The organism is Nonomuraea sp. N2-4H, from assembly GCF_045291505.1.
In the GTDB taxonomy this organism is placed as follows: Bacteria; Actinomycetota; Actinomycetes; order Streptosporangiales; family Streptosporangiaceae; genus Nonomuraea; species Nonomuraea fastidiosa.
In genome coordinates this window covers 6,438,627-6,496,297 of the sequence record NZ_CP147987.1, presented here as the reverse complement: position 1 = coordinate 6,496,297, position 57,671 = coordinate 6,438,627, and the positions used below count along the sequence as shown (strand labels likewise).

At 72.4% G+C, this 57,671-nt stretch carries 45 protein-coding genes, 1 other RNA gene and 2 pseudogenes (3 of these 48 running past the window's edge); 30 read left to right on the top strand and 18 right to left on the bottom strand.

Going from position 1 to position 57,671, the window contains the following annotated elements:
- The 5 genes and pseudogenes from WBK31_RS29700 to WBK31_RS29680 all read left to right on the top strand — a co-directional run.
- On the top strand, positions 1–48 hold the final stretch of the coding sequence (locus WBK31_RS29700; protein ID WP_364060318.1) for a penicillin-binding transpeptidase domain-containing protein. Its footprint begins 1,830 nt before the window's first position; the window shows 48 of its 1,878 coding nt (coding positions 1,831–1,878); its start codon lies off the left edge, out of view; its stop codon occupies positions 46–48.
- A gap of 338 nt (positions 49–386) precedes the next feature.
- Positions 387–770, top strand: a transfer-messenger RNA (tmRNA) gene (gene ssrA / locus WBK31_RS29695).
- Between the two features lie 365 nt (positions 771–1,135).
- Complete coding sequence (locus WBK31_RS29690) at positions 1,136–1,885, top strand: hypothetical protein (protein ID WP_378786381.1); 750 nt, start codon at positions 1,136–1,138, stop codon at positions 1,883–1,885.
- A 130-nt stretch (positions 1,886–2,015) separates the two neighbouring features.
- The gene (locus WBK31_RS29685) at positions 2,016–2,612 is read left to right on the top strand and encodes a hypothetical protein (protein WP_364060323.1); all 597 of its coding nucleotides are present in this window, start codon (positions 2,016–2,018) and stop codon (positions 2,610–2,612) included.
- A gap of 1,520 nt (positions 2,613–4,132) precedes the next feature.
- Positions 4,133–4,855: pseudogene (locus WBK31_RS29680) on the top strand (ARPP-2 domain-containing protein); the annotation flags it as partial.
- Between the two features lie 183 nt (positions 4,856–5,038).
- On the opposite strand, the gene WBK31_RS29675 reads toward WBK31_RS29680, so the two are convergent.
- Entirely contained in the window at positions 5,039–5,452 is a 414-nt protein-coding gene (locus WBK31_RS29675) for a hypothetical protein (RefSeq protein ID WP_406673509.1), read from the bottom strand.
- Positions 5,453–5,550: 98 nt separating this feature from the next.
- Here WBK31_RS29675 and WBK31_RS29670 point away from each other — a divergent pair, with 98 nt between their 5' ends.
- The 4 genes from WBK31_RS29670 to WBK31_RS29655 all read left to right on the top strand — a co-directional run bounded on the left by WBK31_RS29670 (position 5,551) and on the right by WBK31_RS29655 (position 8,001).
- Complete coding sequence (locus WBK31_RS29670) at positions 5,551–5,775, top strand: hypothetical protein (protein ID WP_378790281.1); 225 nt, start codon at positions 5,551–5,553, stop codon at positions 5,773–5,775.
- Positions 5,715–6,512 carry a GlxA family transcriptional regulator gene (locus tag WBK31_RS29665; protein ID WP_406675541.1) on the top strand — a complete coding sequence of 266 codons (798 nt, stop codon included), beginning with the start codon at positions 5,715–5,717 and terminating at the stop codon, positions 6,510–6,512. Before WBK31_RS29670 ends, WBK31_RS29665 begins: the two co-directional genes overlap by 61 nt.
- A gap of 222 nt (positions 6,513–6,734) precedes the next feature.
- On the top strand, positions 6,735–7,316 hold the full coding sequence (locus WBK31_RS29660) for a hypothetical protein (RefSeq protein WP_406673508.1): 582 nt from the start codon (positions 6,735–6,737) through the stop codon (positions 7,314–7,316).
- Positions 7,300–8,001 (top strand): OmpA family protein, encoded by a 702-nt coding sequence (locus WBK31_RS29655; protein WP_406673507.1) that lies wholly within the window; start codon positions 7,300–7,302, stop codon positions 7,999–8,001. The genes WBK31_RS29660 and WBK31_RS29655 overlap by 17 nt, the downstream gene beginning before the upstream one ends.
- Positions 8,002–8,188: 187 nt before the next feature.
- Here the strand turns inward: WBK31_RS29655 and WBK31_RS29650 are convergent, their stop codons facing one another.
- Positions 8,189–9,283, bottom strand: coding sequence for a trypsin-like peptidase domain-containing protein (locus tag WBK31_RS29650; protein WP_364060347.1), 1,095 nt, complete (start codon positions 9,281–9,283; stop codon positions 8,189–8,191).
- Between the two features lie 5 nt (positions 9,284–9,288).
- A complete protein-coding gene (locus WBK31_RS29645) occupies positions 9,289–10,743 on the bottom strand; it encodes an AMP-binding protein (protein ID WP_364060350.1) in 1,455 nt (484 codons plus the stop codon).
- A 2,201-nt stretch (positions 10,744–12,944) separates the two neighbouring features.
- Here WBK31_RS29645 and WBK31_RS29640 point away from each other — a divergent pair.
- Both WBK31_RS29640 and WBK31_RS29635 read left to right on the top strand, forming a co-directional pair.
- Positions 12,945–13,727: a hypothetical protein gene (locus tag WBK31_RS29640; RefSeq protein WP_406673506.1), complete on the top strand. Its 783-nt coding sequence runs from the start codon at positions 12,945–12,947 to the stop codon at positions 13,725–13,727.
- A gap of 74 nt (positions 13,728–13,801) precedes the next feature.
- Positions 13,802–15,979 carry an acyl-CoA dehydrogenase gene (locus tag WBK31_RS29635; protein ID WP_378786391.1) on the top strand — a complete coding sequence of 726 codons (2,178 nt, stop codon included), beginning with the start codon at positions 13,802–13,804 and terminating at the stop codon, positions 15,977–15,979.
- An 87-nt stretch (positions 15,980–16,066) separates the two neighbouring features.
- Here WBK31_RS29635 and WBK31_RS29630 read toward each other — a convergent pair whose 3' ends face one another.
- Positions 16,067–17,893: a hypothetical protein gene (locus tag WBK31_RS29630; protein ID WP_406673505.1), complete on the bottom strand. Its 1,827-nt coding sequence runs from the start codon at positions 17,891–17,893 to the stop codon at positions 16,067–16,069.
- A gap of 80 nt (positions 17,894–17,973) precedes the next feature.
- Here WBK31_RS29630 and WBK31_RS29625 point away from each other — a divergent pair, with 80 nt between their 5' ends.
- The 5 genes from WBK31_RS29625 to WBK31_RS29605 all read left to right on the top strand — a co-directional run bounded on the left by WBK31_RS29625 (position 17,974) and on the right by WBK31_RS29605 (position 26,026).
- Positions 17,974–19,548, top strand: coding sequence for a hypothetical protein (locus WBK31_RS29625; RefSeq protein WP_406673504.1), 1,575 nt, complete (start codon positions 17,974–17,976; stop codon positions 19,546–19,548).
- Positions 19,549–19,669: 121 nt separating this feature from the next.
- Entirely contained in the window at positions 19,670–19,804 is a 135-nt protein-coding gene (locus tag WBK31_RS29620) for a hypothetical protein (RefSeq protein ID WP_329584535.1), read from the top strand.
- An 11-nt stretch (positions 19,805–19,815) separates the two neighbouring features.
- Positions 19,816–20,619, top strand: a complete 804-nt coding sequence (locus WBK31_RS29615; protein ID WP_364060365.1) for a glycosyltransferase — start codon at positions 19,816–19,818, stop codon at positions 20,617–20,619.
- Entirely contained in the window at positions 20,616–21,866 is a 1,251-nt protein-coding gene (locus WBK31_RS29610) for a glycosyltransferase family 4 protein (RefSeq protein WP_378786396.1), read from the top strand. The genes WBK31_RS29615 and WBK31_RS29610 overlap by 4 nt, the downstream gene beginning before the upstream one ends.
- Positions 21,863–26,026, top strand: a complete 4,164-nt coding sequence (locus tag WBK31_RS29605; RefSeq protein ID WP_406673503.1) for an alpha-(1->3)-arabinofuranosyltransferase family protein — start codon at positions 21,863–21,865, stop codon at positions 26,024–26,026. The genes WBK31_RS29610 and WBK31_RS29605 overlap by 4 nt, the downstream gene beginning before the upstream one ends.
- Here the strand turns inward: WBK31_RS29605 and WBK31_RS29600 are convergent.
- Entirely contained in the window at positions 25,953–27,098 is a 1,146-nt protein-coding gene (locus WBK31_RS29600) for an acyltransferase (RefSeq protein WP_364060374.1), read from the bottom strand. The genes WBK31_RS29605 and WBK31_RS29600 overlap by 74 nt on opposite strands.
- 166 nt (positions 27,099–27,264) lie before the next feature.
- On the opposite strand from WBK31_RS29600, the gene WBK31_RS29595 reads away from it, so the two are divergent.
- Together WBK31_RS29595 and WBK31_RS29590 are read left to right on the top strand one after the other, a co-directional pair.
- The gene (locus WBK31_RS29595) at positions 27,265–28,188 is read left to right on the top strand and encodes a DUF3068 domain-containing protein (RefSeq protein ID WP_378786400.1); all 924 of its coding nucleotides are present in this window, start codon (positions 27,265–27,267) and stop codon (positions 28,186–28,188) included.
- Positions 28,189–28,350: 162 nt separating this feature from the next.
- Entirely contained in the window at positions 28,351–29,457 is a 1,107-nt protein-coding gene (locus tag WBK31_RS29590; protein WP_406673502.1) for an NAD(P)H-dependent flavin oxidoreductase, read from the top strand.
- A gap of 155 nt (positions 29,458–29,612) precedes the next feature.
- Here the strand turns inward: WBK31_RS29590 and WBK31_RS29585 are convergent, their stop codons facing one another.
- Positions 29,613–30,422, bottom strand: coding sequence for a crotonase/enoyl-CoA hydratase family protein (locus WBK31_RS29585; RefSeq protein ID WP_406673501.1), 810 nt, complete (start codon positions 30,420–30,422; stop codon positions 29,613–29,615).
- A 115-nt stretch (positions 30,423–30,537) separates the two neighbouring features.
- Between WBK31_RS29585 and WBK31_RS29580 the strand changes: the two genes are divergently transcribed.
- Genes WBK31_RS29580 through WBK31_RS29560 form a run of 5 tightly spaced genes read left to right on the top strand, consistent with a single transcriptional unit; the run spans position 30,538 to position 36,766 of the window.
- Complete coding sequence (locus tag WBK31_RS29580) at positions 30,538–32,085, top strand: acyl-CoA synthetase (protein ID WP_406673500.1); 1,548 nt, start codon at positions 30,538–30,540, stop codon at positions 32,083–32,085.
- Entirely contained in the window at positions 32,075–32,998 is a 924-nt protein-coding gene (locus WBK31_RS29575; protein ID WP_406673499.1) for a Zn-ribbon domain-containing OB-fold protein, read from the top strand. Before WBK31_RS29580 ends, WBK31_RS29575 begins: the two co-directional genes overlap by 11 nt.
- On the top strand, positions 32,995–34,044 hold the full coding sequence (locus tag WBK31_RS29570; RefSeq protein ID WP_364060393.1) for a lipid-transfer protein: 1,050 nt from the start codon (positions 32,995–32,997) through the stop codon (positions 34,042–34,044). Before WBK31_RS29575 ends, WBK31_RS29570 begins: the two co-directional genes overlap by 4 nt.
- Positions 34,041–35,186 carry a thiolase domain-containing protein gene (locus tag WBK31_RS29565; RefSeq protein WP_364060395.1) on the top strand — a complete coding sequence of 382 codons (1,146 nt, stop codon included), beginning with the start codon at positions 34,041–34,043 and terminating at the stop codon, positions 35,184–35,186. Before WBK31_RS29570 ends, WBK31_RS29565 begins: the two co-directional genes overlap by 4 nt.
- Entirely contained in the window at positions 35,186–36,766 is a 1,581-nt protein-coding gene (locus WBK31_RS29560) for an acyl-CoA synthetase (protein ID WP_364060398.1), read from the top strand. Before WBK31_RS29565 ends, WBK31_RS29560 begins: the two co-directional genes overlap by 1 nt.
- Before the next feature lie 105 nt (positions 36,767–36,871).
- On the opposite strand, the gene WBK31_RS29555 is transcribed toward WBK31_RS29560, so the two are convergent.
- From WBK31_RS29555 to WBK31_RS29545, 3 genes are all read right to left on the bottom strand, one after another.
- Positions 36,872–43,474: a tetratricopeptide repeat protein gene (locus WBK31_RS29555; RefSeq protein WP_406673498.1), complete on the bottom strand. Its 6,603-nt coding sequence runs from the start codon at positions 43,472–43,474 to the stop codon at positions 36,872–36,874.
- Between the two features lie 95 nt (positions 43,475–43,569).
- Complete coding sequence (locus WBK31_RS29550; RefSeq protein ID WP_378786412.1) at positions 43,570–44,196, bottom strand: LysE family translocator; 627 nt, start codon at positions 44,194–44,196, stop codon at positions 43,570–43,572.
- A gap of 21 nt (positions 44,197–44,217) precedes the next feature.
- Positions 44,218–45,099, bottom strand: coding sequence for a LysR family transcriptional regulator (locus tag WBK31_RS29545; protein WP_364060410.1), 882 nt, complete (start codon positions 45,097–45,099; stop codon positions 44,218–44,220).
- A gap of 109 nt (positions 45,100–45,208) precedes the next feature.
- On the opposite strand from WBK31_RS29545, the gene WBK31_RS29540 reads away from it, so the two are divergent.
- The gene (locus WBK31_RS29540; protein ID WP_406673497.1) at positions 45,209–45,736 is read left to right on the top strand and encodes a cysteine dioxygenase; all 528 of its coding nucleotides are present in this window, start codon (positions 45,209–45,211) and stop codon (positions 45,734–45,736) included.
- Between the two features lie 3 nt (positions 45,737–45,739).
- On the opposite strand, the gene WBK31_RS29535 is transcribed toward WBK31_RS29540, so the two are convergent.
- Positions 45,740–47,095 carry a dipeptidase gene (locus tag WBK31_RS29535; protein WP_378786416.1) on the bottom strand — a complete coding sequence of 452 codons (1,356 nt, stop codon included), beginning with the start codon at positions 47,093–47,095 and terminating at the stop codon, positions 45,740–45,742.
- Positions 47,096–47,371: 276 nt separating this feature from the next.
- Between WBK31_RS29535 and WBK31_RS29530 the strand changes: the two genes are divergently transcribed.
- Both WBK31_RS29530 and ald read left to right on the top strand, forming a co-directional pair.
- On the top strand, positions 47,372–48,754 hold the full coding sequence (locus tag WBK31_RS29530) for an aspartate aminotransferase family protein (RefSeq protein WP_378786417.1): 1,383 nt from the start codon (positions 47,372–47,374) through the stop codon (positions 48,752–48,754).
- A 52-nt stretch (positions 48,755–48,806) separates the two neighbouring features.
- Positions 48,807–49,916 (top strand): alanine dehydrogenase, encoded by a 1,110-nt coding sequence (gene ald, locus WBK31_RS29525; protein ID WP_364060422.1) that lies wholly within the window; start codon positions 48,807–48,809, stop codon positions 49,914–49,916.
- Between the two features lie 4 nt (positions 49,917–49,920).
- On the opposite strand, the gene WBK31_RS29520 is transcribed toward ald, so the two are convergent.
- From WBK31_RS29520 to WBK31_RS29505, 4 genes are all read right to left on the bottom strand, one after another.
- Positions 49,921–51,273, bottom strand: a complete 1,353-nt coding sequence (locus WBK31_RS29520; protein WP_406673496.1) for a tetratricopeptide repeat protein — start codon at positions 51,271–51,273, stop codon at positions 49,921–49,923.
- A 77-nt stretch (positions 51,274–51,350) separates the two neighbouring features.
- A complete protein-coding gene (locus tag WBK31_RS29515) occupies positions 51,351–52,313 on the bottom strand; it encodes a sulfite exporter TauE/SafE family protein (RefSeq protein ID WP_406675540.1) in 963 nt (320 codons plus the stop codon).
- 44 nt (positions 52,314–52,357) lie between these two features.
- Positions 52,358–52,558 carry a hypothetical protein gene (locus WBK31_RS29510; protein WP_406673495.1) on the bottom strand — a complete coding sequence of 67 codons (201 nt, stop codon included), beginning with the start codon at positions 52,556–52,558 and terminating at the stop codon, positions 52,358–52,360.
- 90 nt (positions 52,559–52,648) lie between these two features.
- On the bottom strand, positions 52,649–52,939 hold the full coding sequence (locus WBK31_RS29505; RefSeq protein WP_364060431.1) for an SHOCT domain-containing protein: 291 nt from the start codon (positions 52,937–52,939) through the stop codon (positions 52,649–52,651).
- Positions 52,940–53,121: 182 nt separating this feature from the next.
- Here WBK31_RS29505 and WBK31_RS29500 point away from each other — a divergent pair, with 182 nt between their 5' ends.
- Together WBK31_RS29500 and WBK31_RS29495 are read left to right on the top strand one after the other, a co-directional pair.
- Entirely contained in the window at positions 53,122–53,472 is a 351-nt protein-coding gene (locus tag WBK31_RS29500; protein WP_364060434.1) for an FAD-dependent monooxygenase, read from the top strand.
- Positions 53,427–53,570: a hypothetical protein gene (locus WBK31_RS29495; protein WP_406673494.1), complete on the top strand. Its 144-nt coding sequence runs from the start codon at positions 53,427–53,429 to the stop codon at positions 53,568–53,570. Before WBK31_RS29500 ends, WBK31_RS29495 begins: the two co-directional genes overlap by 46 nt.
- Before the next feature lie 18 nt (positions 53,571–53,588).
- On the opposite strand, the gene WBK31_RS29490 is transcribed toward WBK31_RS29495, so the two are convergent.
- From WBK31_RS29490 to WBK31_RS29480, 3 genes are read right to left on the bottom strand one after another with little or no spacing between them, the layout of a single operon-like run.
- Positions 53,589–54,236, bottom strand: a complete 648-nt coding sequence (locus WBK31_RS29490) for a response regulator transcription factor (RefSeq protein ID WP_364060440.1) — start codon at positions 54,234–54,236, stop codon at positions 53,589–53,591.
- Positions 54,233–55,189 carry a sensor histidine kinase gene (locus WBK31_RS29485; RefSeq protein ID WP_378790184.1) on the bottom strand — a complete coding sequence of 319 codons (957 nt, stop codon included), beginning with the start codon at positions 55,187–55,189 and terminating at the stop codon, positions 54,233–54,235. The genes WBK31_RS29490 and WBK31_RS29485 overlap by 4 nt, the downstream gene beginning before the upstream one ends.
- Positions 55,189–55,338 (bottom strand): hypothetical protein, encoded by a 150-nt coding sequence (locus WBK31_RS29480; RefSeq protein WP_406673493.1) that lies wholly within the window; start codon positions 55,336–55,338, stop codon positions 55,189–55,191. The genes WBK31_RS29485 and WBK31_RS29480 overlap by 1 nt, the downstream gene beginning before the upstream one ends.
- Positions 55,339–55,560: 222 nt before the next feature.
- Here WBK31_RS29480 and ggt point away from each other — a divergent pair, with 222 nt between their 5' ends.
- Both ggt and WBK31_RS29470 read left to right on the top strand, forming a co-directional pair.
- On the top strand, positions 55,561–57,204 hold the full coding sequence (gene ggt / locus WBK31_RS29475; RefSeq protein ID WP_406673492.1) for a gamma-glutamyltransferase: 1,644 nt from the start codon (positions 55,561–55,563) through the stop codon (positions 57,202–57,204).
- Positions 57,205–57,423: 219 nt separating this feature from the next.
- Positions 57,424–57,671, top strand: partial view of a hypothetical protein gene (locus tag WBK31_RS29470; RefSeq protein ID WP_378790282.1) — the 5' portion only. Its footprint extends 7 nt past the window's final position; only the first 248 of its 255 coding nucleotides appear in the window; its start codon is at positions 57,424–57,426; its stop codon lies beyond the right edge, outside the window.
- A pseudogene (locus WBK31_RS29465) lies at positions 57,657–57,671 on the bottom strand (hypothetical protein); its annotated part runs 96 nt beyond the window's last position; the annotation flags it as partial. The gene WBK31_RS29470 and the pseudogene WBK31_RS29465 sit on opposite strands and share 22 nt — an antisense overlap.

Sequence of the window (57,671 nt, the reverse complement as noted above, 5' to 3'; positions counted from 1 at the left end):
GACGCCGGAGCCGTGGCGGGAGACTTCTTCGCGGGGCTCGCGGACTGACATCGCGGCCGAAGGTGAAAAAGTCGTGACGCTGAGCAACCATCCGGACTTCCCCGGCGTCTTACTGAGTGACTGGGCCCGCTCGGGGGGTTGCGGTCCCAGTCGCCGTGATGAGATCAGGACTTCATCTCGGGGAAGTCCTGCCGTCCGGACCGGCTCGACCCTGCCGGTCGGCCCCCGGGAGCACGTGCCTCAGCGCCGGGCTCCCGGGGGTTTCGGCGTTGCCGCGAGGTCCCGCGCCGGCGCGGAATTAAGTTGGCATCGGGGGCGTTGTCCGATGTACATTCCTGTTGCGCCGACCCTCGCGCGGGCCGGCGGTGACGGTTGACAACTGCACAGGGGGTGACTGGCTTCGACTTTGACCTTGCAAGCCAGGTGAAGCGGGCCGAGGACTGCGGACATAACCTCGTTAATCCTGTGACCGCAAACAATAAGTGCCAATTCTAAGAGCACTGTGGCCGCCAGGGACTCCCTGGCCCTCGCTGCCTGATCAGCGAAGCCACTGTCAGCCCGGGAGCGCCTTCGGCCCGGTGTCTGGCATCGCTAGAAGGCTCAACCGATCAACCCGGCCACGGGGGAGATCGGGAAATCTAACAGTGGCTGAGCCCGTCGGCGACTTGCCTGCGTGATCGCCGGGGCCGAGAAAAGCACAGCAGGCTGCGCCCGGAGAAGCCCTGACTTGGGGTTGAAGGACGCGGGTTCGATTCCCGCCACCTCCACCAGCTTTTCGCAACCGCCTCTTCGCCGCGGGCTTCCGCAGGCGAGGGGCGGTTTCGCGTGTCTGCGGTCCTTGCCTGCGTGCCCCCGCTCCCAGGCCGAGGTGCGCCTGCCCTCGCTCACCCATGCTCACGCGCGCCACGCGTGTCCGCGGCGCCGGGCCGCGGTGCCCTCTGCCTCTCTGCGGCCGCGCCGTGAGCGAGCGCCTGCGTGGAGATTCCGTACTGCTCGCCCGCGCTGTAAGGTGATCCGGGGTTTCGTGCGTTTCAGGACCGGTCTGGTCACAGATCTGCCACTCCGTCACTACCCACTGCTGCCGGTGTGCTTAGGTGTTGCTCTGACAATTCCTGTGCTGGAGTGGGGTTCAAGCGTGTCAAGGTTCGACTGGCGCCATTCGGGGTTCGCGCCGCTGGTGGGGCTTCTGGTGTCCGCGGTGCTGCTGATGACCGGGATGGTGCGCCAGTTACTGCAATTCGTGGGGGCGACCACGGCGCCGGGGGCGGCTGAGCTGGTGGTCACGTTGATCATCGCGGTGTTCCTCACCACGGTGTTGCGGATCGTACGGGCGGTGCCCGACATCAGGAAGGAGAGCGTCGCGACGGCCCGGGCCTCGGCCAGCGTGCAGGCCGTGCGGCCCAGCGATGACACGCTGGTCGGGCGGCGGCTGCGGCTGTTCAAGGAGGCGGCCGAGGCCGGCGGCGACGCCGAGGCGGTGCTGAGCGCGCGCTCCGCGCTCGACGACACCGAGATGGTCAACAAGCACCACATCGATCACGCCCTGATCTGGGCGCTGCCGGTCTTCGGCTTCATCGGTACGGCGCTCACCATGGCCACGATGGTCGGCTCGTTCGGCAACGCGCTCGACAACCGGGGCGACCCCGGCGTGCTCATCACGGCGCTCAAGCAGCACGTACTGCCCGAGCTGGCCTCCGCGTTCGGCGTCACCATGATCGCGCTGTTCCTGAGCGTGCTCGCGTTCGGCGCGATGGCGCTGATCGAGCGGGCCGAGCGGGCCAGCGTGGCGGCGGCCGACGAAGTGTTCCTCGTCTACCTGGCCCGGCTGCCCGGCGCCTCGAAGGGCGGCTCATCCGCGCCCGCCGGCCCGAGCTGCGCGGGCTGACGCAGGAGCTGGCGCAGTCCAGGGACAGGACCGAGGAGCTGATCAAGGGCATCGACGCGCTGCGCACGGCGGTCGAGCGGCTGAGCGCCGTCGAGAGCAAGCCGCAGAAGTACACGCTGGTGAGGGAGCAGTGAGAAAGCAGGCCACGCGGTCGTTCGCGCCACCGCTCGACCTGCGGTTCATCGACCTGTTCATGGCGATCGTGCTCGCCCTGTCGTTCGTGGCGATCATGCTCACGGTCGTGGCGCGGATGCTGCCCACCGAAGAGACCACGCAGCCGCCGCGCAGGCAGACGGTGGCGCAGCTGGAGCGGAAGCTCCAGGAGGCCGAGCAGGCGCGGCAGGCGGCGGAGGCGGAGCTGCGCGCGACCAAGGAGCAGATCTCCGAGCAGACCGCGTTCGCGCTGCCGTGGTGGCTGATCGGGTTCTGCGCGCTGCTGGGCGTCCTGGCCGTGTTCATGAACTGGCGGGTGCGGCTGTGGAACAAGGGCAGCCTGCCGCGCTGGTGGACATGGGCGCTGGTCACCGTCGTGGTCGCAGTCGTCACCGTGGTGATCAGAGAGCTGAGCGACGGGCAGGGCTACCTGCTGCTCGCCGAGATCCCGTGGTGGGCGGCAGACGTGCTCTGCCTGGGGCTGCTGCTGGTGGCGTACGTGCTGATCACCGACATTCGCGACAGGCAGCGCGAGCTGCGCGATATCACGGCGAAGTACGTACCTGATCGGTAGTAGGGTTCCGGACGGACTGGCCGTGGGACTCCGGTGCGACTTCCGGAAACCGCCTTTACCGCGACCTTTCGCAGTTCGCGCCCCCATTCCCCGGCCAGTCCGAGACCACGTCCGGGGAGCCATGGAGACCTACGCCGATCTGATCGAGTGCGAGGACGTGCTGCTCTTCGCCAACGCCTCGATCACCTCGACCGGCCAGCGCGAGTTCCACAGCGACGCCGGGCGGCAGCGCCTCTCCCTGCGCTTCCTGCACGACTACATCCACACCAACTATCCCGGCCTGTACGCCGCCACGCTCGCCCTCGACATCAACGACCACAACGCGGCCCTCATCATCGCCGGGCTGCTGGGACGCAAGGGCGGCGTGGACGCGGGCGAGGCGCGGCTGATCTCCTGGCGGCTGGGCAGGATGAGCCCGCCCCGCGCGTACCGGCTCTTCGGCGAGCTGCGGCGGGCCGGCGTCAACAACCGGCGCACCCGCGCGATCGTCCGCGACCGGCTGGCCGCGCGGCCCGACCTGGCCTTCGACGCGGTGAAGTACCGGGCGGGGGTCAAGGCCGCGGTCCGGCACGCCCACCTGAGGCCGCCGGGCGAGCTGGGCGACTTCCTGTTCGCGCCGTTTCGCCGATCCCATTACGACACGCCGCTGCTGGAGGCGTGGCGGCGGGCGCACTACGACAAGAACGCCCTGTACGAGCTGCCGTACACGGTGGCCGAGGGCTTCGCCGCCCGCCACGGCATCCCCAGGGACCACTTCCTCGAGCACATCGCGCCCCGGCTGACCCGGCTCGAACGGCTGCGCCTGAGCGGTGCCGCCGAGCGCGACGGCCTCGGCACCGACGCGGATCTGGCCGCGCTGCCGCTGGTCAGGGTGGCCTCGTACGTGCTCTCGCTGGCGGCGGACGTACGCGAGCGGCGGCGCGACGAGCTGGTGTCCGCGCTGCGCGCGGCCGCGTCGCGGGCGGCGGGCACCCGGGTCGGCACCTGGGGGCACGTGGTGGCGGTGCTCGACGACAGCTTCTCCTCCTTCGCCTCCCCGCAGAAGCGCCGCCGGCCGCTCGCGGTCGCGCTGGCCTGCCACTACCTGCTGGAGGCGCTGGCAGGTGACTACCACGGCCTGTGGCTGTCGCGGCGCGACGACCCGCTCCAGGCCCGCCCGACCGGCCCGACCCCGCTCGGGCGGCGCGTCATCGACGCCCTGGAACGGCGGCCCGGCCTGCTCGTCATCGTCTCCGACGGCTGGGACAACGCGCCCCCGGCCTGGCCTGCGAGGTGCTGCGGGTGTGGCGGCGCAGGCTCGACCCGGCGTGCGAGGTGGGCATCGTGCACCTCGACCCCGTCTACGACGCCGAGCGGTTCGAGGTGCGGCGGCTGTCCCCTGTCGTGCCGACGGCCGGCATCAGGGACGCCGAGGACCTGCCCGCGCTGGTCGAACTGGCCAGGTTCGCCGAGGGCCGCAGCGGGGCGGCCGAGCTGCGGGCGTACCTCGCCGAGCGGGCGGCGCGGGCGCTGGAGGCACGATGATCGACCTCACCGGGCTGGAGACGCGGCCCGCCCAGACCTGGGGCGCGCTGCGGCTGGTGCCGCTCGTCCGCCGCGCCCCCATCGAGGACCTGCGGCTGCACGCCAAGGTGTACGGCGACGAGCTCTCCGTGGTGACGCTGCCCGACAGGTCGCTCTACACCGCGTACGTGCCGCACGCGTGCGTCGCGTCGTGGACCGCCGACGGCACCCCGGCGGCGGCGTACGGCACCCAGCTCGGGCAGCCGCTGCGCCACGTGCCGATCAGGATCCGCCGCAGGATGGCCCGCAGGGCCGACAAGCACCGCCTGCGCTTCCTGCCCCTGCACCTGGCCGTCGAAGGCTTCCTCGCGCTCCACTTCGGCGGCCCTGAGACGGCCTGGGACGAGTGGTCGCGGCAGGCGCTCGCGCACGGCCTGTCACCGCGCATCGAGGAGGCGTACAGCGGGGCCGAGGTACGCGGCCTGGAGGACGCGCTGAAGGTCTTCGAGATCCACCCCGGCCAGTGCGGGCTGCTGCTCTACGCGGGTGACACGCTGGCCACGGCCTTCGTGGTGCCGCACCCCGAGGACTACCGCGCGCTGCACCCGACGCTCGTCCGCGACATGTACGGCGACCTGATCCACGAGTACGCGCTGTACCACCCGGCGCGGGATTTCACCGCCGAGCTCGACGCCGACGCCATCGGCTCGCTCGCCGACCTGCGGGAGGCGGCCGCCCGCGTCGAGCGGGAGTGGGCGGAGTTCCACGACTCGGTGATGGCGGCCGGGCCGCTCGGCGCACCCGACCGGGTGACACCGCCGCCGCGCTCGGCGTCACCGAGGCCGAGCTGGGGATGCGGCTCGCGCGGGCCGGGTTCGGGCACCTGCTGCGGCAGGACGTCCTGGACGGCTACCGCAAGGCGGTCAGTGACGGCAGCCGGCGTACTCGTCGAGGCGGCGCAGCATCGCCGCCAGCATGAGCGGGAACATCCCGACGTGCGCGACGAGCATGAGCACGCCGCCGTCGATGGCGCCCGCCCACAGCAGCGGGAACAACGGCACGGCCGGGGCGAACATGATCGCGCACATCTCCAGGGTCGGCGCCCAGCGGTGCCCGCGCACTCGCATCCACGCGGCCATGCCGATGGACATGTCGAGCGCCATCGCCAGATACCACAGCTCGGGCTGCTCGGCGTGCGAGAGGCCGAGGCCGGCGGCGGAGCGGAGCATGCCGATGAGGAGCATCCCGGCGAACATCGCGATGATCATTTCGACGTAGTGGAGGGCGAACCTGCCCCAGTTGCGGCCGGTACGGGCGGCGGTGGTGGTCGTCGTCATGTCCCGACTGTCGCCGCCGGGGTCCGCCGGGGCCAAGGAAGGCGGCCGGACATGTCCGGAAACTTGGGTTCTCGGTCCGCCGGACCTACAGTCGAGCCATGGACCGACGACGGTTCGTCGTGGTGGCGTACGAGGCGGCCGAGCTGCTCGACATCGCCTGCGTGACCTCGACGCTGGAGAGCGCCAACTGGCACGGCGCGTTGCCGTACTACGAGTACCGCGTCGCCACCCCCGGGGACGCCCCGTCACCACCGGCACCGCGCTGCGCATCGACGCGCAGCTCGCGCTCGAACGCGTCAAGGGTCCGCTCGACACGCTGCTGATCTCCGGCGGCATCGGCTACGCGGACGCCGCGGCCGACCCGCTCGTCGTCGGCCACATCAGGCGGCTGGCCCGCGAGAGCCGCAGGGTGGCGTCGGTCTGCACCGGCGCGTACGTGCTGGCCGCCACCGGGCTGCTCGACGGCCGTCGCGCCACCACCCACTGGAAGCAGGCGCACGAACTGGCCGGGCGCTTCCCCGGCGTGACCGTCGACCCCGACCCGATCTTCATCCGCGACGGCAACGTCTCGACCTCCGCCGGCATCACCGCCGCGCTCGACCTCACACTCGCCTTCGTCGAGGAGGACAACGGCACCGAGCTGGCCAGGACCGTCGCCAGGAACATGGTCACCTACCTGCAGCGGCCCGGGAACCAGGCCCAGATGAGCATGTTCGTCGAGCCGCCGTCGCCCGCCGACGGCCTGGTCAGGCGGATCGTCGAGCACATCGCCACCCACCTGCGCGACGACCTCGGCACCGCCGCGCTCGCCGCCGAGGCGGGCGTCAGCGAACGCCACCTCACCCGCCTCTTCATCAAGCATCTCGGCCTGACCCCCGGCCGCTACGTCCGCAGGGCCCGCACCGAGGCCGCCGCCCAGCTGCTCGCCACGACGTCGCTGCCGTTGGCCGCGGTCGCCGCGCGCTGCGGGTTCAAGACGGCGGAGACGCTGCGGCAGGCGTTCATCGACCGGTACGGCATCCCGCCCTCCCGCTACCGGATGACCCAGGCCGCAGGCTGAGCCCGATACCGGAGACCTTGATGGCGCGGTTGAGACCGTTGTGCGAACTCTGGCAGAGTTTGACCCCACTTGGCGATGGCGCCAGGGCAGGGCGAGGCCGAAGGGCTCGCGCACAAGACGCGAACGCGGCGTGACCAGCGCGTGTGACCCGATCATCCGGACATCGAACGCCGCCCGCCTGTGGTGAGGCCGAACATCCCCGACGACGAAGGTGGACCACACATGCGAAAGTTGTTCGCACCGGCCGTCGCGGCTCTCGCGCTGGCGGGTTGCGGCGTGATCCCCGGCCCGCCGGGCACCGGTGACGGCGAGTCGCCCACGACCGGCGCCGCCGCCGCTCAGCCCACCCAGGAGACCTCCACTCCGGCGCAGCAGCCGCCCGCCCAAGAAGCCACCGTGATCGCCACCCGCACCGCCCAGGTCAGCGCCGGCGACATGACCGGCGCCGCCAGGGTGGACATCACCTCCCTGCGCCGCCAGGGCAAGACCGCCAGCCTCACCTGGACCATCACCGCCACAGAGGGCAAGGTCAACGTGCACAACGGCCTGGGCAAGGGGCCGCTCGACCTGACCGTCTCGAAGGTCTCCCTCATCGACCCCGTCAACGCCAAGCGCTACCGGGTGGCCCGCAACGGCACGACCGAGGACGCCGAGTGCGTGTGCTCCGGCACCCAGGGGCAGTTCCTGGAGCCGGGCGAGTCCTCCACGCTGTACGCGGTCTTCGCCGCGCCGCCGCTGGAGGTCACCAAGGTCGACATTGAGATGCCGATGTTCGGCGTGCTCGACGATGTTCCGATCTCTTAGCGTCGCGCTCGTCCTGGCCGCCGCGTCCGGCCTGATGCCCGTGTCCGCCGCGGCGGGGTTGTCGTCGGCCGCTGCGGTGGGGTCGCCGCCGGTCGCCGGGGCCGCGTCACCGCTGGTCGCCTCGTGGGGGGCGTCGCCGGTCGCCGGGGTCGGGTTGCCGTCGCACGCCTCGTCGGGGGCGTCGCCGACGCCCGCCCCCACCGTGCCGGACGGCGCCGCCGGCCCCGTCGAGGACCTGGTACTGCCCGTCGAGGACATCATCGGCGAGGTCGAGTCGATGGACGGCACCGAGAGCGAGATCACCCAGGGCAAGCAGGTGACGGTCGCGGTGACCAGCGACGTGCTGTTCGCGCTCGACAAGTGGCAGCTCACCGCCAAGGCCCGCGACCGCCTCGCCAAGGTGGCGCGCAAGGTCCAGGACGAGGTTGACGGCGGAGTCGTCAAGATCGAGGGCCACACCGACGACCAGGGCACCGACGCCTACAACCGCACGCTGTCGCTCCGCCGCGCCCAGGCGGTCGAAAAGGTCATGCGCGGCCTGCTCGCCGGCTCCGGCGTCACCCTCCAGGCCCGGGGCTTCGGCGAGAGCCGTCCCAAGTTGCCGAACGTGGTCAAGGGCAAGCCGGTGGAGGAGAACCGCGCCAAGAACCGCCGCGTCGAGATCATCTTCACCGCCAAGCAGTAGGACGCGCGGTCGCCCGGGAGCGGACCTCGGGGAGCCGCCCCGGAGCGGCGGCTTCGCGGCCGTCCAGGAGCGGTGACTGGGGGAGTGGGGCTGGCGCGGCGGCCGCGGGAGTCGTCCGGCAGAGGAGGCTCCGCCCGGTCACCCCAGGAGGAGCAACCGGCTGAAGCAGCGGCCTGGCTCTGGTCGCTCAGTCGGCTTGGAGTTCTCCAAGGGTGACGGTGACGGTCTCCTCTGTGCCGTCGGCGCGGATCAGGCCGACCTTGACACGAGCGCCGGGCTTGAGCGTGGTGATGGTCTCGGCCAGGGCCGCCATGGTGGGCGTCTCCTTGCCGTTGATCGAGGTGATGACGTCGCCGGGCCGGATGCCGGCCTTCTCGGCGCCGCCGCCGCTCTCGACACCGGCGACCCCGACGCCGCTCGGCTGGCCGTCCGCGTCGATGACCGTGCTGCCCCTGATGCCCAGGGCGGCGCGGTGGCTGTTGGTGACCTTGCCGTCCCTCACGATCTGGCGGGCGATGTCGGTGGCCGTGTTGCTCGGGATGGCGAAGCCGATGCCGGGCGCGGCCCCGCCGCCGAGCTGCGGGTCGGTCGCGGCGAGCGTCGGGATGCCGATCACGTTCCCCGACAGGTCCACGAGCGCGCCGCCGCTGTTGCCGGGGTTGATGGCTGCGGAGGTCTGGATGGCGCCCGCGATGGTCGCGCCGGGCGAGCCGGGGTCCTGGGGTTCGGTGACCGTACGGCCGAGCGCGGAGACGATGCCGTCCGTCACGCTGCCGGACAATCCGAGCGGGTTGCCCATGGCCAGCACGATCTGCCCCACCCGCACCTTGGACGAGTCGCCGAACCTGGCCGGGCGCAGCCCGTCCGCCTTGTCCACCTTGATGACCGCGAGGTCTCCGGCCGGGAACGCCTTGACCAGCCGGGCCGTCCTGGGCGCGCCGCCCGTGGCGATGGTGACGCTCATCCGCGTGGCCTGCCCGACCACGTGGGCGTTCGTGATGATGTGCCCGCTGCGGTCGAACACCACGCCAGAGCCCAGCCCGACCTTCGTGTTGATCTGCACGATGGACGGCAGCACGTCCGTGATCACCTTCTCGTACGCCGCCTCCAGCGCCTGAGGCGTGGACGCGGGAGAGGGCGTGGCGGTGGACGGGGGCGTCGCCGTGGAGGCGGGAGCCGAGGTGGTGGGCGTCGTGGCGGCGGGAGTGTCCGTACCCGTGGTCGTAGGGGGAGGACCGCAGCCTGCGAGCAGCACTCCGGCGGCGGCGAGTCCTGCGGCCATTCCCCTCATGGGGATGTGAACTGCCCAGCCGACTCAGAAAGATACGCTTCCCGGACGTTTCTCCTGCTCAGCTTGCCGGTCGGCGTGCGGGGCAGCGACTTCCGGTACTCGATCACCCGGGGGTGCTTGAGCCTGGCCAGGCGCGGCGCGCAGTGGCGCAGCAGCTCGGCGGTCAGCTCGTCATCGCCCCTCACCCCGTCGGCCGGCTGGATCAGCGCCACCACCTTCTGCCCCCACTCCGGGTCGGGCACGCCGATCACCGCGACGTCGGCCACGGAGGGGTGTTCGAGCAGCGCCGCCTCGACCTCCGCCGGGTAGATGTTGACGCCGCCGGAGATGATCAGGTCGGTACGCCGGTCCAGCAGGAACAGGTAGCCGTCCTCGTCGAGGTAGCCGATGTCGCCCGGCGTGTAGTCGCGCCCGCGCATCGACGCGGCCGTCTTGTCGGGGTCGCCGTGGTACTCGAACCGGTTGATGCCGCCGATGTAGACCAGGCCGGGCGTGCCCGGCGGCACCTCCTTGCCGTCCTCGTCGACGATCGTGAACGACATGCCGTCCAGCGCCTTGCCCACCGTGCCCGGCTTGGCCAGCCACTCCTCCGACGACACCATGGTGGCCACCGCCGCCTCCGTGGAGCCGTAGTACTCCCACAGCACCGGGCCCAGCCAGTCGATCATCGCCTTCTTCGTGGCCGGCGGGCAGGGGGCGGCCCCGTGGTAGAGGTGCGTCAGCGAGGACAGGTCGTACTTCTCCTTGTCCGGTACGTCCAGCAGGCGGTGGAACATCGTGGGCACCATGAACGCGTTCGTCACCCGGTACCGCTCGATCAGCTCCAGCGTGGCCACCGCGTCGAACCGCTCGGGCGCCACGATCGAGTGCCCGAACTGCAGCGCCATCATCGCCTGGCCGTACGGGGCCGAGTGGTAGAGCTGCGAGCACACCAGGTGCACGCCGTCCATCGGCAGCCCGAAGTGCCGCCAGCTCTTGCGCATGAGGATCGGGTACAGCTCCTCCGGCGTCAGGTCCAGCAGGCGGCGGCGCACGCCCTTGGGGCGGCCGGTCGTACCCGAGGTGTAGAGCATCATCGAGCCGGCCTTGCGCAGAGCCGGCGGGGTGGCGGGCCGGCCGTCGATCAGCTCCGCCACCGTGAGGGCGTCCGGCGAGATCACCGCCTTGGCCTGACAGTCGGCCACGATGTAGTCGATCTCCTCGGTGGTGAAGTGCCAGTTTACGGGGACGAGGTAGACGCCGATCTGGTACGTCGCCAGCATCATCGTCAGGGCGTCGAGCCCGTTCTTCAGCACGGTCACCACGCAGTCGCCTTGGCCGGCTCCGAGCGAGGTCAGGCCGTTCGATGCGCGGTTGACGCGATCGAGCAGCTCTCCGTAGGTCGTGCCCTCGTCGCCGAGGAGGGCGGGGCGTTCTGGGTCGTGGGCCGCGATCTCGTAGAAACCCCTCATGCTCCGTGAGATTACAGAATCATCTTCTGGTGGGGGAATAGCGGAAATATCGTGCTCCTGGGTGCCGTAACCTCATGGCCATGGCGGACGACGGCGACCAGACACCTACGAATGACCCACCCACCACTCCGTTCCGCAAGATCGTCCTGCCCGCGGAGGAGACGGTCAAGATCTCCCTTCCGTCGGCGTCCGACCCGTCCGCCCCAGTGAAGCCCGGCACGTCTGACCACGCCGCCGAGGGGTCGGGCAAGAGCACCGCTGCAGGAAAGGGCGCCGGGCCGGGCAAGGGCTCGGCCGCGGCCGCGGGCGCGGCTGCGGCCGGTGTCGCTTCGTCAGGCAAGGCGGCAGGCGCCGGCGGCGGCCAGGCGACCGGCTCCAAGCCGAGCGCCGCTCCCACCAAGAGCGCCGCTCCGGACAAGAGCGCTGCTCCGGACGCCGATCCGGATAAGAGCACTGCGGCGAAGCCGGGAGCCGCTTCCGGAGCAGGCGGTACAGCCCAGCAGGGCGCTGCTTCTGGGCCGGGTGGTGCGGCCAGAGAGAGCGCCGGCGCTGGATCGGGTGGTGCCGCCCAGCGGGGCGTTGCGGCCGGGCAAGACGGTGCGGCGAAGCAGGGTGCTGGGGTCGGGGTAGGCGGTGCCGCTCAGCAGGGCGCCGGTGCCGGGCCGGGTAGCGCTGCCCAGCAAGGTGCTGCTTCGGGGCCGGGTGGTGCGGCGGAGCAGGGTGCTGCTGGGCAGGGCACCGGTGCCGGGAAGGGCGCCGGTTCGGGAGCGGGCGCTGCCTCAGGAGCGGGTGCTGGTGGTGCGGCTGCCGGGAAGGGTGCCGGTGCTAGAACGAAAGCCAGGCAGGGGCATGTCCCGCCCGTGGGCACCGAGACGGAGCTGGGGCGGCTGGTTGCGCCGCTCCCGCCGGCCGGGCAGGACACCGGGCGGAAGGGCGCGCCTGGACCGGCTACCGGTGGCAACGCGGCTCAGGGCGCACCGCCTTATGGCGCGCCGGGGCCGGTCTCGGGACCGCATCCGGTGCCGCCGGGCACCGCTCCCAATGTCGGTGCCGGTCCTAACACCGGGCCGAACGCCGCGCCCAACGCGGGGCTGAACGCCGCGCCCAACGCGGGGCCGGATGCCGCCCCTAACGCGGGGTCTGGGCCGTATCCGGGTGGGCCTGTGCCGCCGCCGGGTGCGGGGCCGATTGCCGGTCCTTGGCCGAACTCGGGCGGGCACGCCGTCCCGGGGCCTCATGCGGGGCCGGGCATGGGTCCGGGGCCGTATGTCGGGCCTGGCCCGAACTCCGGGGCGAACCCTGTGCTGCCAGGTGTCGGCCCCCACGGGCCTGGGCCGCAGACCGGCCAGCCGATGCCGCCGGGCAGCGGTCCCAACGTCGCACCCAATGCGGGGCCGGATGCCGCCCCTAACGCGGGGCCTGGGCCGTATCCGGGTGGGCCTGTGCCGCCGCCGGGTGCGGGGCCGATTGCCGGTGCTTGGCCGAACTCGGGCGGGCACCCCATCCCAGGGCCTCAGGCAGGGCTGACCGGTCACGGGCCGGGGGCTCAGGCGGGGTCAGGTGGTCACGGGCTTGGGCCTCAGACGGGGCCGGGTGCTTACGGGCCGGGGTCTCAGGGGCCGATGCCGGGCTCCGGACTCAACCCGATGCCGGGCTCCGGGCCCAACCCGATGTCGGGTTCGGGGCCCAATCCGGTGCCGCCCCATGGGCCGGGCATGCCCCCGGCCGGGCACCCCATGGGACCTGGCCCGCAATCCGGCCCCAACCCAGTCCCGGGCACCGGCTCGCACGCAACGCCTGGCACCGGCTCGCAGGCAGTGCCCGGCGCCGGCTCGCACGCAACGCCTGGCATCGGCCCGGCCGCACCGGGACAGGCCGCAGAGCCGGCGGCCGGGGTGGCTCAGGCTCCGGGGCAAGGACCCACTCAAGGGCCAGGGCAGGGGCCCGCCCAAGGGGCGAATGTCGGTCCGGGGCAGGGGGCCGTCCAGGGGGCGGGTGCCGGGGTCGCTGGTGTGCCTGACGCCGGAGCGGCCGGTGGGCCTGACGCCGGGGCTGCGGGTGGGCCTGATGCCGGAGCGGCCGGGGGGTCAAGCGCCGGAGCCTCCGGCGGGTCTGACACCCCGGCGGCCAATGGGCTCAACGCCGGGCCGGGGCAGCAGCAACCTGAAGAGCAGCGGTTCGGGCAGCCGGGGGTGCGGCCGTTGGTGCCGCCGCCGAAGCGGCGCGGTATCGGCGACATCCCGATCAGGGTCGTCTACCTGTTCGGTGCCATTGTGGCGACCGTGCTGGCCGTTCTGCTGGTGTTCGTCGTCTTCTCCGGTGACGTGCCGAAGAACGAGCCGGAGGAGGTGGTGCAGGTGGCTCCGGTGCCGACGACGCCGACGCCGACGCCGACGGCGTCTGCGACGGCGAGCCCGTCGCCGACGCAGAGTCCTATCGTGCTGCCACCGGCCCCGGCGAGCAAGAAGTTCGCGACGTTCTCCGGCAAGGCGTCCGCGGTCACGGGCACGATCACCGACAGGAAGGCCGGTATCACGTATCCGCGGCTGGCTTCGCCGTGGAAGGCGAGGTCGTATTCGCCGTTCTCGGTGGCGCAGCGCATCGGCAAGGTGGAGGCGCCGTACACGGTGATCGCCTCGGCGATGCTGCCGGGCGAGGCGCCGGAGAAGAAGCCGTCGTCGAACGCCGACTACCGGGAGATCGCCACGCAGGCGGCCCGGTGGACGATCCGCACCCAGTTCCCGGAGGGCGCGACGCTGGAGGAGTGGACGGCATCGATGAAGAACCCGGTGGGCAAGGGCTGGACGCTGGGCTTCAAGGTGACGTACACCTCGGGCGGCAAGGAGCAGACGGCGCAGGCGATGGTCTCGGTGGTCGAGGTGGGCAAGACGAAGCCGGCGATGCTCATGGCCTCGATCCCCGAGGCGAATAAGGCACGCTGGCGAGATCTGAACACGCTCGCGCAGCAGGTTCGCCCGATCTGACGGGCAGCCTAGGCCAGAAGCATCCTCTAGAATATGGTTCTGCGCATGACTCGGACCTGGCTGGAGGATGAGTAATGGCGATCGGGTTGAGCGAGGAGCACGAGGCGCTCCACGAGTCGGTGAGCGGCTGGGCCGAGCGGAACATCCCCTCGGAGCTGGTGCGCGCGGGCTCGCAGGGGCGCCCGCCGTTCTGGACGGGCCTGGCCGAGCAGGGGCTGCTCGGCCTGCACGTGCCCGAGGAGCACGGCGGCTCCGGCTACGGCCTGCTGGAGGCGGCCGTGGCCATCGAGGCGCTGGCCGAGCGCATGGCGCCCGGCCCGTACGTGCCGACGGTGCTGGCCAGCGCGGTCATCAACGCCTCGAAGCGCCCGGAGCACCTGGAGCGGTACGCCGACGGCACGCTGACCGCCGCGCTCGCGCTGACGGGGAACCTGACCGGCACGCGTACGGAGGACGGCTCGCTGGTCGTCTCCGGCACCGCCGAGCCCGTGCTGGGCGGTTCGCTCGCCGACTCGCTGGTGCTGCCGGTCACCACGGACGACGGCGAGGAGTGGGTGCTGATCGAGGCGGCCTCGGCCACGGTCACCGAGCTGAAGTCGCTCGACATCACCAGGCCGGTCGCCAAGGTCGAGCTGGACGGCGTGACCGTGCCCGCCTCCGGCATCCTGGGCGGCGTGCAGCGCTCCGACGTGCGCGCGATCGCGGCGATCCTGCTCGGCGCGGAGGCCACGGGCCTGGCGTCGTGGTGCGTGACGGCCGCCGCCGAGTACGCCAAGGTGCGCGTGCAGTTCGGCCGCCCGATCGGCCAGTTCCAGGGCATCAAGCACAAGCTGTCGCGCATGCTGGTGGCGCTGGAGCAGGCCCGCGCCACGGTCTGGGACGCCACCCGCGCCGAGGGCAAGGAGCTGGAGTTCGCCGCCGCCGTGGCCGGGGTGATGGCCCCCGACGCGGCCGTGCGGTGCGCGAAGGACGCCATCCAGACGTTCGGCGGCATCGGCTACACGTTCGAGCACGACGTTCACCTCTACTACCGCCGCGCGCTCACCCTGCGCGCGCTGCTCGGCTCGTCGGCCGACTGGGCGGCCGAGGTGGCCGAGCTGGCCCTCTCGGGCGTGTCGCGGGAGATGGAGATCGACCTGCCGGAGGGCGCCGAGGAGCTGCGCGAGTCGATCCGCGCCGAGATCGCGGAGATCGCGCGGCTTGAGGGCAAGGAGCAGAAGCGGGCGCTGGCCGATCGCGGCTTCGTCATGCCGCACCTGCCCAAGCCGTGGGGCCGCGGCGCCAAGCCGCTCGAGCAGGTGCTGATCGCGCAGGAGCTCAAGGCCGCGAAGGTACGCGTGCCCAACATGATCATCGGCGCCTGGGTGGTGCCGTCGATCGTCGCGTACGGAACGCCGGAGCAGCAGCAGCGCTTCCTGCCCAAGACGCTCAGCGGCGAGATGATCTGGTGCCAGCTCTTCTCCGAGCCCGGCGCCGGCTCCGACCTGGCCTCGCTGCAGATGAAGGCGGAGAAGGTCGAGGGCGGCTGGAAGCTCAACGGCCAGAAGATCTGGACGTCGGTCGCTCACGTGGCCGAGTGGGGCATCTGCATCGCCCGTAACTCCAACGAGGGCTCCAAGCACGAGGGCATCACGTACTTCCTCGTGGACATGAAGGCCCCGGGCGTGACGGTCAGGCCGCTGACGGAGATGACCGGCGAGAACCTGTTCAACGAGGTGTTCCTGGACGACGTGTTCGTGCCGGACGACCTGGTCGTGGGCGAGGTGGGCCAGGGCTGGAAGGTGGCGCGCAACACGCTGTCCAACGAGCGCGTGTCGCTGTCGTCCGGCTCGGGCGGCACGGGCGCGTCGGTGCCCGACCTGCTGGGCCTCGCCGGTCGCCTCGGCAGGGAGCTGACGCCGGTCGAGAAGCAGCGGCTGGCCGAGGTGGTCTGCGAGGGCCACTCGATCAACGCGCTGTCGCTGCGGGTGACGCTCAAGCAGCTCGCGGGCAGCGAGCCCGGCGCGGACGCCTCCGTACGCAAGCTGCTGTCCACCTCGCACGCCCAGCACGTGTCGGAGACGGCGGTCGAGCTGCTCGGCGCCTCCGCCGTGATCGCCGCCGACATGAAGCTGGGCGACGCCGGCTACTGGAACAGGGCGGTGCTCGCGACCCGCGCCATGACGATCTACGGCGGCACCACCGAAGTGCAGCTCAACATCATCGGTGAGCGCATGCTCGGCCTGCCGAGGGACCCCGAGCCGGGCAAGTAGTCCGGAGGCGGCCCGGTCGTTCCAGGAGGCCCGGTCGTTCCAGGAGGCCCGGTCGTTCCAGGGGGCCGGTCGTTCCAGAGGGCTCGGTCATTCCAGGGGGATGGCCGGGCCGTCCTCGTCGGGGACCGGGTGGCCGATCCTGATCTCGCCGACGCAGGCGGCGGGACCTTCCGGCACGCGCAGGAACAGGTCCGTGCCCTGGCCGTGGACCTGCACGAACGTCCTGCCCAGGTCCTTCCCGGTGGGCACGCGGGCCTCGCCGGGGCCGCCCAGCCGGACGGCGAGGGTGGTGGGGGCGGCGTTCAGGTAGGAGATCTGCGCGGTGTAGGCCCCGCCGGGCAGCGGCGCGGGCAGACGGAAGCGCACCTCGCCCGGCCCGACGGGCACGCACGCGCGCTGCGGCACCCGCAGCCCGCGCACGGTCACCGGCCGCAGCCGGCCGCGCGCATCGAACGTCAGCGGGTCGCGCACCGGCCCGGACAGCTCCCGCGTCCACGTCACCGGCCACGGGCGCGGCACGCCGAGGAGCCTGGAGTGCCGGGCGTACTCGTGGAAGAAGGCCGGGGAGGCGACCTCGGGCGGCACGTACGTGTCCAGCACCACCGCACCCGCCGGAACCTGCGCCAGCGCCCGCGAAGCCGTCCTGACGTAGTCGCGCACGGGACCGCCGAGCGGCCGGTCGGCGTACGCGGCCACGGACCACACCGAGCCCGCGGCGACGGCGGCGGCCAAAGGCGCCCACGCCCACCGCCACCGGGGGAGCGGCCGCCGCCACGGGTGCTCCTCGCCGTCGAGCGGGATGAAGGCGAGAGCGGCCGCCAGTGACACGACGGTGGCGGTCGCGGCGAGGTAGCGCAGCTCGTGGCCGAGCACGCCGGGCCCGAGCAGCTCGATGCGGCCGAGCAGCACCGGCACCACGTCCGCGAGCAGGAAGTAGCCGAGCAGCGTCAGCCAGGCCGCCCAGGCGCGCCGCCGGTGCCGCAGCGACACCGCCACCGCGACCGCCGCCACGGCCAGCGCGGCCCAGGCGAGCGGCGCGGGCGTGGCCGCCATCGCGTAGTCGTCGCCGATCGGCCGCCACTGCCAGGGCCCGCCGAGCGCCGACGGCACCAGCGCGCGGAAGCCGAGCACCCACGCGAACTCGGCCGCCGTGCCCGCGCCGGGCAGCTCGGGCGTCTGCGTTCTGTCGTTGAGCTGCACGGACCCGTAGAGGCCGGTGAAGAACACCGCCGCGTACGCCGCCAGGATCACCGCGTACGGCACCCAGGCCCGCCAGAGCCGCCACCACCCGCGCGGCCGCAGCCAGACGGCGGTCACCACCAGCAGGAGCACGGGGATGAACGCGGCCTTGACGAAGAACAGCAGCCCGAACACCGTCCACGCGCACGCCGCCACCAGGTGCCGCGCCCGCCCGCGACGCACGTACAGGGTGTGCGAGGCGAGCGCCATCGGCAGCGCGAGCTGCAGCGGCAGCGTCTCCAGCACCGCCGCCCACCACGACAGCGACGGCACGGTCATGGGCGTCACCAGGTAGAGCCCGAGCGGCACGAGGATCGCGGGCCTGGGGCCGAACAGCACCCACAGCAGCCGCAGCATGGCCAGGCTCGCCCCGGCCTGCAGCGTCATCGTGGTGGCGTGGGCGAGCGGCTCGTTGTAGCCGCCGAGCCTGGCCATCGCCCAGGAGATGCCGAAGCCGCCGGGCAGCAGGTGCCCGACGTCCACCCACATGAGGTAGTCCCAGGTGAGGCCGCTCTCCTGGCCGCGGATGATGTAGTGGAAGTCGTCCTGGCGGAAGTACGTCCGCCTGACCAGCTCGTACTTCCACACGAGCTGCACGACGACCATCACGAGACCCGCCGCCAGCACGGCGTCGCGCCCGCGCAGGCGCTGTAAGACGCCTTCGTCCATGATCACCCCGTTCTCCCCCGCGCGCAGCGTAACCAGGGATGGTCCTCAGGGGAACGGCCGTGTCCCGGTTGTGATGTCATAGCGGGATGTCCCAGTCCGCCCGCGCCGGGCTCGCCGCCGCCCTGCTCGGGCTCGTGCTCGGCTGCCTGGCGCTCGGCCCGGCCCTGGGCTGGGGATTCGTGCTGATCCAGGACATGGTGTTCGTGCCCGAGCCGGAGTTCTCCCGGTTCACGTTCGGGCTGGCGGGCGGGGCGCCGAGGGTGGTGCCGAGCGATGCCGTGGTGACCGCGCTCGCCCAGGTGCTGCCCGCCGAGCTGGTGCAGAAGGCGATCCTGCTCGGCATCTTCGTGCTGGGCTGCTCGGGCACGGCGCTGCTGGTGCCGTCGGCGTCGCTCGGGCCGCGCCTGGTCGCGGGCGCCTTCTACGTGTGGAACCCGTACGTCGCCGAGCGGCTGCTCATCGGCCAGTGGGCGCTGCTGCTCGGCTACGCCGGGCTGCCCTGGGTGGTGCGCGCGGTCTGGTCGCGGCGGCGGATCGTCCTGGCGATGCTGCCGGCCGCCGTGGGCGGGTTCGCGGCGATGACGGTGACCGCGATCACCGCGCTGCCGGCCGCCCTGTCCACTGCCCTGTCTTCTACCGAGGGGTCCGCCGCTGGGCCGCGCTGGAGGACGGTGGCGCGGGTGGCGGCGCTGCTCGCGCTGTTCAGCCTGCCGTGGCTGGTGCCGGCGGCGCTGCGGCCGTACGGGATCGAGGGCGACCCGGTGGGCGTGGCCGCCTTCGCCTCCAGGGCCGACACGCCGTTCGGCGCGGTGGGCAGCCTGCTGTCGCTGGGCGGGATCTGGAACGCGTACGCGGTGCCGCCCGGCTACGGCAACCCGGTCGGCGCGGCGGCCAGGCTGGTGCTGACACTGGCGGGCGCGGTCGCGTTCCTGCGCGGCGGCATGCCGGGCAGGTGGGGACTCGCCGGGGCCGCCGCCATCGGGCTCGCGGTGGCGTCGGTGGGGGTGACCGAGCCCGGCAGGGCGGCGTTCGCGTGGGCGGTGGAGCTGTGGGGCGGCTTCGGGGTCTTCAGGGACGCCCAGCAGTACGTGGCGCCGCTCGCGCTGATGGCGGCGCTCGGTCTCGGCCTGCTGGCCGAGCACGTGGCGGCGAGGAAGGCGTGGGTGGCCGCGCTGGTGCTGGTGCCGGTCGCGGTGCTGCCCACCCTGGCGTGGGGCGCGCTGGGGCGGCTGGAGGCGGTGCGCTACCCGGAGGGCTGGACGGCGGCGCGCGAGATCATCGAGCGGGACCCCGAGCCGGGGGAGGTGCTGGTGCTGCCGTTCGAGTCGTACCGGCGCTTCCCCTGGAACGGGCACCGGGCGGTGCTCGATCCGGCCCAGCGCTTCTTCGCGGTGCGGGGGCGGCGGGTGGTGACCAACGACGCCGTACGCGTCGGCGACATGGTCGTGCGCAGCGAGGACCCGCGCGCCCAGGAGGTAGAACGCGTACTAGTCGGGCCCGCGCCGGATCTCCGCGCCGCCGGATTCCGCTACGTGATAGTGGACGCCGGGACAGTTGCGGAACGTGAGCGCTTCGCGCAGTGGCTACGCAGCGCAAGGGTCCTGGTCGATACCGGTGACCTGCGGTTGTACCGGTTCGGCGGCCGGGTGGCGGCCCCCTGACGCCGATCGGTACGCTCGTCAGCGGTTTTGTTAGAGTTTGGCCTAGCTACTTCCCAGTAGCAAGAATTGGTTCTAAGTTGAGGGACGCCCGCACTACCCGCCCGCTTCAGGAGGAACCCCGTTGATCAAAGTCCTCTTAGCAGCGATCATCGGCGTAGCCGTGGCGGCACTCGTGGCCACGGTCACGACCGTGTCCTTCACCGGCGCCACGGCCACGCCGGTCAACCAGCCGCTCTACAACTACGGCGACCGGTAACCAGAAGCGCCATGCCACCCTCTCCGCAAGGGGACGAGGGCACGAGCCGGCGACCACTGCTTGAGATCGTCATTCCCGCCTACAACGAGGAAGGACGACTACCCGGGGGGCTCCTGCAGCTGTGCGCGAAGCTCGCCCGCATGCCGTTCCCCGCTTCCGTCATCGTCGTGGACAACGCCAGCACGGACCGTACGGCCGAGATCGTCGAGAACTGGCCGCGCGGCGACGTCCCCGTCCGGCTCATCCGGTGCGCGAAGCCCGGCAAGGGAGCCGCCGTACGTGCCGGCCTGCTCGGCACCAGCGCGCCCTTCGTCGGCTTCTGCGACGCCGACATGGCCACCGACCTCGACGCCATCGACCTGGCGCTCGGGCTGCTGCTGTCCGGTGAGCGCGTGGTGATCGGGTCGCGGGCACACCGGGACTCCCACGTGGAGAACCGGCACAGCCGGATCCGCGAGCTGGGCGCGTACGGGTTCCGCGCGCTGGCCGGCGCGCTCGTCCGCGGTGTCGGCGACACCCAGTGCGGCTTCAAGTTCTTCGACGGCCCGCTCGCCCGCGAGTGCGCCGAGCTGCTGCGCACGCCCGGCTTCGCCTTCGACATCGAGCTGCTCGCCCGCTGCGCCGAGCGGGGCGGCCGGATCACGGAGATCCCCGTGCGATGGCGCGACATGCCGGGCTCGCGCTTCTCCCCGGCCCGGCACACCGCCGGCATCGTGCTGGAGCTGGGCAGGATCTGGCTGCGGCTGCGCACGAGGCCGGCGTCCGCCGCGCGGCCGGCGTGGGAGCCGCCGCTCGACCCCGTCGGATTTCCGTGAAGATCGCTGTCGTCAACTGGCGCGACCCCTGGCACCCCCAGGCGGGCGGCGCCGAGACCTTCGCCTGGGAGTCGGCCCGCCGTTTCGCGCGGGCCGGCCACCAGGTCACGTACGTCACCGCGCGCGCTCCCGGGCAGCGCAGGAGCGAGCTCGTGGAAGGGGTGCGCTTCGTGCGGATGGGTGGTGTCTTCACCGTCTATCCGCTGGTGCTGGCCTGGCTGCTGCTGCGCAGGGGCCGCTTCGACGCGGTGCTCGACTGCCAGAACGGCATCCCGTTCTTCACGCCGTGGGTGGTGCGGCGGCGCACGCGGGTGGTCTGTGTGGTGCACCACGTGCACGACCGGCAGTTCGGCGTGCACATGCCGGGGTGGCTCGCGGCCTTCGGGCGCTTCCTCGAAGGGCCGGTCTCGCGGTGGAGCTACCGGCGGCACGCGAGCGTGGCCGTCTCGCCGTCCACCGAGCTCGCCATGCGCGAGCGGCTCGGGTGGCGCGGTCCCGTCCACGTCATCCCGAACGGGGTCAGCGTCGTTCAGCCGGGCCCCGTCGAAAAGAGCCGCGAGCCGCGCCTGGTCTGCCTCGGGCGGCTGGTCGCGCACAAGCGGTTGCACCTGCTGCTGGACGCCGTCGCCGAGCTGCGCGAGCACCACCCGGATCTGACGGTGGACATCATCGGCCGCGGCCCTGAGGAGGCGGCGCTGCGGGCCCGGCTGCCCGAGGGCGTCACGCTCCACGGCTACCTGCCTGAGGAGGAGAAGGCGCGGGTGGTCGCGCGGGCCTGGCTGCACATCAGCGCCTCCCAGGGCGAGGGCTGGGGGCTGAGCGTGCTGGAGGCCGCCGCGCTGGGCGTGCCGACGGTGGCCTTCGACGTGGACGGGCTGCGCGACGCCGTACGGCCGGGGGAGACCGGCTGGCTGCTGCTGGAAGACGGCGAGCCTGTTCAGGGGCTGGCCAAGGGGATCGCCGCCGCACTCGACGAGCTGGACGAAACTTATAGCGTGAAATGTCGGGCATGGGCTGACCGCTTCTCCTGGGACCACAGCGCCGAACGCCTCCTCGCACTCCTGCGCGGCGACGACCCAGGCGCCGACCCGGCCTTCGGGCTCTCCGAGGGCCTCGCCGACGGCCTGAGCGAGGCGCGCGCCGGCGACCCGGGCGAGGTCCGCAGCGGCGGTTGCGCCGGCGACCCGGGCGAGGTCCGCAGCGGCGGTTGCGCCGGCGACCCGGCCCTCGGGTGGGAGCGCCCATGACACCGCCCGAGAGGCCGCCCGCGACCGGGCGGGTCAGGACCCTGCTGCCCGCGCCCACGCTGCTGCCCACCGACAAGCTGGTGGCCGGGCGGCGCATCGGCGCGGGCCGCCCGGTCGGCGAGGCGACCAGGCGGCGGTTCTGGCTGCTGCTGTGCTGCTTCGGCTTCGCGCTGCTCGCCTTCACCACCCGGCCGGGCCACCTCATCTCCGACACCAAGATGGACCTCGCGCTCAACCCGGTCGGCTGGCTCGAGCGCGCCGCCCACCTGTGGGACCTGCAGCACTTCGGCCAGCTCCAGAACCAGGTGGCCGGCTACATCTTCCCGATGGGCCCGTTCTTCGCGCTGGGCGACCTGGCGGGGATCCCGCCGTGGGTGACGCAGCGGCTCTGGCTGACGCTGCTGATGTGCGTGGCCTTCCTCGGCGTCGAACGCCTGGCGGGACGGCTCGGCATCGGCTCGCCGGGCACCAGGATCGCGGGGGCACTGGCGTACGCGCTGGCCCCGCGCACGCTGTCGATCATCGGCGAGATCTCCGTCGAATGGCTGCCCGCCGCGATGCTGCCGTGGATCCTGCTGCCGCTGCTCACCGCGTCGGAGACCGGCCAGCGGGCGCGCGGCGCGATCAGGTCGGCGCTGGCGGTGGCGCTGTGCGGCGGCGTGAACGCGGTCGCCGTGCTGGCCGTGCTGGTCGCGCCCGTGCTCTACATCCTCACCAGGCCGCGCCCGGTGCCGCGCTGGCGGCTGCTCGGCTGGTGGTCGGGCGCGGTCGCGGTGGCCACCCTGTTCTGGTCGCTGCCGCTGCTGCTGATCGGCCGGTACGCGTTCTCGTTCCTGCCGTACACCGAGACCGCCGAGACCACCACGGCCGTCACCTCGCTCACGAACGTGCTGCGCGGCGCCTCCGACTGGGTGCGCTACCTGCCGCTGAACGGCGTCCTGGAGCAGCCGCCGGGGTTCAGGATCGCGACCGCGGCCTCGATGGTCGTGGTCACGGGCGTGATCGCGGCGCTCGGCCTGGCCGGTCTCGCCCGCCGCGACCTGCCCGCCAGGGGCTTCCTGGTGACGCTCTTCCTGGTCGGCGTGGTCGCGCTGGTCGCCGGGCACGCGAGCGCGCTGGAGCCGGTCACCGCGGAGGCGGTGCGCTGGCTGCTCGACGGGCCGCTCGCGCCGCTGCGCAACCTGCGCAAGTTCGACCCGCTCGTCCGGCTCGCGCTCGCCTTCGGCTTCGCGCACCTGCTGGCGCGTCACGCCAGGCTGCCGGTCCGTACGATCGCCGTCGCCGCCTGCACCGCGCTCGTGCTGCCGGTCTTCAACCAGGGCCTGGCCGCGCCCGGCGACTTCAAGGAGGTGCCCGCCCACTGGCGCGAGGCCGCCGCCTGGCTCGACCGCAACGCGGGCGACGACGGCGTGCTGGTCGTGCCGGGCGCGAAGTTCGCCGAGTACGTCTGGGGCCGTCCCGTGGACGAGCCGCTCCAGGCGCTGACCACCGCCCGCTGGACCACCAGGAAGATCGAGCCGCCCGGCTCGGTCGGCCTGACCCGGCTGCTCGACGCCATCGACCTGCGCCTGGCATCTGGGCGCGGCTCGGCGGGGGTGACCGAGGTGCTGCGCAGGCTGGGCGTGCGCTACCTGCTCGTCAGGAACGACCTCATCCGGCCGAACCTCCAGGGCGCCTGGCCGTCGCGCGTCTACGAGGCGCTGCGCGAGTCGCCCGGCATCACCAAGGTGCGCTCGTTCGGCGAGCCGGTCGGCGACCGGGAGGCCGACGACGCGGTGAACGCGCTGGACCCGGCCTTCCCCGCGCTGGAGCTGTACGAGGTGACGGGCGCCTCCGACCTGGTCTCCGTGCGCCCCGCGGCCGACGCGCTGGCCGTGCGCGGCGCGCCGGAGTCGCTGCTCGCGATGGGCGACCTCGGCCTGCTCGACGACGAGCCGGTGCTGGTCAACGGCGACGCGGGCACCCGCGAGGCGCCCACCGTGGTGAGCGACGCGCTGCGGCTGAAGGAGCGCTCGTTCGGCGAGCTGCGCACGAACCGGTCGCCGACCCTCACCGCCGACCACAAGAGCGACTTCGACGGGGTCAGGGCGCTGGACCTGCTGGAGAAGGGCTGGCTCGACGAGGCCGCGGTGGCCGAGTACGACGGCATCGCCCGCATCAGCGCCTCCTCGTCGGTCGCCGACCCGTACGCGCCGGCCGGGATCAGCAGCACCGGGCGCGGCCCGTACGCCGCCATGGACGGCAACGCGAAGACCGGCTGGGAGAGCGACGGCACGAAGGACCCGCGCGGCGAGTGGCTGCGGGTGGACCTGCGCGGCCGGATGCGAATCCCGTACGTGAACGTCATGTTCGCGCCCGACCTGCTGCTCGGCCAGTCCGTCTCCCGCGTGGCGGTGGAGACCGAGGCGGGCAGCCTGGTGCAGGACGTCGCCCGTACGACGGACCCGCAGCGGCTGCGCGTGCCCGACGGGCCGACGAGCTGGGTGCGGATCAAGGTGGCCGCCACGGCGTCCGGCACCTGGAGCTACGGCCAGCGCGTCGGCGTGGTCGAGCTGTCGATCCCCGGCGTTACGGCCGGGCGTACGATCCGGCTGCCCGGCGAGGGCGGCGACGTGTACGTCATGGACCGCGGCCTCGACGGCCGGCCCGCCTGCATGCGTAACCCGCAGCGCTGGGTGTGCAACGAGGTCGCGCTGGCCGAGCAGAGCGAGGAGACCGGTTTCGACCGCACCTTCCGCGCCGGCGACGCGGCGAGCGTGACCGTACGGGGGACGGCCGTGCTGCGCGACCCCGAGCTGATCGACCGCTACACCCGCATCCGTGCGGACCTGACCAGCGTGACCGGCTCGTCCCAGCTCAGCGAGGACGCCGTGGTCTCGCCCAGGTCGGCCTTCGACGGCGACGACAGCACCACCTGGATCCCCGACGCCGACGACAAGGAGCCCGTGCTCACCGTCGCGTGGAAGAAGCCGATCACGGTCTCCCGCGTCCAGATCGGCCGCCCTGGCGGCGACCAGGCCACGCTGGACGTGATCGTCAGCGGGGACGGCGGCCAGGTGCGCGGCGGACGCGTGGACGAGCACGGCATCGTGACGTTCAAGCCGATAAAGACCCGCACGCTCAAGCTCCGCTTCACGCCGTTCTCGCAGCGGCTCCAGGTGACCGAGCTGGTCATCCCCGGCGTCGATCCGGTGGGGCGGCCCGCCGACGTGCCGCTGCGGCTGGCGTGCGGCTTCGGCCCGACCATCGAGGTGAACGGCCGCACGATCCCGACCAGCGTCACCGGCACCCACGCCGACCTGCTCGAACAGCGGCCGGTGCGGATCACGGGCTGCGCGAAGGCGGCACTCGCCGCCGGCGACAACCGGGTGCGGGTGGCGGGCTGGGACCCGTACGCGATCGACGCGCTGGTGGTCGGGGCGCTGCCCGAGCGGACGCCCGGCGTGGAGGGCGGCGTGGTGCAGAGCACCTGGACGCCCTCCAAGCGCGAGGTCGCCGTCAGCGCGCCGAAGGACTCCTTCCTCGTCGTCAACGAGAACTTCAACGCCGGCTGGCGGGCGAGCATCGGCGGCGAGACGCTCAAACCGGTCAGGATCGACGGCTGGAAGCAGGCGTGGGAGCTGCCCGCCGGGACCACGGGCACCGTGACGATGGAGTACCTGCCCGACCGGCTCTACCGGCTCGCGCTCGTGCTTGGCCTCGCCGGGATCGCGCTGCTCGCGCTGGTCGCCGTGGTGCTGCGGGGGCCGCGTCCCGAGCACGTGCGCGAGACCGCCGCCGCGTCAGCCGCCCGGCTGTCGCGGCCGCGGGCGCCGTACGTGGTGGTGGCGGCGCTGGCGTTCGGCGGCTGGACGGCGAGCTGGCCCGGCATGCTGGCGGTGCTCGGCGCGCTGCTGGTGACCCTGCTGCTGCGGGCCAGGCGGTGGCCCGCGCACTGGGCGGCGGCGGGCGCGTTCTGCGCGGCCGCGCTGTCCCTGGCCGCCGCGATGACGCTGCGGAACTACGGCATCGACGTCGAGCTGCTCATGGATCAGGTGCCGCAGCTCGCCTCCTGCGCGGCGGTCGGCGTGCTGTTCGGCCAGCTCGTCAGCGAGCCGGCGCGGCGGGAAGAGCGGCGCGAGCTGCCGGCGGCGAGGCAGGTGCTGACCGGTGTCGGCTGAGCTTGAGCGCGCTCACCTCGATCAGGTGGTAGCTGCCGACGCTCAGCAGCATGGTCACCACGAACGAGACCACCGCGACGCTGGTGAAGTCGGCCTGGAACGGCTGCGCGCCGGTCAGCTTGAGCTGCAGCGTGATCACCGGCGCGTGCCAGAGGAAGAAGCTGTAGGAGATGCGGCCCAGGTAGGCCGCGACGGGGTTGCCGAGCACCCGGTTGCGCAGCGACTCCGGCCTGGACGCCAGCGCGAACGGCGCCACCAGCAGCACCGACACCGCGGTCTCCAAAGCCAGCCGCCACAGCGACTGCGACAGCGTGGGCAGCACGAGCGTGCGCGGGCCGGCCAGCTCGGTGCTCAGCAGCACGTACAGCAGGCCAGCGAGCACCAGGAGCTGCGGGGCCAGCGACTCGATGACCCGGCTGTGCCCGATCCACACCGACAGCACCGCCATCGCCATGCCGCAGCCGAAGAACACCAGGTGGTACGGCAGCAGCAGGGCGAGGTCCGGCAGCTCCGCCAGCCGGGCGACGACCACGGTGACCACCGAGATCAGCGGCAGCACCGAGATGCCCGCGAGCAGCCGCACCGGGCGGTTGCCGCCGCGCGCCCACCGGTGCAGCGCCCAGGCCAGCACCGGCAGCAGCACGTAGAAGGACATCTCGATGGGCAGCGTCCACATTTGGTAGAGACCGTCGGGCGTCGGGTCGTCGGGGAAGAAGTTCTGCGCGAGCAGCATCCACTTCAGCCAGCCGGTCCAGTCGTACGAGGTCCACGCCCACAGGGCGAGCGCGCTCACCAGCCAGTAGACGGGCATGACGCGCAGCACCCGGCGCCACAGGTAGCCGAGCGGCCGCGGCCGTGGCGTATCCTCGATCACCGCGCGCGCCCACGGGCGGTAGAGCAGCAGGCCCGACAGGAGGAAGAAGATGGGGACGGCGATGCCCAGGCGGCTCATCAGCCAGTTGAGCATGCCGTCGCGGTACATGACGCCGGTGTTGCTCCCGACGTGCAGCAGCCAGACGCCGAGCGCGGCCACCGCGCGGATGCCGTCGAGTGCGGCGTCCCTGCCCTTCATCCACGCTCCAGATGTCCGCTGCCGGTCTCCGAAACTACGATAGAACTTGTTTCTATCAATTTGGTTGCGGTGGTTCCGCCGCCGCTGACCGGCTGCACCCCCTGTCATACTTTGATGCTCGACGAACGCACCGAACGACAACATGTTCTACAATGCGGAGGCCTCGATGGGTCGCATCTCCACGCTCGTCCTCATCGGGTTCGGGGCTTTCTTCATCGCGTTGGCGCCGCTGCTGAGATTCTGGGCGGCCGACAAGATCATCTCCGCGCCCGCCGACCAGTTCGGCATCTCGCGGCTCGAGGCCAAGAACGCCCGGTACTTCTCGCTGCAGGACCTCAAGGTGCTGACCGGTGATCTCGACATCATCGTCACCACCCGCGGCGACGTGAAGGAGGCCACCAGCGAGCGGGTGGTCTGGGACGAGGCCATGGTCGTCAACGACGTGACCAACAAGCGGCCCCTGATCGAGCTGTCCGAGCGGCGCAGCGCCTTCGACCGCTACACCGGCGAGGCCCTGAATTGCTGCGGCGCGAGCGTCGAGAAGACGCCGGTGCAGATGGAGGGGCAGGTCTACAAGTTCCCGTTCAACGTGGAGAAGAAGACGTACAAGGTGTTCAACGCCACCGCGCAGAAGGCGTTCGACGCCACGTTCGTCCGCGAGGACACGGTCAACGGCCTGCCGGTCTACGTCTTCGAGCAGCAGGTGCCGCCGACCAAGACCGAGACCCGCACCGCGCCCGCCAACGTGCTCGGCATCAAGGACGCCACCGGCGACGTGCAGGTCGACCGCTGGTACGACGGCAAGACCACCTACTGGGTCGAGCCGGTCACCGGGTCTCCGGTGCGGCAGGAGGTGCAGCGTCACGAGGTGCTGAAGACGCAGGACGGCGTCGAGCGCTCGGAGGCCTTCGTCGCGACCGCGAAGATGACCGACAAGACCGTGGACGAGCTGGTCAAGAACGCCGAGCAGTCCAAGAACGCCATCAACCTGCTGAAGAACGTCATCCCGCTGGTGCTGCTGATCGTCGGCGTCGTGCTCGTCGTGGCCGGCGTCATCCTGGGGCTGCGCCGCCCGGCCGCGGCCGCCTGAGTACCGCAACGCTTTGAGGGCCCGTTTCGAACGGGCCCTTTTTCATTGACGCGAAGCTTGACTAGAACGGGTTACAAAAGCTTGTTACCCGCCAGTAGTAGTTCAAAGATTCTAGGCTAGAACACGTTGCAGTTCGCTGTATCGCGGACGTATCGTCAGGCCATGCGGACACGCGTCACGGACATGTTCGGAATCGAGCTACCGATCTTCGCGTTCAGCCACTGCCGGGATGTGGTCGCCGCCGTCAGCAAGGCCGGCGGCATGGGCGTGCTCGGCGCGCTCTACTTCACCCCGGAAGAGCTCGAAGTCGAGCTCACGTGGATCGACGACCACGTGGACGGCCGGCCGTACGGGGTGGACGTCGTCATGCCGGCCTCGTACGAGGGCGCCGACTTCGCGCCCGACGAGCTGGTCGGCCGCCTCCAGGCGATGATCCCCGACCGTCACCGGGCGTTCGTCGAGAACCTGCTGGCCAGGCATGGCGTGCCGCCGCTGTCCGCGGGCGCCGACCCCGGCAAGGTGCTGCTCGGCTGGACGGACGCCACCGCGCGCCCGCAGGTCGAGGTCGCCCTGCGCCACCCCATCGCGCTGCTCGCCAACGCGCTCGGCCCGCCGCCCGCCGACGTGGTCACGCTCGCCCACGCCCACGGCGTCAAGGTGGCCGCGCTCGCCTCCACCCCGCGCCACGCGCTCAAGCAGGTCGAGGTCGGGGTGGACGTCGTGGTCGCCCAGGGCACCGAGGCCGGCGGGCACACCGGCGAGATCTCCACCATGGTGCTCATCCCGCAGGTCGTGGACGCGGTGGACGTACCGGTGCTGGCGGCGGGCGGCATCGGCAACGGTCGCCAGATGGCCGCCGCGATGGCCCTCGGCGCCGAGGGCGTGTGGACGGGCTCGATCTGGCTCACCGTCGAGGAGGCCGACACCCCCGAGATGGCCAGGCGCCGCATCCTCGACGCCACATCCCGCGACACCGTCCGCTCGCGGAGCTGGACCGGCAAGCCCGCCCGGCTGCTGAAGAACGCGTGGACCGAGGCATGGGAGTCGGAGGAGTCGCCGGGCACGCTGCCGATGCCGCTGCAGTTCATGCTGGTCTCCGACGCCCTGCGTCGCATCGGCCGCTCCGGTGCCGCCGAGCTCGCCACGTTCCCCGCCGGCCAGATCATCGGCATCATGAACCAGGTCAAACCCGCCAAGGACGTCGTCTACTCCCTGGTCGAGGAGTACGCCGAAGCCTGCGCCCGCCTCCAGCGCCTCACCACCGACTGACCCGCACGCTTGGCACGACACCGTCACCCGCCGCGGCCGCACCTGTACGACAGCGTCGCGCCACGGCAGGGCCCCGGCGCGACTCGCCGTGCCGCGATCAGCGACGGTGTCGTCCGGTGGAAGCCGGCGCGCTCGCCGGATGTCGGCTCCCGGTGTCACCGGCCCTCGTAGCGGGCGGGGCGGTTTTCGCGCCAGGCGCGGGTGCCCTCCTTGGCGTCCTCCGAGCCGATCACCGGCCAGCCCAGCTCGTCCGACACCTTCAAGGCCTCAGGCACGGGCAGGCCGAGCGTGTCGCGGTAGGTGCGCAGGATCGCCTGAACGGCGAGCGGGCCGGAGGCGGCGACGTCGTCGGCCAGCTCGCGGGCCACTGCCAGCGCCTGGCCGTCGGGGACGACGCGGTTGACCAGCCCCATCGACAGCGCCTCCGCCGCCGTGATCGCGCGCCCGGTCAGCAGGAGGTCCATGGCGTGGCAGTACGGGATCTGGCGCGGCAGCCGTACGGCGCTGCCGCCCATCGGGAACAGTGCCCGCTTGGCCTCGAAGAGCCCGAGCGTCGCCGACTCGGCCACCACCCGCAGGTCGGTGCCCACCAGCAGCTCGGTGCCGCCGGCCACCGCGTAGCCCTCGACCGCGCTGATGACCGGCTTCGTCGGCAGGTCCTCGCGCAGCAGGCCCTTCCAGTGGAAGTCCGGGATCTCGGCGGCGCGGGCCTGCACCTCGGGGTCGCTCGACGGCTGCCCCATCGCCTTGAGGTCGGCCCCGGCGCAGAACGTGCCCTCCGCGCCGGTCAGGATCGCCACCCGTACGCAGGGCTCCTCCGAGGCGTACGCCCACGCCGAGGCCAGGCCGATCAGCATGTCCGCGGAGAGCGCGTTGCGGGCCTCGGGCCGGTTCATGGTGACGATGAGAACGTGGCCGTCGCGTTCGATCCGGCAGTGCGGCGTGCTGATCGGCAAGAGCTCCACGATGCCTCCGTAAGTCGCTAGATCAAGCGCTTGCTACGGACTTTGGCCCAGGATACGCTCCCACCAGAAACGAGAACAGGTTCCTGTTTTGCCCGCCCAACGCTGAGGAGATCAGATGGGCACGCTCGGTTTCTGGAGGCTCGCGCAGGCGGATCCCGAGTGGATCGCGGCCGTGGACCCCGATGGCAGGCAGCACCGCGCGGGCGATCTCCTGGCCCGCTCCAACCGGCTCGTGCACGGGCTGCGCGCACTCGGCCTCCGGCCCGGCGACGGCATCTGCGGCCTGGTGCCCAACGGCGCCGACGGCCTCGTCCTCTACCTGGCGGCCCTGCAGGCGGGCTGGTACTACACGCCGGTCAACTGGCATCTCACCGGCCCGGAGATCGCGTACATCGTCGCCGACAGCGAGGCCGAGGCGTTCTTCGTGCACCCGCGCTTCCTCGCCGAGGGCACGCGCGGCGCCGAGGCCATCGCGCCCGACCGGCGCTTCTCGATCGGCGGCGACGCTCCCGGGTTCCGCCCGGAGAGCGACCTGACCGGCGGCCGGCCGGACACCGCGCCAGGCGACCGCACCGCCGGCGCCACCATGCACTACACCTCCGGCACCACCGGCAAGCCCAAAGGCGTCAAGCGGCCGCTCAGCGGCCTCGACCCGGACGACGGGGCCGAGCTGATGGCGTTCCTGCTCACGCTGTTCGGCATCACGCCCGGCCGCCCCAACGTCCACCTCGTCACCTCGCCGAGCTACCACACGGCGGTCACCCAGTTCGGCGGCACCGCCCTGCACATGGGCCACACGCTCGTCTACATGGACCGCTTCGACGCCGAGGAGATGCTGCGCCTGTGCGAGCGGCACCGCGTCACCAGCTCCCACCTGGTGCCGACGCACTTCAAGCGGCTGCTCGCGCTGCCGGAGAAGACCCGCACCGCCTACGACCTGTCCTCGCTGCGCTGGATGATCCACGCCGCCGCGCCCTGCCCCGTCCCCGTCAAGCGGGCGATGCTCGACTGGTGGGGCGACTGCGTGTACGAGTACTACGCCGCAACCGAGGGCGGCGGCACCCTCGCAACGCCCGGGGACTGGAAGGCGCACCCCGGCACGGTCGGCAAGCCCTGGCCCATCAGCGAGCTGCTGATCGTCGACGAGCAGGGCGAACCGGTGCCCAACGGCACGCCCGGCACGATCTACATGAAGATGATGGGCGCCACGTTCGAGTACAAAGGCGACCCCGGCAAGACCGCCGCGAACCGCCTCAAGGACTTCTTCACCGTCGGCGACATCGGCTACCTCGACGAGGACGGCTTCCTCTACCTCTGCGACCGCAAAGCCGACATGATCATCTCCGGCGGCGCGAACATCTACCCGGCCGAGATCGAGAACGAGCTCATGGTCCACCCCAAGGTGGCGGACGTCGCCGTGTTCGGCATTCCCGACGAGGAGTGGGGCGAGCAGATCAAGGCCGTCGTCGAACCCGCCCCCGACGCCGTGCCCGGCCCGGAGCTGGCCGCCGAGCTGCTGGCCTCGCTGGAGGGCCGCCTGTCCAGGATGAAGTGGCCCAAGAGCATCGACTTCATCGCCGAGATGCCCCGCGAGCCCAACGGCAAGCTGCTCAAACGCAAGCTCCGCGCCCCGTACTGGGAGGGACACGACCGTGCCATCTGAGCCCCTGGCTGATCCCCCGGCCGATCCGCTGGTCGCGCAGCACGTCCTGGAGTTCCCCGGCGGCTACACCCGTACCACGGGGCCGGTGATCGGCCGGTTCCTCAGCGAGTTACGCGCCCGCCGCCTCGTCGGCGTGCGCACGACGGAGGGCCGCGTGCTGGTGCCGCCCCTGGAGTACGACCCCGCCACCGGCGATCCGGTCACCGGCGAGTACGTCGAGGTCGGCCCCGCCGGCACGGTCACCACCTGGGCCTGGGTGGACGAGCCGCTGCCCGGCCACCCCCTCGACCGCCCCTTCGCCTGGGCGTTCATCCGCCTCGACGGCGCCGACACCGACCTCGTGCACGCCGTGGACCCCGGCCACCCCAAGGCGCTGCGGCAGGGCCTGCGCGTCTGGCCGGTCTGGCGCGAGAAGCCCACCGGCCACATCACCGACATCTCGCACTTCGTCCCCGAGGTCTCCCAGATCCGCGCCGACGTCCGCACCGAATACCGCATCAAGGCGGGCGGCGCGCTGCGCGTCTTCCTCGAAGGCGTCGCACGCGGCGTCTTCCTCGGCGGGCGCTGCGAGCGCTGCGCAAAGGTGTACGTGCCGTACCGGTCGGCCTGCCCCGAATGCGGCACCGCCATCCCGGACACCGTCGAGGTGCCCGACACCGGGACCGTCACCACGTTCGCCATCAACAACCTGCCCGACCCGAGGGCGCCGCAGGTGCCGTTCGTGTCGGCGTACATCCTGCTCGACGGCACCGACATCCCCATGATCGCGCTCGTCGGCGACGTGCCCGCTCACGAGGTACGGCAGGGCATGCGCGTCAAGGCCGTCTGGGTCCCCGAGAGCGAGCGCACGGCGTCCATGGCGAACATCCGCTGGTTCGCCCCCACCGGCGAGCCCGACGTGGAGCTGTCATGAGAGAAGTGGCGATCGTCGCGTTCGCCCAGACGCGGCACACCGATCACGACACCGGCCTCAGCGAACCCGAGATGATCACCCCGGTCATCAACGAGGTCAAAGAACGCACCGGGCTCACCCGGTTCGGTTTCACCTGCTCGGGAAGCTGCGACTACCTGGCGGGGGCGCCGTTCTCGTTCGTCTCCGCGCTCGACGCGCTGGCCGCCTGGCCGCCCATCTCCGAAAGCCACGTCGAGATGGACGGCGCCTGGGCCCTGTACGAGGCGTGGGTCCGCCTCCAGCACGGCGACGTCGACACCGCCCTCGTCTACGGCTTCGGCAAGTCGTCGCTCGGCGACCTGCGCACGATCATGACGCTCCAGCTCGACCCCTATTACCTGGCCCCGCTCGGCCTCGACCTGCTCTCCTACGCGGCGCTCCAAGCCGCCGCCGTCGGCGCGGAGCCCAAGGAGCTCGACGAGATCGTCCGCCGCAGCCGGGCCGACGGGCGCGCCAACCCGTACGCGCTGGACCTGCCGGAGCCCGAGGCCCACGGAGAGGAGGACTACGAGGACTACGAGGACTACGCGGTACGGCCGCTCAGGAGGATCGACGTGCCGCCCGTCACCGACGGCGCCGCCGCCGTCGTGCTCGCCGCCGGAGAGCGCGCCGGAGAGCTGTGCGACAGCCCCGCCTACATCACCGGCATCGCACACCGCGTCGAACCCCACTACCTCGGCCTGCGCGACCTCGCCAGATCCGGCTCGGCCGCCGACGCTGCCCGCGCCGCGGGCGTCGCCAAGGGCCCCGTCGAGGTGGCCGAGCTGCACGCCCAGTTCCCGCACGAGGAGCTCATCCTGCGCGAGGCCCTGGAACTCGGCGGCGACACCGTCATCAACCCCTCGGGCGGCCCGCTCGCCGCCAACCCCGTCATGGCCACCGGCCTCATCCGCATCGGTGAGGCCGCCCGCCGCATCCACGACGGCACCGCGCGCCGCACCGTCGCGCACGCCGCCGCTGGACCCTGCCTGCAACAGAACCTCGTCACCGTCCTGGAGGCCCGATGAACAGGTGCGCGGTCATCGGCGTCGGCCAGACCCGCTACACCACCAAGCGGCGCGACGTCTCCATCGCCGGGCTCGTCCGCGAGGCGGCGCTGCGGGCACTCGACGACGCCGGGCTGACGTTCACGGACATCGACGCGGTGGTCGTCGGCAAGGCGCCCGACCTGTTCGAAGGCGTGATGACGCCCGAGCTGTACCTCGCCGACGCGCTCGGCGCGGCGGGCAAGCCGCTGATGCGCGTGCACACCGCGGGCAGCGTCGGCGGCTCCACCGCCATCGTCGGCGCCTCGCTCGTGCAGGGCGGCGTGCACGACCGGGTCCTCGTCGTCGCCTTCGAAAAGCAGTCGGAGTCGAACGCCACCTGGGCCCTGTCCACCCACTTGCCGTTCAGCTCCTCGCTCGTCGTCGGCGCGGGCGGCTACTTCGCCCCGCACATCCGCGAATACATGCGCAGAACCGGCGCGCCCGGCCACATCGGCACGCTCGTCGCGGTCAAGGACCGGCTGAACGCGCTGAAGAACCCGTACGCGCACCTCAAGATCCCCGGCATCGACCAGAAGATGGTCGAATCCACGCCCATGCTCTGGGAGCCCATCCGCTACCTGGAGACCTGCCCCTCCAGCGACGGCGCCTGCGCGCTCGTCCTCGCCTCGGAACGGGCCGTCACCGGCACGCCCGCGTGGGTGCATGCCACCGCCATGCGCTCCGAGCCGATCTTCCGCGCCGGACGCGACACCGTGAACCCGCAGGCCGGCAAGGACTGCGCCGCCGACGTCTACCGCCAGGCCGGCATCACCGACCCGCGCCGCCAGATCGACGTGGCCGAGGTGTACGTGCCGTTCTCCTGGTACGAGCCGATGTGGCTGGAGAACCTCGGCTTCGCCGCCGAGGGCGAGGGCTGGAAGCTCACCGAGTCGGGCGCCACCGCGCTCGGCGGCGACATCCCGTGGAACGCCTCCGGCGGCGTGCTCTCCAGCAACCCGATCGGGGCGTCCGGACTGATCAGGTTCGCCGAGGCCGCGCTCCAGGTGCGCGGCATGGCCGGTGAACACCAGGTGGACGGCGCCCGCCTGGCGCTCGGCCACGCCTACGGCGGGGGAGCCCAGTTCTTCGCGATGTGGATCGTCGGACGGGAGATGCCCTGATGGAGTTCAACCACGCCGACCTGTTCGAGGGGCTCGCGGACGCGATCGGGGAACGCACGGCCATCGTCTGCGGCGACCAGCGGCGCACGTACGCCGAGCTCGACGCCGAATCCAACCGGCTCGCCCACTACCTCATGGACCTCGGCGTCCAGCCGAACCAGCACGTCGGGCTGCACCTGTGCAACGGCGTCGAGTACGTCGCCGGGCTTCTCGCCGCGCTGAAGATCCGCGCCGTGCCGATCAACGTCAACTACCGCTACGTCGAGGCCGAGCTGCTCTACCTCTACCGCGACGCCGACCTGCGGGCGCTGGTCTACGACGTGGAGTTCGAGCCGCGCGTGGCCGCCGTCGCCGGGCAGGCGCCGCTGCTCGACCACCTCATCGCCGTGGGCGGGCCACCGGCGATCGGCGGAGCCGTGCCGTACGCGGACGCCCTGGAACGCGGCAGGGCAGAGCGCGGCTTCCCCGCCCGCTCCGGCCAGGACATCTACATCATCTACACCGGCGGCACCACCGGCTTGCCCAAGGGCGCTATGTGGCACGTCGAGGACCTGTTCATGGGCTTCGGCGGCGGCAATCCGTACGGCGAGCCGCGCGCCACCCCGCAGGAGGTCATCGACGAGGCGGTCAAGGCCAGCCCGATGGTGATGATGGCCGCGCCGCCGCTCATGCACGGCGCCGCGCAGATGGCCACGTGGATCGCGTTCTGGATGGGCTCGGCCATGGTGTACGTGCGCAAGTTCGACGCCGCCGAGGTGTTACGCACCATCGGGCGCGAGCGCGTGACCACGATCAACATCACCGGCGACGCCATGGCCAGGCCGATCGCCGACGAGCTGGAGTCCGGCTCGTACGACGTGTCCTCGCTCTTCGTGATCAGCTCGACCGGCGCGATCCTGTCGGGCGCCGTCCGCGACCGGCTTCAGGAGCTGCTGCCGAATGTGATGATCCTCGACAACTTCGGCTCCACCGAGTCCGGCTACACCGCCTCCGCCGTGGCCGGGTCATCGCCTGAGAAGGGCCTGCGCTACCAGCCCAACGCCGTCGTCCGGCTGGCCGTGCTCGACGAGCGTGGCCGGCCCGTCGAGCCGGGCTCCGGGCGGATCGGCACCGTGGCGCGGTCGGGGCGGGTGGCGTTCGGCTACTACAACGACCCCGAGAAGACGGCACGCACGTTCGTCACCACCGAGGACGGCACCCGCTGGCTGCTCACCGGCGACCTCGCCACCGTCGAGAAGGACGGCACGGTGAACGTGTTCGGGCGCGGCTCCCAGTGCATCAACACCGGCGGCGAGAAGGTGTTCCCCGAGGAGGTCGAGGCGGTGCTCAAAGGGCATCCGGCCGTGTTCGACGCGGTGGTGACCGGGGTGCCGGACGAGCGGTGGGGGAGCCGGGTCGCCGCCGTCATCGAGCTGCGGCCCGGCGTGGAGGTGACGCGGGAGGAGCTGGACGCGCACTGCAGGACGCGGCTGTCCGGGTACAAGGTGCCTCGGACGTACGCGTTCGTGGACGAGATGGTGCGCTCGCCGGCCGGGAAGGCCGACTACCGGTGGGCCAGGGAGACCGCCCAGAACGCCTAGCAGGGCTCCCCTTCCGTGCCGGTTCCGGCTTCGATCGGTCAAGGGGCCAGGGGTGCTTCCGGCTTGGATCGGTCAAGGTCAGGGGCCGCTTCCGGCTTCGACCGGTCAGGGGGCCAGGCGGGCCAGCTCGTCCTGGATCGCCTGCGCCTCGGCCGACCGTCCCGCCTTCTCCAGCAGCGCGAGCCTGCGCCGCAGCACGTCCTGGAGCAGATCCGAGGTGGCCTCGCGGGGCAGGCCGCGCAGCAGGTCGGCGGAGACGCGCAGCGCGGCGTCGGCGGCGTCGTCGCGCCCCAGGTCCTGCTGGCACGCGCCGAACCGGGCGTGCGCCACCGCTCTCGCCAGCGGGTCGCGCGTGACCTGCGTACCGCGATGGAACACCAGCCCCGCCTCCAGCGCCCGGCCCGCCTCCATCAGCGCGTCGCCCAGCATGAGCATCGCCCTGGACAGCAGCCCTGCCTGCATCGGGTTGCCGGGCGAGAAACGTTCGAGCGCCGCCACCGCCTCCCGCAGCGGCTGCACCGCCTCCGCCGGCCGCCCCCGCATTCTGAGCGCCCCGGCCAGCGTCAGGCACGCGCCCGCCCGGCTGATGTGCAGGGCCTGCGCGTTCGTGCCCGCGGCCAGCAACTGGTCGTAGACGGTGATCGCCTCGCGCGCCCTCGCCTCCGCCTCGCCGCCGTCGTCCAGCCCGAGCAGGGGCAGTAGCTCGGAGCTCTGCGCCAGCGAGTCCGCCAGGATCGCCCGGAACGTCAGGTCGCCCGGCGTCCGCCTGGCCACCGGGATCAGGGCCTCCACCAGCGTGTTGGCCTCGGCCAGGCGGCCCAGCATCATGTGGCACCTGATCAGCCGCTGGGTGGCGAGGACCCGCTGGACGGTGCCCTGTTCGTGGGTGTTCGCGGCGATCTCGGCGTACTCGACGGCCTGCTCTGGGCGGCCCTCCGCCAGCAGGTCGTCGGCGATCAGCGCGGCCGTCTCGGCGGCGGCCTGCGGCTCGGGCAGCCTCCTGAACAGCCGCAACGCCTCCACCAGGTGCGCCAGCGCCTCCTGCCCGCGCCCGGACATCCGCAGCACCCTGCCGCGCACCTGGATCGCCCGCGCCCGCACGAGCGGCAGCTCCACGTCCTCCTCGGCGGCCCTGTCCACCTCGGCCAGCGACCACGCGATCGCCTCAAGCGCCGCCTGCGGCCGGTCGAGCGCGGCCAGCGCGGAACCGAGCCGCGCGAACACCGCCGCCGCCACGGCCGGATCGTCCAGCTCGTCGCACAGGTCCGCGGCCCGCTCGCAGTGCGCCAGCGCCTCCACCGCCCGGCCCTGGTCGAGCAGCGCCCCGGCGTAGTCGTGCAGGATCTCCGCCAGCAGGCGCGGGTCGCGGTCGTCCAGCAGCGCGACGGCCTGTTCCAGTACGGGCAGCGCGGGACGGGCGGCGGCGAGTGCGGCGAGCGCCCGGCCGAGAGACGCGCGGCAGGCGGGGGAGACGGCGGCGAGCCCCCGGTACACGCGCACGGCCAGCTCCGCCACCTGGGCGGCGCTCCGGTCCGCGGTGGCCACGAGGATCATCAGGCAGCGGCCGTAGCGGTCGTGCACGTCCTGGCCGCCCTCGCCGCTGAGCGGCACCTCGCGCTCCAGTGCCTCGGTGAACGCGGCCAGCGGCTCGACGAGCCCGCCGATGTCAACGGGGGCACCGGCGTCGGGTTCACACCCGTCAGGGTCGCCGGGCTGGGCCGCCCGCACATCACGGGCGTACTCCTCTATCGCCGTGATGAGGGCGTCGAGCGCGTCCGCCTCCGGCAGCGGACGGATGCTGAGGATCCGCGCGTACAGCTCGATCCCGGCGGACGGCCCCTCCTGCTCCACCCGCAGCCGCGCGAGCCGGACCAGCGCCAGCACGTGAACGCTCATGAAGTCGTCAGGTACCCGCCCGGCCCGCGCCGCCAGCTTCGCCGTGCCGTCGGCCAGTCGCGCCTCGGCCGCCTCCGGCTCGTGCAGCTCCGCCAGGCACAGCGCGGCCAGCTCGTGGCATCCGGCGGCGAGCAGCAGCTCGTCGTCGTCCGCGGGCAGCGGGAGCAGGGCGAGCGCCCGGTCGGCGGAGGCCAGCGCGCCCGTGATGTCCTGCCGGGCGAAGCGGATCCCGGCCTGCAGCCGCAGCGCGCCGGCCAGCGCGATCGGACGGGCCGCGCCCTCGTTCACCAGCGACGTGTACAGCTCGACCAGCCGCCCGGCCGCAGCATCCGCGTCCGACGGGCAGTCGGCGCGCGACAGCGCGAAAGTCTCCAGGATCAGCAGCTCGGCCAGCTCAGCGCGGGCGCCCGCCTGCGGCAGGCTCGCCTCGATCGCGGTCAGCAGGTGCGGGATCGCCTCCTTGTACCGTCCGAGCCCGACCAGCGAACGGCCGAGCGCCGCCGCCACCATGCCCACGGCGATGGCGTGCGGCCGGTCGGGCGCGGCATGCCGTTCGAGCAGCTCGGCCGCCTGCATGGCGAGCGCGAACCCCTCACCGGCCCGTCCCGTGTCCGCCCACACACGGGCGAGGTCCGCCTGAGCCGACAGGTACGCATGAATACGCTCGATCTCCGGCGTACCGGCGCTTTCCACCGCCTCCCTGCACTCGGCGAGCCGCCGTTCCGCCCTGGCCACCGCCTCCTCCGGCCGGTCGAGCACCATCCGCAGCAGCCACGGCTCGTCGGCGGGCCGGTCCTGCTCACCGCCCCTGCGCAGCCGCGCCCGCACCTCGGGGCCGTACCGGCGGTAGGAGGGATCCTCGACGCTCAGCACGTCGTACAGCTCGGCCGCCATCTCCAGCTGCGCGAGGCCGTCGGACGTGCGGCCCAGGCCGTCCAGGCACAGGCCGAGCAGCCGGCGGCCCCTGGCCTGCGTCGCCCGGTGCCCCTCGACCGCCTCCACCGGCACGGCCATCGCCTCCTGCAACGGCTCAAGCGCCTCATCAGGGCGGTCGTCGGCCAGCAGCAGCTCGCCCAGGTCGAGCAGCCGGCCGGCCAGGGCGTTCCGGTGCTCGGCGGGGTCGAGCGTCACGAGGGATCGCAGGTTCCGTACGGCCTCCGCCGCCGCCCTGATCGCCGCGTCCAGGTCGTCGAGCCCCGCGTGCAGCCTCGACACCACGCTCGCCGCCGACGCCAGCATCGCCCGCAGCTCCGGCTCCTCGGCCGCCAGCCCCCGCAGCCGCGCCACCGCCTCCCCGGCCGGGGCCAGCGCCTCGGACCGCCTGCCGTTCGTCTCCAGCCAGGCGGCGACGAGGTGCAGCCCGTGCGCGACATCGCGGTTCGCCGGCGCGACGCCCCTGAGCGCGGACGTGACCGCGACCGCCAGGCACCCCGCCAGTTCGGGCAGCACCTCCGCCGTACCGACCTGGTCGAACGGCGCCAACGGCTCCGGCCCCGCCACCACCTCCTGCGCCCCGGCGAGCAGCAGCCCGCTGGGGGTCACCGCCGCGCCTTCACTCGCCACCGCCGCCGCAGCCCCGCCCGCGCCGGTGAGCCCGCTCGCGCTGGTAGGCCTGCCCGTGCCGGTGAGCCCGGTCGTGCCCCACGCGGCGAGGCCATCCGTGGCGTGGCCGCCGGGGCCGGGTGCGGGCGCGCTTGTGCGGTCCCCGCTTCCTGCCGCGAGGTTTCCTGCTGCGAGGCCGGTTGCGTCGGGGCCGGGGCCGGAGGAGGGCAGGACGGCGAGGAGAGCCGTCAGGTAGGACGCGAAGCCGGGGTGCCCGCCCGCCGCCTCGAACGCCGCCACCGCCTCATCAAGCCGCCCGCTCTCCAGCAGCGCACACGCCACGTTGTACTGGGCACGCGCCGCCGGCCAGGCGTAGCGGGGGTCGTCCTCGGCGAGCACGCTGAACCGGGCCGCCGCTTCTCGGGCGGGCTTGAGCGCCCCGGCGGCCTCGCCACCGAGCAGCAGGTACGCCCCGAGCCCGAACAGCGCCTCCGCATGCCCCGCCGCGTCCTCGTACGGGGGAGCGCCCGCGTACACCTCCACGGCCTCACCCGCCGCCGCGACCGCCTCGCCCACCCTGCCGACGGCCGCCAGCCCGCGCGACCACCACGCCAGCGCCCCGGCCAGCGCGGCCCGCTCGCCGGTGGTGCGCCGATGCCGCACGGTCAGCTCGGCGAGCGTCACGTCCAGCGCCCGCAGGCCGAGCCCGCCGTTGCGGAGGCCGGGACCGGCGTTGCCCGGCTGCGCCACGGGCAGCGCGGCCACCGCCTCGGCGAGCTGCCGATCATCGGCGAACAGGGCCAGCGCGGCGTTGAGCACGTCGCCGAGCCTGCTCGCGGGATCGGCGACGGCCGCCGCGACCAGCCGGCCGATGCGGCTGGCGATCAGCGACCACAGCGCCGCCCGCACCCGCTCGCGACCGGCCGCGAGGCGCAGGACGTCCAGCATCCGTACGAGGTGCGCCGTCGTCCGTGCCTCGTGGTCGTGTACGGCGAGAACGAGCGCGTCCAGGTCCTCGGTCTCGTCCAGCAGGAGCTCGGCCACCACATCGAACCCTTGGGCCGGCACCCCGAGCCGCCCCAGCCACCGGGCCACCTCCCCGGCGACACCCCCCGTGCCGGTGCGGATGCCAGGGACGGCCGTGAGCAGCGCGGGCAGCTCGTCGGCGCGGGGCTCGGTGAGCACCAGCACGGCCACCGCCTGCCACGCCGCCAGCTCCCCTAGCCGCCTCAGCCCCTCCGGCCGGCGCTCGGCCCGGCTCTCGAACCACTCGAACGCGCCGGGTTCTGGAGCGAGCACATCACCGGAACGGTCGTCTCGCTGAGGGCCGTGGCCGGGCGCGACGCCGGGCCGCTCGTGCTCCTCGGGCAGGTGAACGGCCGCCTCGCCGGGCCGTTCGTGTGCGCCGGGCTGATGAGCGATTGCGTCGCTGGAGCGTTCGTGAGCCCCGGGCTGATGAGCGGTCGCGTCGTCGGGCCGGTTCGGATCGTCCGGCCAGAGCCGGAGCCAGCGGGCCCACTCCCGGGTGAGGAACCGGCCGATCAGCTCCTCGCCACTCACGTGAGGCGCGCCGTCCAGCCGCAGCAGCGCGGCCAGATGGACGTGGAGGGGGAGGCCGTACTCCGGGTCGTCGAGCCGAGGCGGTCCGAGCAGCGCGGCCTCGGCCCCGGGCCCTGTGGGATCAGGCCCGGTGGGATTAGGCCCGGTGGGATCAGGCCCTGTGGGATCAGGTCCTGTGAGATCAGGCAGCGTGAGATCAGGCAGCGTGAGACCGGGCTCAGACGGGCCGGAGGCCGTGGCACTGAGGGAGGTGAAGGCTCGCATCGCCGCCAGCGCGTGCTGCCGGCGTTCGGGGAGCGTCAGCGGGTGGGCGTTGAGCTGGACCGTCGTGGTGTTGAGACGCCTGAGCCTGCCGCCGGCCGCCGTGTCCAGGCGGCGCCACCAGTCGCCGTCGCCGGGTTCGCGGGCGACCAGCAGCAGCCGTACGCGGGGGTTGCGGCCGTGCCGGGCCAGCCGCCGTACCAGCTCGCCCACCAGCGGCGGCGACGCCTCGGGCCCGTCGAGCACGATCAGCGTCGGGCGTACGGCCTCCAACCTGACGCCTTGCCCCGCCGTGCCGTTCTCCCTGAGGTCGCCGGTGTGCGGCGCGGACAGTACGGCGGCGAGCGTGTCCAGCGGCAGGAAACCCGCGTCCCAGCCCAGCGCCTCCAGCTCCGCGCACAGCTCACCGGCCAGCCGCGTCTTTCCTGTCCCGCCTCGTCCGGTCAGTACGGCGATCGACAGCGATGACGCCTCACCGGCCCACGCCCGCAACTCGCCGAGCGGCCGTTCCCGCCCCAGGAACGGCACCACAGCACGCCCCGCCGCCAGCTCGGCCCACCCCGCCGCGCCTGGCACGCCCGGCGAGCCCTCCGGGCGCGGGAAGACCAGCGGGTCCGGCGAGGGCGGGTGAACCTGCGCGTCCGGCGGGCCCGGCGGAGCGGCCGAGCCGGGGTAGGCCGGGGCGGCCATGAGCGGTGCCCCTGTGGGCGTGGCCGGAGCGTGGGGCTGAGCGACCGATAACGGGCCGGTGGGGGTGCGGGCGGGGACGAGGAGGTGGCGCAGGGCGATGGCGGGGGCGGCGGAGACGGCTTCGACGCGCCACGGCGCGACGCCCGTCAGCTCACGGAACCGCTCGTCCGAGACCAGCGCGCTCACGGGCACGACGTCGAACCGGCGCGGCGCGTACGCGGCGACGACGCCGACGATCTGCCCGGCCGGTTCGGCGAGCAGCGCGGCACCAGGGAGCCCGTGCCACAGCGCGACGGGCCGTGTCTCGAAGTCGGGGCTCACCACGCGGGCCGTCAACGCCCGCGACACCAAGCCGGCGGGCGGATCCACCAGCCCGGTCACCGTCTCGGGCGGGCGCGCCGGGCCCCGTTCCCCGGCCTGCCCGAACCCCGACGCCACGCACCGCGCCGTCGTGCCCGCGACCCGGCCCCACCGGGTGTGCTCGATGCCCGCCACGGACGCCCAGGCCGGCTCGGAGACCCGCAGCAGCACCGCGTCCGCGCCGCCCCGGCCCCGCCACACCTGCACGGCCGGCAGCCACCGGTCCGACCACGCGGGCCGAACATGGCAGGGCCCGCCGGAGTCCACGACCTGCCCCGAGGTCAGGACGAGATCGGGACCGATCGCGTACGCGGAGCCGGTCACGCCGACGACGTCGTCATGACCGGAGAAGACCTCTGCGACCCTTTCGAGCCCGAGGCTGTGCGGTGGCGTGTGCATGGGTCCGCCTATCAGCTACGTCCCGCCGTGCCGTCCCCTGATCTGCGGCTGATCTAACTCACTATCGCACTACAGCCGGGAAATTTCCTGGCTTGTCATGCCTTCTCGGTCGTGAGCCAGGCGGCCAGCCCCAGGTACACGAGCCCGCTGCCCACGTCCAGCCGCCGCCGGGCGCGGGCCGACCCGCGCAGGCGGCCGGCCAGCGCGGAGGACAGCAGCGCGTACGCGCCGTCCGACGCCACCCCGAGCACCACCCACAGCAGCCCGAACAGCAGGATCTGCGCCCAGACGGGCCCTACCTCCGGGTGCACGAACTGCGGCAGGAACGCCAGGAAGAACACGGCCGTCTTGGGGTTGAGCACGTTCACCACGAACCCCTCCCAGAACAGCCGCCGCCTGGTCTGCACCGGCAGCTCGATCGGCTGCTCGTCACCGCCCCTGCGCAGCAGCTTGCTCAGGCCGAGATAGAGCAGGTACGCCACGCCGACGTACTTGACGATGGTGAACGCGGTCGCCGATGCGGCGAGCAGGGCGCTGACGCCGAGCGCCGCGGCGGCGATGTGGACGAGCGAGCCGGTGTGCACGCCCAGCACCGACACCAGCCCCGCGCCGCGGCCTTGGGCGACGCTCCTCGTGACGATGTAGAACACCGCGGGCCCAGGGACGATCAGCAGTCCGAGTGTGGCGGCGCAGAAGAGGGCGAGCGTCGTGACGTCCGGCATGTGGCCATCGTAGGAACGGCGTCAAAGACTTTTCCGCCGCCGCCCGACCACGTCCCCGATCGCCTTCAGCAGGGCCTCCGTGGCGGGTGGGTGGGGCGGCTCGCCGTACACGGCGGCGTACACGTGCCGGAAAGACCCCGGCACCTCCCGCACCCGCACGCCGGGGTGGCGGTGGGCGGAGAGCGCGAGGCCCGGCAGCAGCGTCACCCCGAGCCCGGCCGCGACGAGCGCCTGCACGGCCACGATGTCGTCGCTGGTGAACCCGACGCGCGGCTCGAACCCGGCCTTCGCGCACACGTCGAGCAGATGGCTGCGGCACCGGTCGCAGCCGCCGATCCACGGCGAGTCGGCGTGGTCGGCGACCTCGCCAGGCTCGTCGGGGGCCAGTAGGTAGCTGGGGTCGTCGAGGAGGTGGATGAGCTGGAGCCCGGTGTCCTCGGGGGCGGTGTCGTCGTAGCGGAAGATGACCGCGACGTCGGCGCGCCCGGCGCGCAGCAGTCGCAGCGCCTCCGGCGGCTCGACCTCGGTGAGCTGGAGCCGCAGCCCGGGATGCGCGTCGGCGAGCAGCGTGGCGGCCTCGGGAATGAACGTGCCGAGCGCCGAGGGGAAGGCCGCCAGCCGCACCCGCCCGGAGCGCAGCCCCACGTGGGCGGCCAGCTCCTCGGCGGTGGCGTCGAGGCGTTCGATGATCTCGGCGGCGCGTTCGGCGAGCAGCCGGCCCGCCTCGGTGAGCCGGATGCCGCGCCCGGCCCGCTGGATGAGCTTGGCGCCGGTCTCGGCCTCCAGCCTGGCCAGGTGGTGGCTGACCGACGGCTGGGAGTAGTGCAGCTCCTTGGCGGCCTCGGTCAGCGACCCCTTGCGGGCGACCGCGAGGAGGACGCGCAGGCGGGCCACATCCAGCATTCATCAAGCATATCTATCGATCAGCCACAAGACATCTGTTGGACCTATCAGTCGTGGTGAGGGACCGTGGAGATGAAGGCAGCCGACGGACCTCGGCAGGGAGTTCACCATGAACACGGCCACCACCGTTGCAAGGCCAGGGCTCGACGTCCTCGTGGCGGGCGTGTCGCGCATCGTGGCCCGCGGGCTCGGCGCCCGGCGTACCGCGTTCGCCGTCGCCGACCTGCTGCGCGACCATCTGCCCGGCATCGACGTGCTCACGCCGCGCGAGCGCGAGGGCTCGCCCGACGGGTACGTCTCCCACATCCTGCACGCCGAGGACGCCTTCTCGATCTGCGGCGTCGTCTGGCGTCCCGGCCAGGAGACCGCGGTGCACGATCACGTGTCGTGGTGCACGTTCGGCATCATCAGCGGCATCGAGTACGAGATCCTCTACCGCGACATGGGCGACCACCTGGTGGAGATCGGGCGGGCCGCCAACCATCCGGGCGAGGTCAGCGGGTTCGCCCCGCCCGGGGACATCCACCGGGTGCGCAACACCAGCTCGGAGCTGGGGGTGTCGCTGCACGTGTACGGGGCGGACGTGGCCAGGCTCGGCGGCAGCATCCGCCGCGTCTACGACCTCCCCGTACGCTGACCGCTAGACGCCGTGCGCGGAGGGCCCGCTCAGCTCGTGCAGGAAGAGCGCCTCGGTCGTGGCGATGCGGCGCAGCTCCTCCAGGTCCACCCGCTCGTTGGGCGCGTGGATGGACGCCTCCTCGTCCTCCGCGCCGAACAGCAGGATCTCGGCCGCGGGGAACTGCTTGAGCAGGGCGCTGACCAGCGGGATCGAGCCGCCGGCGCCGACGTCCCTGGGCGGGCGGCCGAACGCGCGCTCCATGGCGCGGTTGAGCGCGGCGCGGGCCGTGCCGCCGGAGTCGGCCTGGAAGCCGGCGCCGATCGTGAAGTCGCCGAACGACACCTGCACACCCCACGGCGCCACCTGGCGCAGGAAGTCGGCCACGGCGTCGACCGTGGTCTTCGGGTCGCCCGCCGGAGGCACGCGGACAGTCACCCTGGCGCGCGCCACGGGCTGGACGGCGTTGATGGCGCCGGAGACGCTGGGCACGTCGAGGCCGGTGACGGTGATCGCGTACGACGCCCAGAGCCGGTCGGCCAGCGAGCCGGAGCCGACGAGCGAGACGCCGTCGAGCACCCCCGCGGTCTTCCTGAACTCCTCCTCCGACGGCCCCTGGCCGAGGAACGTCCCGCGGGGCAGGCCGGGCACGCGGATGTCGCCGTTCTCGTCGTGCAGCGCGGTCAGCATGCGCATGAGCGCGGCCAGCGCGTCGGGGGCCGCGCCGCCGAAGGAGCCGCTGTGCACGGGCTCGCGCAGCGTGCGCACCTCGATGGTGAAGGCGGCCATGCCGCGCAGCGACGTGGTGACGGAGGGGTCGCCGACGCGCGGGTTTCCGGTGTCGGCCACCACGATGGCGTCGGCGCGCAGCAGGTCGGGGTTGCGCTCGACGAACGCCTCCAGACGGTCGCCCGCGTACTCCTCCTGGCCCTCGATGATGACCTTGATGCCGACGGGGAAGTTCCCCTGGAACGCCCGCAGGGCCGTCACGTGGGAGATGACGCCCGACTTGTCGTCGGCGCAGCCGCGCCCGTAGAGGCGGCCGTCGATCAGCGTCGGCTCGAACGGCGGGGTGCGCCAGGCGGCCGGGTCGCCGGCGGGCTGCACGTCGTAGTGGGCGTACAGCAGCACGGTCGGCATGCCGGGCGGCGCGGGGGCCTCACCGAAGACGGCCGGGAAGCTGCCCTCGACGGGCACCTGCTGCACGCGCGGCAGGCCGGTGGAGCGCAGCAGCTCCTCCACCATCCCGGCGGCGGCGAACACGGGCTCTTCCGGGTGCCCGGGGAAGGCCACGGAGGGGATGGCGGCCAGTCTCTTGAGCTCCTCGATGGCCTGCGGCATCGCGGCGGAGACAGCGTTCTCGATCTGTTCAGGAGTCACGGGACGGTCCCCCGGGGGTCGTTCTCGTCAGTCGCGCCCGTCTACGGGCGCTCACGGCAGTTCGGGTCTCATTGGACCACAACCGCTCCTGTGCTGCGGAAACGGCACGGGGCGCGGCTGCGGGCCCGCGGGCTAATGTACCTGCGGATTTCGTCGCCGTTACATATGGGTTCTGCGGATCCCGATTTTCTTGCATATTGCTGCGACCGATTCGCTTGGCAACTCCGCAGGTGAACGTGCAGACTGTGGGGAGTTGAGACACGAGGGACGATAACCATGACGCAGCCGGAACTCGACGTCCTGAAAGCCGCTCAGGACCACCTGTGGTTGCACTTCACCCGACACAGCGCCTACGAGCAGTCCGAGATCCCGACCATCGTGCGTGGCGAGGGGTCCTACGTCTACGACATCCACGGCAAGCGTTACCTCGACGGCCTGGCGGGGCTGTTCGTGGTCCAGGTGGGTCACGGCCGGCAGGAGCTGGCCGAGGCCGCCGCCAAGCAGGCTCAGGAGCTCGCGTTCTTCCCGCTGTGGTCCTACGCGCACCCCAAGGCCGCCGAGCTGGCCCAGCGCCTGGCCGCCCTCACCCCCGGCGAGCTGAACCGGGTCTTCTTCACCACCGGCGGCGGCGAGGCGGTCGAGACCGCCTGGAAGCTCGCCAAACAGTACTTCAAACTCATCGGCAAGCCGCTCAAGCACAAGGTCATCAGCCGGCAGATCGCCTACCACGGCACCCCGCAGGGCGCGCTGTCCATCACCGGCATCCCGGCGTTCAAGCAGATGTTCGAGCCGCTGGTGCCGGGCTCGATCCGGGTGCCCAACACCAACCACTACCGCGCCGACGAGATCACCGGCGTCCCCGGCATGACCCCCGAACAGTACGGACAGTGGGCCGCCGACCGGGTGGCCCGCGCCATCGAGATGGAGGGCCCCGACACGGTGGCCGCCGTCTTCGCCGAGCCCGTGCAGAACGCCGGCGGCTGCTTCCCGCCCCCTCCCGGCTACTTCCAGCGGCTGCGCGAGATCTGCGACGAGTACGACGTGCTGCTCGTCTCCGACGAGGTCATCTGCGCCTTCGGCCGGCTCGGGACCATGTTCGGCGGCCAGAAGTTCGACTACGTGCCCGACATCATCACCTGCGCCAAGGGCTTGACCAGCGGCTACTCCCCGATCGGGGCCATGATCGCGCACGAGCGGCTGTTCGAGCCGTTCAAGAACGGCGACACCATGTTCCCCCACGGCTACACCTTCGGCGGGCACCCCGTCTCCGCCGCCGTCGCGCTGGCCAACCTCGACATCTTCGAACGCGAAGACCTGCTCGGCCACGTCAGCGCCAACGAGCCGCTCTTCCGCCAGACCCTCGACGACCTGCGCGACCTGCCGATCGTCGGAGACGTGCGCGGCTCCGGCTACTTCTGGGGCATCGAGCTGGTCAAGGACAAGGCCACGAAGCAGACGTTCGACGCCGCCGAATCCGAGCGGCTGCTGCGCGGCTTTCTGTCCAAGGCGTTGTTCGACGCCGGCCTCTACTGCCGGGCCGACGACCGCGGCGACCCCGTCATCCAGCTCGCGCCGCCCCTGATCGCCGGGCCGAAGGAGTTCGCCGAGATCGGCGAGATCCTGCGCGGCGTGCTCACCGAGGCGTGGGCACGGCTTTGACACCCTCCAACCCGGCACGACGGCGTGCCGGTTCCCGAAAGGACCCACCGCAATGAAGATCGGCGTCCCAGCCGAGGTCAAAAACCACGAATACCGTGTCGCCGCCACCCCGTCAGGCGTACACGAGCTGGTGCGCAACGGGCACGACGTCACCGTACAGCGAGGCGCCGGCCTGGGCTCGCAGATCACCGACGAGGAGTACCTGGCCGCGGGCGCCAAGATCGTCGACTCCGCGGACGCCGTGTGGGCCGAGGCGGACATGGTGCTCAAGGTGAAGGAGCCCATCGAGGAGGAGTACCACCGGCTGCGCGAGGGCCTGGTCCTGTTCACCTACCTGCACCTGGCCGCCTCCAAGCCGTGCACCGACGCGCTGCTCGCCGCGCGCACGACCGGCATCGCGTACGAGACCGTGCAGGTGGGCAACTCGCTGCCGCTGCTCGCGCCCATGTCCGAGGTCGCCGGGCGGCTCGCGCCGCAGGTGGGCGCGTACAACCTGATGCGCTTCAACGGCGGCAGGGGCATCCTGCCCGGCGGCGTGCCCGGCGTGGCCCCCGCGAAGGTCGTCATCATCGGCGGCGGTGTCTCCGGCCTGAACGCCGCGCAGGTCGCCGTCGGCATGGGCGCCGACGTCACCGTGCTCGACACCAACATCGACCGGCTGCGCCAGATCGACGCGATCTACCAGGGCAGGCTCAAGACGCTGGTGTCCACCTCGTACGCGATCGAGCAGGAGGTCCTGCAGGCCGACCTCGTCATCGGGGCGGTGCTCATCCCCGGCGCCAAGGCCCCGACGCTGGTCTCCAACGACCTGGTCTCCCGCATGAAGCCCGGCTCCGTGCTGGTGGACATCGCCATCGACCAGGGCGGCTGCTTCGAGGACTCCCGGCCCACCACGCACGCCGACCCGACGTACAAGGTGCACGAGTCGATCTTCTACTGCGTGGCCAACATGCCCGGTTCCGTGGCCAACACCTCGACGTACGCGCTGACCAACGCGACGCTGCCGTACGCGGTCAAGCTGGCCAACCTGGGCTGGCGCGACGCGCTCAAGAGCGACCCCGCGCTGGCCGGCGGCCTCAACACCTACGGCGGGCTGCTCACGAACGAGCCCGTGGCGCAGGCGCTCGGCCTGCCGTACACGCCGGTCTCCGAAGTCCTCTAGAGCGTCACCGGACGCCGAGGCGGCGGCGCAGGTCGCGGGCCGTGGTCAGGACGTGCTGCAGCTCGCCCTGACCCGGCCACGGCGCGCTGCCCGGACGCAGCAGCGTGCCGCGCACCGACGCCAGGTGCTCGACCGCGCTGAGATGCACGCCGCTGCGCGCCACCAGCCAGGCCACCACGTCGGAGTGGTCGTGCAGCGGCCGGGTGACGACGTCCCACGTGCTCAGCACCTCGACCATGTCGGCCACCGACGGCGGCACACCGCCCCCGCGCGCGATCGCCGCGGCGGCCAGCTCCGCCCTGGCCGTCAGCTCCGGCTCGGCCGGGCGCGCCCACGCGGGCGGCGGCGGGTCGGACAGCCAGATCTGCGCCTCGCCGTGCTCGCCCGCCGCCGACAGCAGGCCGCCCAGCTCGACGGCGGCCTCGTGATGTCCCGCCTGCGCGGCCTGGCGGAAGAAGTGGCGGCCGCCCGCGAAGTCGCCGAACTCGGCGATCAGCAGCAGCCCGTAGTTGTAGGCGGCCTCCGGGTCGCCGCTCGCCGCCGCCCGGCCGAACCAGTGGCTGGCCGCCGCCGTGTCGCCGAGCTCCACGCAGACGAACCCGGCCATCCGCTGGTCGCAGGCCCGCCCGGCGGCCGCCGCCTGCTCGAACCAGCCACGCGCCGTACGCAGGTCGCCCCGCGACAGCGCCACCCCGCCCAGCCGCGACGCCGCGCCCGGATGCTCGCTCTTGGCGGCCAGCCGGTAGTACGCCTCGGCGCCCTCGGGGTCGCGGGTCGCGTCGAGGAAGAGGCCCAGGCAGTACGCCGACTCGGCGTGGCCGCCCCTGGCCGCGCACTCCCACCAGTGCAGGGTCTCGGCGTCGTCGCCCGCGCAGTAGGCCAGGAACCCCAGGTCATGGGCCGAGGCCACGTCGCCGTCCGCCGCCGCCCTGTGATGCCACTCGCGGGCCGTGCCCAGCTCGCCCGACTCCTCGCACATCAGCGCCAGCCGCCTGGCCGCCGCCCGCGACCCGGCCGCCGCCGCGATCTCGAACCACTTCCTGGCCGCCTCGGGGTCGCCCCGCTGCTCCAGCAGCAGCGTCGCCAGGTTGGTCGCCGCCTCGGCGTCGCCGGTGCTCGCCGCCGCCTCGTACCAGGTGACGGCCTCCTCCAGGCTGCCGTGCTTCTCGTGCCAGATACCCAGGTTGTACGCGCTGTCGACGTTGCCGCCCGCGGCGGCGCGCTCCCACCAGTGCTTGGCCGCCGCCCGCTCGCCGTGCTGGGCGTAGAGCTTGCCCAGCCGGTGCGCGGCGCGCGCGTCACCCGCCTGCGCGGCGGCCAGCAGCTCGGGTTCGTCTCCTGCACGCGGCGCCGGCACCGCAACCTCTCCTCGCCAGGCCATGGCGACAGAGTGGCACGTGATCACCCGATCGCGAACCGTAATCGCCACATGCTTCACGAGAAGTTGATGAAGCCCGCGTACATGCCCATCCCGCAGACGTAGCGCAGCGTGCCGGCAGGGCGGGGCGGCAGGCGTACGGTGGCGGGCAGCGCCACGTCACGCCCGTCGATCACGACCGTGTCCGTGCAGCCGCGATCCAGCACCTCGAAGACCACCTCGACCTCGGTGTTCGCACGGAGGTCGACCATGGCGGGCCGGTAGCCGTCGCGGGTGGCCCACACGGTCACCGACGTCGGCGCGGGGCCGTGCGGCCTGGCCTCGGCGGGCGCCGGGGCGGCCAGCCAGCCGCCGAGGCTGATGCCCGACCCGGCCGTCCACAGCCCGGCGGCGAGCGCCACCACCCCGGCCGCCCTCGCCAGGCGGGTCCTGGAGATGCGCCGCAGCACGTACCCGAGCAGCGCGAACGCCGGCGCGGTGCCCGCCACGAACCCCGCCATCACCGCGGCCCCCGCCAGCGGCGAGCCGCTGGAGATCGCGACCATCTCCATGCCGAGCGTGACCCCGCAGGGCACGAGAATGGTGGCCGCGCCCAGCAACGGGGCTCGCCACCGGGAGATGGCCTGCCTTTGACCTTCGCCGGGCTGCCGGCTCTCGGCGTGGGCCGCGCATGCCGCCGGATCCGAGCAGGCCGTGTGCTCCGCCCTCGCCTCGGAGCGGCCCGCGGAATCCGTTCCCGCCGCGTGGTCCTCACAGGTCGCGCGCCCCCGCCTGATCAGCCGTACGGCGAAGACCACGACGGTGACGCCCGCCGCGACGAGCAGCACCGCTCTCGCCTGAGGCGGCAGGCTGACGGCCGAACCGAGCAGCCCGAGCAGTGCCCCCGCCGCGGTGTGTGAGGCCAGCCGTCCGGCGAGGAACCAGCCCACCAGCGCGGGATCACGCCCGCGGCGGCCGTCGGCGAGCCCGATGAGCAGCCCGCCCTGCGCCGCCGTACAGGTGGCGGTACCCGCGAGCAGACCGGCGGCGGCCCCGCCGGCCAGCAGGGTGAGGGCCTGCGCGCTCAGGGTACGAGCGCCAGGCTGTCCAGAGACCCGCTCTTGGCGGCCTCGACGATCGAACTGAACTGGTCGAGGCTCATCTCCACGCGCTGCCCGAAGTCGTCGACGATGATCACCTGGCGGTCCTCGGGCGCCGTGTGATCGACGAACAGCTCGGGGCAACCGCAGCTGCACTGGCCGCAGAACTTGGCGATGGACTGCATTCTTGTCCCCACTTTCGATGTAGCCGTATACGAAACGTAACGCGACTCCATGAATGCGGCCAGTGACAGTTGTTGCACCCAAAGTGATGTTTATGAGGCGCCGCCGCGGAGAACGGACATCTTTTCGAAGTACTCGTCGTCCGTCATCTCACCGCGAGCGTACCTCTCGGCGAGGATCCGCTCCGCGGCCGCCGTCGGCGGCTCGGCCGGCGCGAACGGTGGCCTGCCTCCCGCGCGTCGCGGCCCCCACCAGCCCTTGCGGAACCCGACGACGGCCAGCGCGATGAGCGCCACCCAGAGCAGGCCCCAGGCGATGGGGAAGATCGGCCAGAAACCCGCGGCGGGGCCCCAGTGCGGTGCCCACATGGCGATGGTGTGCATGTTCTCCTCCTTCGAACGTCGTGACTCAAGCGTCCTGCGAAGGAGGCTCCGGCGAATCGGACGCCGGGCTCTGTCCGGGCTGCGCCCGGGGGAGTGCGCGGGCGCGGCCCGCGTACGACGAGAGGGGTAGGCCGCGGGCCGATATCGGCTATTCGGCCGGCGAGATGGGCTTGCGAGCCTCGATGAGGAACCGCGTCGAATGCGCCACGAACGGCGCCGAGCGGCACCGCAGCGGCCGGGTGTTCCTGGCGGGCGACGCGGCTCACCTGTTCCCTGCCGGCGGGTCGGCGCTCAACGTCGGCATGACCGACGCCGCCAACCTCGCCTGGAAGCTCGCGGGCAGGCTGCGCGGGCGGGTGAGCGAGGAGGTGCTGGACACCTACGAGAGCGAGCGGCAGCACGCCACCTGGCCGCCCTGCTGCACGACGCGGGCGTCCGCTATCCGGCCGTCCCAGGCGCGGACGCGCATCCGCTGGCGGGGCGGTTCGTGCCCGACCTGGCGCTGCACGGCGGGCGGCGGGTGGCCGAGCTGATGCACGAGGCCCGGCCCGTGCTGCTCGACCTGGGCGGCGGCGGAGCACTGGTTCGGCCGCACCTCCGCTGTCCAGCCCGCCTGAATCGTCACGCCTGAATCGTCACGCCTGAATCGTCACAGCCAGCCCGGCTTGACCAGGCCCGACTCGTATGCGATCACCACGAGCTGGGCCCTGTCGCGGGCGTGCAGCTTCATCATGGCCCGGCTCACGTGGGTCTTGGCCGTCGCGGGCGACATGAACAGCTTGGCCGCGATCTCGTCGTTCGTCATCCCGGTGCCGACGAGGGCGAGCACCTCGCGTTCGCGCTCGGTGAGCTGGTCGAGACCGGCGGCGGCGACGGGTTCCTTGGCGCGCGATGCGTACTCGGCGATGAGCCTGCGCGTCACGCTCGGCGACAGCAGCGCGTCTCCGGCCGCCACCACCCTGACGGCCTGGATCAGCTCGGCGGGCTCGGTGTCCTTGACCAGGAAGCCGCTGGCGCCGCCGCGCAGCGCCTCGAAGACGTACTCGTCCAGCTCGAACGTGGTGAGGATGATGATGCGCGGGCCCTCGGGCATCTGCCGGGTGGCGGTGAGCCCGTCCATGCCGGGCATGCGGATGTCCATGAGCACGACGTCCGGCCGGTGCTGTGCCGCCAGCCGGACGGCCTCCGCGCCGTCGGACGCCTCGGCCACCACGGTCATGTCCGGCTGCGCGTCGAGCAGCGCCTTGAAACCCGCGCGGACCAGCGCCTGGTCGTCCGCGAGCAGCACCTTGATCATGAACTCTCCTTGGGTAGGGGCAGCCTGGCCTCGACCTGGAATCCGTCGCCGTGCGGGCCTGCGACGAGGGTGCCGCCGAGCGCGGAGGCGCGTTCGCGCATGCCGGGGATGCCGTTGCCGCTGCCCTCGTCGGCCAGCGGGGCGGGCCCGGTCGCGCCGGTGTCGGTGACCCGGATGAGCAGTTCGTCCTCGCCGAAGTCGAGGAGGACGCGCACGTCGCCGCCGGGCGCATATCTGCCGGCGTTGGTGAGCGACTCCTGCACGATCCGGTACGCCGCCCGCTCCACCTGCGGCGGCAGCGGCCGGGAGCCGTTGCGTTCGAGCGTCACCCGCTGCCCGGAGCGCTCGATCAGCTCGTCCAGCCGGTCGAGGTGGGCGGTGGGGGAGCGGGGCGCGCCTTCGCGCAGCACGTTCAGCACCGAGCGCATCTCGCCCAGCACCTCCTTGGAGGCGGTCTTGATGGTGGCGAGCGCGGTGCGGGCCTGCTCGGGGTTGTCGTCGATGAGGTGGAGCGCGGTGCTGGCCTGGACGTGGATGAGCGAGATGTTGTGCGCGAGCACGTCGTGCAGCTCCTGCGCCATCGTCAGGCGTTCCTCGCTGGCCTGCCGCCTGGCCTCCTCCTCGGCGGTGCGCTCGCGTTCGCGCCGGCGCTCGCTTGCGATCCTGACCAGCTCGGCCACGACCATCAGCAGCGTGTTCGAGGTGAGCACCCACACGCTGTGGAAGAAGTCGACGTTGCCGATCGACCAGGCGTAGCCGAGGTACGACAGCACCGCCACCCCGGCCATCGCCCAGCCGAGCGCCCGCCGCCCCCGTACGACCAGGAGGAACAGCAGCACGGCCGGGCTGATGAAGGCGGGCCCGTAGGCGTAGCCGAAGTGGAGGAACAGGTTGCTCGCGGCCAGCGCGCCGACGGTGGTGAGCAGCGGGAAGCGGCGGTGCAGCAGCACCATCACCGGCCCGACCGCGAGCAGCGCGAAGGCGCGGACGTCGAGCGGCTCCCGCCAGCCGGCCTGCCCCAGGAGGCGCCCCGGGCGATCACCGTCTGGGCCACGGCCACGATCAGCGCGAGATAGGGGTCGAAGCCGGACTTGCTACGCACGGAACCACGCTAAGTCAAGCTTCTGACCAGCGCATCACCCTGATGTGTGACCGGCCTCTACCACAACGGGCGTAGCTGGGTCATCGTGGGAAACATGCGCCGTGCGATCATTTCCGCAGCAGCAGTCCTCGTGTCGCTCGCGTCCGCGCCCGCGGCGGCGGCACAATCCACCCCCAAGAACCCCGGCCACAGGCCGCCCAGCAGCGGCACGACCAGCGCAAGATGCCCGTGGCCGAGGGATACGGCGGCGCCGTGGCGACCGTCGACCACGACGCCACCAAGGCCGCGATCTCCGTGCTCAAAAAGGGCGGCAACGCGATGGACGCGGCCGTGGTGGCGGGCGCCGTGCTGGGCGTCACCGAGCCGTACTCGGCCGGCCTGGCCGGCGGCGGCTTCATGGTCTACTACGACGCCAGGAAGCGTAAGGTCTTCACCATCGACGGCCGGGAGACCGCGCCGCGCAAGATGACCAGCACGTCGCTGGAGGGCATCCCGTTCGACGAGGCCGTCACCAGCGGCCTGTCGGCGGGCGTGCCGGGCACGGTGGCGAACTGGGATCTGGCGCTGCGCAAGTTCGGCACGCTCTCGCTCAAGCAGGCGCTCCAGCCGGCCATCGAGGTGGCCACCAAGGGCTTCGTGGTCGATCAGACCTTCCACGACCAGACGGCGGCCAACGCCGACCGCTTCAAGGACTTCACCTCCACCGCCCGCCTCTACCTGCCGAACGGCGCCCCGCCGCCGGTCGGCTCGGTGTTCAGAAACCCCGAGCTGGCCAACACCTACCGGGAGCTGGGCAAGCGCGGCCCCGGCTGGCTCTACGGCGGCGGACTCGGCAAGGAGATCGTGGCCACGGTCAAGCGGCCCCCGGTCACGCCGGGCAGCACGCGCAACGTCAGGCCGGGCCTGATGGAGCTGTCCGACCTGCGCGCCTACCGCGCCCTGCTGCGCGAGCCGACCAAGGTCTCGTACAAGGGCCTGGAGGTGTACGGCATGGCGCCGCCGTCGTCGGGCGGCTCCACGGTCGGCGAGGCGCTCAACATCCTGGAGGCGCTGCCGCAGGTCGGCCTGCACGAATACCTGGAGGCGTCCCGGCTGGCCTTCGCCGACCGCGGCGCGTACGTCGGCGACATCCCGCGCGTCCCGCTCAAGGAGCTGCTGTCGGACGGCTTCGCCAAGGAGCGCGCCTGCCTGATCGGGCAGACCGCGATGCCGCACCCGGCCGCGCCCGGCGACCCCGACGGCCGCTACGGCGGCTGCGACCGGCCGACCGGCACCGCGACCCCGGTCGCCAAGGAGGGCCCGGAGACGACCCACCTGGTGGTGGCCGACCGCTGGGGCAACGTGGTCGCCTACAACCTGACCATCGAGTCCACCGGCGGCAACGGCATCGTGGTGCCCGGCCGCGGCGTGCTGCTCAACAACGAGCTGACCGACTTCACCTTCGGCCCCGCGCCGGGTGATCCGAACCTGCCGGGCCCCGGCAAGCGGCCGCGCTCGTCGATGGCGCCGACGCTGGTGTTCGACGACGGCAGGCCGGTGCTCGCGGTCGGCTCGCCGGGCGGCTCCACGATCATCACGACCGTGCTGCAGATCCTGCTCAACCGCTACGACTGGGGCATGACGCTGCCCGAGGCGCTGGCCGCGCCGCGCGCCACGCAGCGCAACACCGAGAAGACCCAGGCGGAGCCCGCGTTCCTGGCCGAACATCAGGCCGAGCTGGAGTCGATGGGGCACGCGTTCGAGCCGAACCCGGAGATCGGGGCCGCCACGGCGCTGGAGTTCCTGGGGCGGGACCGCATCCAGGCGGTGGCCGAGCCGGCCAGGCGCGGCGGCGGCAGCGCGATGGTGGTCTCCGCGCGCCGCTGACTCAGCGGATGAGCTGGAAGGCGCCGGGTTTCACCCTCCTCGTACGCGCCCAGTACGCGAAGGTGAAGCCCGGCCAGATCGTCCGGTTCACGCCGTGAAGACGACCGAGTCGTGCCCGAGCCCGGTGTTGAGGCCGAGCAGGAAGAACAGGTTGGGGAACCCGGCGGTGACGATGCCGAGGTAGGTCTGCACGCCGTCCTTCCACGCCTCCTGGCGCGGGTGGCGCAGCGCCGGCTCCTGTGCGCCTTCATCAGGCGCGGATGCACGGCGAAGCCGGGCGCCCTGGCCGGCAGGCGCAGGAGGCGGCGTACGGCGGGCGGGAACGCGACCGGGGTGACGCCGTTCTTCGCGGCGCATTCGCGCAGATGGCGGTGGATCTCCTCCTGCGGCGAGAACAACCGCGTCCAGGAGGGGTTGAGCGCGAACGAGTACGAGTACACGTGCGACGGCACGCCGCACGCGCGGCC

Excerpts from the sequence above, each read along its gene's own strand:
- WBK31_RS29675 (WP_406673509.1), bottom strand. The coding sequence starts at position 5,452 with ATGACGACGACCACCACCGCCGCCCGTACCGGCCGCAACTGGGGCAGG.
- WBK31_RS29655 (WP_406673507.1), top strand. The coding sequence starts at position 7,300 with ATGTTCCGATCTCTTAGCGTCGCGCTCGTCCTGGCCGCCGCGTCCGGC.
- WBK31_RS29660 (WP_406673508.1), top strand. The coding sequence starts at position 6,735 with ATGCGAAAGTTGTTCGCACCGGCCGTCGCGGCTCTCGCGCTGGCGGGT.
- WBK31_RS29560 (WP_364060398.1), top strand. The coding sequence starts at position 35,186 with ATGGAGTTCAACCACGCCGACCTGTTCGAGGGGCTCGCGGACGCGATC.
- WBK31_RS29580 (WP_406673500.1), top strand. The coding sequence starts at position 30,538 with ATGGGCACGCTCGGTTTCTGGAGGCTCGCGCAGGCGGATCCCGAGTGG.
- WBK31_RS29550 (WP_378786412.1), bottom strand. The coding sequence starts at position 44,196 with ATGCCGGACGTCACGACGCTCGCCCTCTTCTGCGCCGCCACACTCGGA.
- WBK31_RS29645 (WP_364060350.1), bottom strand. The coding sequence starts at position 10,743 with ATGAGGGGTTTCTACGAGATCGCGGCCCACGACCCAGAACGCCCCGCC.
- WBK31_RS29625 (WP_406673504.1), top strand. The coding sequence starts at position 17,974 with ATGTCCCAGTCCGCCCGCGCCGGGCTCGCCGCCGCCCTGCTCGGGCTC.
- WBK31_RS29650 (WP_364060347.1), bottom strand. The coding sequence starts at position 9,283 with ATGGCCGCAGGACTCGCCGCCGCCGGAGTGCTGCTCGCAGGCTGCGGT.
- WBK31_RS29570 (WP_364060393.1), top strand. The coding sequence starts at position 32,995 with ATGAGAGAAGTGGCGATCGTCGCGTTCGCCCAGACGCGGCACACCGAT.
- WBK31_RS29565 (WP_364060395.1), top strand. The coding sequence starts at position 34,041 with ATGAACAGGTGCGCGGTCATCGGCGTCGGCCAGACCCGCTACACCACC.
- WBK31_RS29555 (WP_406673498.1), bottom strand. The coding sequence starts at position 43,474 with ATGCACACGCCACCGCACAGCCTCGGGCTCGAAAGGGTCGCAGAGGTC.
- WBK31_RS29540 (WP_406673497.1), top strand. The coding sequence starts at position 45,209 with ATGAACACGGCCACCACCGTTGCAAGGCCAGGGCTCGACGTCCTCGTG.
- WBK31_RS29615 (WP_364060365.1), top strand. The coding sequence starts at position 19,816 with ATGCCACCCTCTCCGCAAGGGGACGAGGGCACGAGCCGGCGACCACTG.
- WBK31_RS29605 (WP_406673503.1), top strand. The coding sequence starts at position 21,863 with ATGACACCGCCCGAGAGGCCGCCCGCGACCGGGCGGGTCAGGACCCTG.
- ald (WP_364060422.1), top strand. The coding sequence starts at position 48,807 with ATGAAGATCGGCGTCCCAGCCGAGGTCAAAAACCACGAATACCGTGTC.
- ggt (WP_406673492.1), top strand. The coding sequence starts at position 55,561 with ATGCCCGTGGCCGAGGGATACGGCGGCGCCGTGGCGACCGTCGACCAC.
- WBK31_RS29590 (WP_406673502.1), top strand. The coding sequence starts at position 28,351 with ATGCGGACACGCGTCACGGACATGTTCGGAATCGAGCTACCGATCTTC.
- WBK31_RS29530 (WP_378786417.1), top strand. The coding sequence starts at position 47,372 with ATGACGCAGCCGGAACTCGACGTCCTGAAAGCCGCTCAGGACCACCTG.
- WBK31_RS29635 (WP_378786391.1), top strand. The coding sequence starts at position 13,802 with ATGGCGATCGGGTTGAGCGAGGAGCACGAGGCGCTCCACGAGTCGGTG.
- WBK31_RS29670 (WP_378790281.1), top strand. The coding sequence starts at position 5,551 with ATGGACCGACGACGGTTCGTCGTGGTGGCGTACGAGGCGGCCGAGCTG.
- WBK31_RS29545 (WP_364060410.1), bottom strand. The coding sequence starts at position 45,099 with ATGCTGGATGTGGCCCGCCTGCGCGTCCTCCTCGCGGTCGCCCGCAAG.
- WBK31_RS29595 (WP_378786400.1), top strand. The coding sequence starts at position 27,265 with ATGGGTCGCATCTCCACGCTCGTCCTCATCGGGTTCGGGGCTTTCTTC.
- WBK31_RS29510 (WP_406673495.1), bottom strand. The coding sequence starts at position 52,558 with ATGCAGTCCATCGCCAAGTTCTGCGGCCAGTGCAGCTGCGGTTGCCCC.
- WBK31_RS29500 (WP_364060434.1), top strand. The coding sequence starts at position 53,122 with ATGAGGAACCGCGTCGAATGCGCCACGAACGGCGCCGAGCGGCACCGC.
- WBK31_RS29485 (WP_378790184.1), bottom strand. The coding sequence starts at position 55,189 with ATGGTGCTGCTGCACCGCCGCTTCCCGCTGCTCACCACCGTCGGCGCG.
- WBK31_RS29505 (WP_364060431.1), bottom strand. The coding sequence starts at position 52,939 with ATGCACACCATCGCCATGTGGGCACCGCACTGGGGCCCCGCCGCGGGT.
- WBK31_RS29490 (WP_364060440.1), bottom strand. The coding sequence starts at position 54,236 with ATGATCAAGGTGCTGCTCGCGGACGACCAGGCGCTGGTCCGCGCGGGT.
- WBK31_RS29600 (WP_364060374.1), bottom strand. The coding sequence starts at position 27,098 with ATGAAGGGCAGGGACGCCGCACTCGACGGCATCCGCGCGGTGGCCGCG.